Source organism: Streptomyces albofaciens JCM 4342 (genome assembly GCF_008634025.1).
Classification (GTDB): Bacteria; Actinomycetota; Actinomycetes; order Streptomycetales; family Streptomycetaceae; genus Streptomyces; species Streptomyces albofaciens.
The window spans coordinates 2677200-2733072 of sequence record NZ_PDCM01000002.1; the positions used below are offsets into that span (position 1 = coordinate 2677200).

Consider the following 55873-nt stretch of genomic DNA (forward strand, 5'->3'; position numbering starts at 1 on the left):
TTCGACCACCTCGATCGCGTGTGTCTCGTACACGACGCTGCCGGGCGCCGCCGAGCTCCAGACCAGATGCATGCTCGTCGCCATCGGATCCCAACCTCCGAAGGTATGGCCCCCTGGCTACAGGGTCGCATCTTCATCCGCACGAAAGCACGCGTATGCGGGTGGGTCGGCGTGTACAGGCCCCCGCGTACGGGCGGCACGCGCGGAACGGGGCGCGCGGGCCGGGCGCGCAGGTCGTCCACGGGCGCCCGGCATCCGCGGGAGGCGGATCAGGCGGCGACCGCGGCGCGGCCGGCGGCGTAGACCGCGGCCTGGGAGGCGACCCGGCGGCCGAGGTGTTCGGCGGTGGCTATGTCGGCCTTGTGGACGCCGTCCGGGCCCCGGTCGCTGTCGGTCTGGGCGCCGGCGCCCAGGAAGATGCCGAGGCGGTTGAGGTCGTTCTCGGAAGCGGTGGTGGAGTTCCAGCCGGGCAGCAGGCCGAGGTTGACCCAGTGCATGCCGTGCTGGGCGGCCAGTACGGTGAAGAACTGCAGGGTGTGCAGCTTGTCGCCGCTCTTGGAGCCGGAGTTGGTGAAGCCCGCCGCCAGCTTGTCCTGCCAGGCGCGGGTCGCCCAGCGCTTCGAGGTGGCCTCGGCGAAGACGTGGAAGGCTCCGGAGGCGGTGCCCATGTAGGTCGGCGAGCCGAAGACGATCGCGTCGGCGGCGTCGAGCAGCTCCCACTGCTCCTCGGTGATCTCGTCGACCTTGACCAGGTGGACGGTCGCCCCGGCCTCGGCGGCACCGTCGCGCACCGCCTCGGCGAGCACCGCGGTGTGACCGAAGCCCGAGTGATAGGCGATGGCGACGGCCGGGGCGGCGAAGGAGGAGGCGGAGGAGGAAAGGGAGGCGGCGGAAGAAGCGGTCGGGGTGGGCGTGGTCATGGCGGAGCTCCTCGGGATCGTGCCGCGCTGCGCGGCTTCACTACCGAAAGGAAAGCACTAACTTTCAGAAAGCGCAATAGCCTGGTGAGCGCTGTGCGGGAGTACGCTGGTGGTATGACGCATCAGGGCGGCTCGCAGCAGGCGAAGCAGGTGACGCAGGTCCCGAACGTCGGGATGGAGCTGGCGACGGACGTGGCGTTCGACGTCTTCGCGCGTACGTGTCCGTCCCGCGACACGCTCAAGCACGTCACCGATCGCTGGGGCAGCCTGACGCTGGGCGCGCTGCACGACGGCACGTTCCGCTTCAACGAGCTGCGGCGGCGGGTGGACGGCGTCAGCGAGAAGATGCTGTCGCAGACCCTGCACGCCCTGGAGCGCGACGGGCTGGTGCATCGTGAGGCGCAGCCGACCAACCCTCCGCGGGTGGACTACGAACTGACGCCGCTGGGGCGGGAGGTGGCCGAGCGGCTGCTCGGTCTCATCGATCTGCTGGAGAGCCGGATGCCGTCGGTACTGGCGGCCCAGGAACGGTACGACGCGGCACGCGCGGAGTCCTGAGGCCCGTCCCACCGAGGCACCGCCGGGCGCGGCGCTGCACGAGCCGCGGGGGCGGCTGACCGTAGGCGGCCAGGCAGGCCCACGCGCCGCCGCGGTTCACAGCCGTCTCGCCCATGAGGGAAGGGCCACTCGCTCAACGTCCGCCGCGGTTCACAGCCGCCTCGCCCATGCGGGGAGGACCGCTCGCTCAACGTCCGCCTCGCCGCCCCGGCGCCTGTCCAGACGGCTCGTACCACGGACTGCCGCGTCAACCGCCGACTGCCGCGTCACCCACCGAGGCGCCGTTGACCGTCGAGGCGCCGTCGACCACCGAGGCACCCGCGGCCGCCGAAGAACTCCGCCAGCCGACCGCTGAGGCCGCGTCGACCGCTAAGGCCGCGGCGGCCGCTGGCAGCGCGGGCAGAAGTAGCTGGACCGGTTCATCCAGGGGCGGCGGCGTATCGCCGTACCGCAGCGGCGGCACGGTTCGTCCTCGCGCCCGTAGGCGTCCAGCGACCGCTCGAAGTAGCCCGACTCGCCGTTGACGTTCACGTAGAGGCTGTCGAAGCTGGTGCCTCCGACGGCGAGCGCGGCGCTCATCACGTCCCGGATGTGGCCGAGCAGCTCGGCGGTACGGGGGCGGGTGAAGGTGGCGGTCGGCCGGTCGTAGTGGAGGCGGGAGCGCCACAGCGCCTCGTCGGCGTAGATGTTGCCGACGCCGCTGATCAGCGACTGGTCGAGGAGCGCGCGCTTGACGGTGGTACGGCGGCGGCGCAGCGCCTCGTGGAAGGCGGCGTCGTCGAAGGCCGGGTCGAGCGGGTCGCGCGCGATGTGGGCGATCACGTCGGGCAGCCCCTCGGGGTCGCCCGGCACCGCGTCGTGCAGCGACAGACCGCCGAAGGTCCGCTGGTCGACGAAGCGCAGTTCGGTGCCGGCGTCGTCGTCGAAGGTGAAGCGGACCCGCAGGTGCTTCTCGTCCGGGGCGTCCTGCGGCTGGACCAGGAGCTGCCCGCTCATGCCCAGGTGGGCCAGGACGGACAGGCCGTCGGTGACCGGCAGCCACAGGTACTTGCCGCGCCGCCGGGCCTCGCCGATGCGCTGCCCCTTCAGGCGCGTGGCGAAGTCCACGGCGCCCGCCGTGTGCCGGCGGACCGCCCGCGGGTGCCGCACCTCGACCTCGGCGACGGTTCGTCCCCGTACCCAGCGCTCCAGTCCGCGGCGTACGACCTCGACCTCGGGCAGCTCGGGCACGGCTCTCCTCGTCAGGGAGCGTCCGCGTGGACGGCGGACGCGGTACGGATGGGGTGCGCGGGCCGGGTACGGCGGCGCGCAAAGGCCTGGGCGAGCGCGTACAGCGGCGCGCAAGGCCCCCGGCGGAGCCCTCACCACGCGCGCACGCCCCCGTAAAACACTGTCCGGCCGCCCACCCCGCGCAGGGAACCCCCACTCAGGACGGACGGCCGGCAGCGCGTGAACCTCAGCCGACGACGGGCGGTTCCCCGGCCGGGGGAACCACCGGCTCCCCGGCCGGCGGCGCGTCCGCGGCCCGCTCGGCCGCTTCGTCCGCCGCCGCGCGGATCGCCCGCCAGGCGGACTCGGCCGCCTGCTGTTCGGCTTCCTTCTTGCTGCGGCCGGTGCCGGTGCCGTACGAGACACCACCGACGCGGGCAGCAGCAGTGAAGGTCTTCTCGTGGTCCGGACCGGTCTCGCTGACCAGGTACTCCGGCACACCGAGACCCTCGGTCGCGGTCAGCTCCTGGAGGCTGGTCTTCCAGTCCAGGCCGGCACCGAGGCCGGCGGACTTCTCGATGAGCGGGTCGAAGAGCCGGTGCACCAGCTCGGCAGCCGCGTCGAGACCCTGGTCGAGATAGACCGCGCCGATCACCGCTTCGAGGGTGTCGGCCAGGATGGATGCCTTGTTGCGGCCGCCGGTGCCCTCTTCGCCCCGGCCGAGGCGGATGAAGGCGCCGAGGTCGAGGCCGCGGCCCACTTCGGCGAGCGCCCGCGAGTTGACCACCGCGGCCCGCAGCTTGGCCAGCTGGCCTTCGGGCAGGTCGGGGTGGGTGCGGTACAGCGTGTCCGTGACCACCAGGCCGAGCACCGAGTCCCCGAGGAACTCCAGCCGCTCGTTGGTGGGCAGGCCGCCGTTCTCGTACGCGTACGAGCGGTGCGTCAGCGCACGCACCAGAAGGGCGGACTCGAGCTGGTACCCGAGCCGCCCTTCCAGAAGCGTGTGGGACGAGGCCGTGTCCGCCGGTGCCGTTTCAGCCGCGCGCTTGCGGGGAGACGTATGGGCGTCTGACATAGAGCCTGTCACCAGCCGATCAGACCTCGAGGACCTGTCGCTTGTTGTAGGTGCCGCAGCTCGGGCACGCGATGTGCTGCTGCTTCGGCTCGTGGCAGCGCTCGCACGCCACCAGGGTGGGGACCGCAGCCTTCCACTGCGACCGGCGGTGGCGCGTGTTGCTGCGCGACATCTTCCGCTTCGGAACAGCCACGGCTACTTCTCCTGCTTCTCGGCGGCGCGCGCTGATTCAGGCCCGTCGCCGCTCATGTTTTCGTCCTTCTCGCCGTCCGGGTCGGTGGCGAGTCCCTGCAGTGCCGCCCAACGGATGTCGACGGCGTCGTGGTGGTGGTCCGGGTCGTCCGCGAGCCGCTCTCCGCACTGGGAGCACAGGCCCGGGCAGTCGTCCCGGCACACCGGCTGCATCGGCAGTGCGAGCACCACCGCATCACGCAGCACGGGTTCGAGGTCGAACAGGTCGTCCTCAAGGAAGAGCGTGTCCTCCTCTTCCTCGGCGTCGTCGCCCGGCTCCGCGGTGCGGGTCCTGGCATCGGCGTCGGGGTAGGAGAACATCTCCTGGAAGTCCGCTACGAGCTCACGCTCCAGCGGCTCCAGACACCTTACGCACTCCCCCTGGACCGATGCACGGCCGGTACCTGTGACAAGCACCCCGTCCATGACGGATTCCAGGCGGAAGTCGAGTTCCACCGGCGTGCCCTCGGGCACCCCGATGACCTCGTTGCCGAGGTCCCGGGGGGCCTCGACGGTGCGGGAGAGCCGCTGCAGCGCACCGGGACGACGTCCCAGATCGCGCGTGTCGAACACGAGCGGGGAACGATGGTCGAGGCGGGCGTTGATGGCTTCCTGCTTTCTACGCTGACGTACGGGCCACCCGTTCACCGGGGCGAGGCGGGCAGCAGAGATCGCGGACGTACACGCGACCGAAGAGCCAGGATACTGGAACGGTCCCGATAGGCCCAATCCGCTACTGCCGCCCCTCCTCGTACTGCCGCAGCCGGTCGAGATCGATCATGCTCGTGTCGAAGAGGCTGGTCTCGTCGAGCGCGGCCGGCTGCGGCGCCCGGCCGCCGGGAGCCTGTGCGGGGAGCTGGGTCTCCTGGTGCGGCTGGAGGTAGCCCGTGTTCGGGTCGTAGGGCTGCTGGTGCTGCTGCTGGGCCTGCGGGTCCGTCCAGCCGTAGCCGTACGGGTCCTGCTGGGCGTACGGGGCCTGCGGATAGCCGTAGGCGTCCTGCTGCTGGTAGGCCGGGTCGGCGTAGTAGCCCTGCTGGGGGTCGGGCTGCGCCCGGGGCGGCACGGCGGGCTGCGGCGGGGCCTGCGGCTGCGGGGGTACGGGGTCCGCCAGCTCGGCGAGGCCGGCGAGGTACTCGGCGTCGCCGGTGTGGCCCGGATGCCGGCCGTCGGGCTGCGCGGCGAGGCCGCCCAGCTCGTCCGTCGGCCGGACGCCCTGGAGCTTGAGCCGCCCGCGGCCGACCGCCTCCAGGGTCTTGGTCAGCACGGCCTCGAAGGCGCCGAATTTGGCGTCCACGTACCGGTCGGCGCGCTCCCTGAGGGTCTGCGGGTCGGCGGTGGGCTCGGGCACCTGGATGCCGTCCTCGTCCTCGTGGCCGCCCTCGCCCGGCGCGCGGCCGAGCAGCTTCTCGCGGCCGCGGTCGACCGAGCCGATGGTCTTGGTCAGGACGACCTCGAAGTTGGCCAGTTTGCTGTCCACGTAGTCGTCGGCCTCGGCGCGGATCTCCTCGGCCTCGCGGCGGGCCTCGGCCAGGATCCGGTCGGCCTCGGCCCGGGACTGCCGGGCCACCTCGGTGTCGGAGATCAGCGAGCCGCGGTGGGCGTTGGCGGACTCGATGATCCGCTCCGCCTCGGCGCGCGCCTCCTCGACCATCTGCTCGCGGCCGCCGAGCAGCTCCTGGGCCTCGGCGAGCGACCCGGGCAGGGCGGCGCGCACCTCCTCCAGCATGGCGAGCAGCTCGGCGCGGTTGACCACGCACGAGGCCGACATGGGCATGGACCGGGCGCCGCGGACGGTCCTGACGATCTCGTCGAGCTTCTTCTGCACGTCCACCTTGGACTCGCCACTCTCCGGGTCGGTACGACGGAACGGGGACGACTGTACGTCCACAGACCCTCGCACCGACACCTGCTGACGAGGCGTCAGGAGATCACTTGGCGCCGAGCCGCGCGGTCAGCTCCTCCAGGACGAAGGGCGGCACCAGGTGGGAGACGTCGCCGCCCCAGGCCGCGACCTCCTTGACCAGGCTGGAGGAGAGGAAGCTGTAGGTGGGGCTGGTGGGGATGAAGAGGGTCTCGACGCCGGAGAGGCCGTTGTTCATCTGCGCCATCTGGAGTTCGTAGTCGAAGTCGCTGACCGCGCGCAGCCCCTTGACGATGGCCGGAATGTCACGCTGCTTGCAGAAGTCGACGAGCAGGCCGTGGAAGGACTCGACCTCGACGTTGCCGTACTCGGCGGTGGCCTGGCGGATCAGGTCGATCCGCTCGTCGATCGAGAACAGGCCCTGCTTGGCCTTGTTGATCATCACGGTGACGTGGACGACGTCGTAGAGCCTGGAGGCCCGGGCAATGATGTCCAGGTGCCCGTTGGTGATGGGGTCGAACGACCCCGGACAGACTGCGCGGCGCACGTGAGTTTCCTCGCTCTCCGGTCCGGTCATGACGCGTTGTCGCACGTCGAAGCGGCGCGACCGTACCAAAGCGTCCCCTCGCCGTAGCGCCGGGACCGGATGGCCTCGAAACCGTCCGGCCAGGGGAACGGACCGCCTCTGGTGCTCCGCTCCACGGTGACGAGTGCCTCCTCGGCACACCAGCCCCCCTGGCGGAGTGTGAGCAGGATCTCCCCAAGATCGTCGTCGGTGACGGCGTACGGCGGGTCGAGGAAGAGCACGTCGTACGGGTCGGCCGGGGCCGCGCCCGCGACGACCTGCTCGGCCTTGCCGGGCCGGACCTCCGCGCCGGGCATCCCGAGGGTGCGGACGTTGTCGCGGATGGTGCGGACGGCGCGGGCGTCGGCCTCGACCAGCAGGACGTGCGCGGCGCCGCGGGACAGCGCTTCCAGACCCACCGCGCCGGAGCCCGCGTACAGGTCCAGCACCCGGGCGCCGGCCAGCGGTCCGTCCAGCGACTCCCAGGTGGAGAACAGGCCCTCGCGCGCCCGGTCGGAGGTCGGGCGGGTGCCGTTGCCGGGGGGCACGGCCAGGCGCCGGCCGCCGGCCGTGCCGGCGATCACGCGGGTCATGGTGCTCGGTCCTTCGCGCTGCGGATGGGAGCGGCCCGCCTGCGCGGGTCACTCCCCACGATATGGCGTCGCCCGGCACGGGGCCGCGCCGGGCGACGCAGAGAGGCCTCGGAGAGCGTGCCCGGCCCGGCCGGGGGCTGCCCGGCCCGGCCGGGGGGCTGTACGGGGGTCGGGGACGGGTCGCCGTACAGGGCCCGGAGGGGACGGATCGCATCGAGGACCGGGCGCGCGGCGCTCATCCCTTGTCCAGGTACTGCTCCCGCTCCGCGTCCAGCAGGGCCTGGAGGGCCGTGCGCAGCTCCGGATAGGCGGTCAGCTCGGGGTCGGCGGCGACCACCGCGGTGGCCTCCTCGCGGGCGGCCTCGATGACCTGCTCGTCCTCGATGACGGCGAGCATCCGCAGGGAGGTGCGGGCGCCGGACTGGGCCTGGCCGAGGACATCGCCCTCGCGGCGCTGCTCCAGGTCGATACGGGACAGCTCGAAGCCGTCGAGGGTGCCGGCCACCGCGGCGAGCCGGGCGCGCGCGGGGCTGGCCTCGGGCATCTCGCTGACCAGCAGGCACAGGCCGGGCGCGGAGCCCCGGCCGACCCGGCCGCGCAGCTGGTGCAGCTGGGAGACGCCGAACCGGTCCGCGTCCATGATCACCATGGCGGTGGCGTTCGGGACGTTCACACCGACCTCGATGACGGTGGTCGCCACCAGCGCGTCCACCTCGCCGGCCGCGAACCGGCGCATCACCGCGTCCTTGTCGTCCGGGTGCATCCGGCCGTGCAGCACCTCGACGCGCAGCCCGGCGAGGGGGCCCTTGGTGAGCTGGTCGGCGACCTCCAGGACGGCCAGCGGGGGCCGCTTGTCCTCGCCTCCGCCGTCCCCGGCCTCCTCCGCGGACTTCTTCTTGGTGCCCTTGCCCTTCGGCGCGTCCTCCTCGTCGCCGATGCGGGGGCAGACCACGTACGCCTGGTGGCCGGCCTCGACCTCCTCGCGCACCCGCTCCCAGGCGCGCGCGAGGAAGTGCGGCTTGTCCTTGGCGGGCACGACGTGGCTGGCGATCGGCGAGCGGCCGGCGGGGAGCTGGTCCAGTACGGACGTCTCCAGGTCGCCGAAGACGGTCATCGCGACCGTACGGGGAATGGGGGTGGCCGTCATGACCAGCAGGTGCGGCGGCTGCTTGCCCTTGCCGCGCAGGGCGTCGCGCTGTTCGACGCCGAAGCGGTGCTGTTCGTCGACCACGACCAGGCCGAGGTCGTGGAACTGGACCTTGTCCTCGATGAGCGCGTGGGTGCCGATGACGATCCCGGCCTCGCCCGTGACGAGGTCCAGCAGGGCCTGACGGCGGGCGGCGACCCCCATCGAGCCGGTCAGCAGCACCACCTTGGTGCCCTGCTCGGCCCCGCCCAGCATCCCTCCCTCGGCCAACTCCCCCATCATTTCGGTGATGGAGCGGTGGTGCTGCTGGGCCAGCACCTCGGTGGGCGCGAGCATCGCCGCCTGGCCGCCGGTGTCCACGACGGCGAGCATGGCCCGCAGGGCGACCATGGTCTTGCCGGAGCCGACCTCGCCCTGGAGGAGGCGGTGCATCGGGTGGTCGGTGGCCAGGTCGTCGAAGATCTCACGGCTGACCTTCCGCTGGCCTTCCGTGAGGGTGAAGGGCAGCTTCGCGTCGAAGGCGTCGAGCAGTCCGCCGGGCGTCAACGGGCGCGGAGTGGCGGGGAGTTGGGTCTCGGCCATCCGGCGGCGGGCGAGCGCCACCTGGAGGACGAACGCCTCGTCCCACTTCAGCCGGGAGCGCGCGTCCTCGATGTCGGCCTTCGTGCGCGGGCGGTGGACCTTCTCCAGGGCCTCCGGGAGCGGCAGCAGGGCCCGGCCCTCGCGCAGCGCCTCCGGAAGCGGGTCGAGCGCCTCGCGCGCGCTGGGCAGCACCGCGTCGACCGCCTTGGCGATCTTCCAGGAGGCCATCTGCTGGCAGGCGGGATAGATCGGCATGAGCCGGCCCGCGAAGGCGTCCACGGCCTCCTCGCCGCCCTCGCCCTCCAGCAGCGCGTATTCGGGGTGGGCCAGTTGCAGCTTGCGGTTGAAGACCGAGACCTTGCCCGCGAACATGGCGCGGCGGCCGGGCAGCAGTTCCTTGTGCGGTTTGTGGATGCCCTTGCCGAAGAAGACGAGCTGGAGGCGGCCGCTGCCGTCGGTGAGGGTCACTTCCAGGCGCTGGCCGCGGCCGTTGTTGAACTTCAGGACCCGGGCGTCGGCGACCCGCGCGACGACCGTGACGTGTTCGTCCAGCGGCAGGTCGGAGAGCCGGGTCAGCTCACCGCGCTCCGCGTATCTGCGCGGATAGTGGTGCAGCAGGTCGCCGACCGTCTTCAGGCCGAGCTGCTCGGCCATCACCTTGGCGGTGGTGCCACCGAGAATCTTCTTCAGGGGTTCGTCGAGCGCGGACACGTGTCCATTGCACACCACGGCACTGACAGCGGACGGCAAGGCCCGGAATACGCCGGGGGCCGAACCGATTCTTCCCGCCGGTTTCCCGCCGATTTCCCGTCGGCCTTCCGCCGGGTTCCCACCGGTTTCCCGCGGGGTCGCGACCGGTTTCCCGCGGGGTTGCGACCGGTTTCCCGCCGGGTTTCCACCGGTTTTCCGTCGCTTTCCGCCGCTCCGGCACGGGGTCATTCGACTCCGATGAGAAGCGGCGCCCCGCGCTGTCCGCCCTCGTAGACGACGGTGTCCACGGCCAGATAGCGCTCCCGTACATGCCTTTCCAGGCGTTCCGCGAGAGCGGCGGGACATTCCGCGCCCCGTACGAAGGTCACCATTTCCCCGCCGGCGGAGAGCATCCGGTCCAGCACGGTCGTCGCGGTCGCGGCCAGGTCCGAGCCGATCACCGCCACGTCCCCGTCGATCAGCCCGAGCACGTCCCCGGCCTGGCAGACGCCGGCCATCGTCCAGGACTGCCGTTCCGCGACGGCCAGCTCCGCGTAGCGGGTGGCGCCCGCGGCCGAGGTCATGGCCACCACGTCCTCGTCGAAGCTGCGGCCCGGCTCGTGCACGGCCAGCGCGGCGATGCCCTGGACGGCGGCGCGGGTGGGGATCAGCGCGACGCGTACGCCTTCGGTACGGGCCTGCTCGGCCGCGGCCGACGCGGTGTGCCGCAGCTCGGGGTCGTTGGGCAGCAGCATCACCTCGCGGGCGTGCGCCTGCCGGATCGCCTGGACCAGCTCGCCGCTGGCGGGCGGCTCCCCGGGGCGTACGGTCACCGCGGTCGCGCCCGCCTCGGCGCACAGCCCGGCCAGGCCGTCCCCCGGCACCACGGCCACCACGGCGCGCGCCGCCGGCTCCGGCTCGCGGCGGCGCGCGGCCCGGCCCCCGTCGGCCGTCCCGAAGTGGGTGATGCGGATGCGATACGGGCGGCCCGCCTCGATGCCCGCCTCTACGGCGGCCCCCGCGTCGTCCACGTGGACATGCACGTTCCACAGGCCGTCCCCGCCGACCACCACCAGGGAGTCCCCGAGCCCGTCCAGCCGCGCGCGCAGCCGGGCCACGGCGGCGTCGTCGGCCTCAAGGAGGTAGATCACTTCGAAGGCAGGTCCGTCCGGGTCGCCGTGGCCGTCACCCGGCCCCTCCGGGTCTGGAGCGTCCCCGTTCGCGGCCGGGCAGCCGCCGGACACCGGCACGGAGTCATCGGCCCGTACGGAGGCATCGGCCTGTACGGAGGCATCGGCTCGCTCGGAGGCATCAGCCCGTACGGAGGCAGCACCCCGTACCGGACCATCCGGCCGCACCGCGATAGCCGCCGTCGGCACCTCCCCGGACAGGGCCCCCGCCAGCGCGCCCAGCACGGCGACCAGTCCGCAGCCGCCCGCATCCACGACGCCCGCCCGGCCCAGGACCGCCAGCTGGTCCGGCGTGGCCTCCAGGGCCGTACGAGCGCCGTCGTAAGCGGCCCGCGCCACCGCCGCCGGACTCCCGTCGGCCCGCCCCGCCGCCTGAGCGGCCACCGTGGCGACCGTCAGGACGGTGCCCTCCACTGGGTGCGCCACGGCCTCGTACGTCGACTCGGCGGCCCGTCGCAGCGCCCGCTTCAGCGCTGCCGCCGAGCCGGGGGCGCCGTTCGCCGCCGGCTCACCGGGCCCGGTCCCGTCCGCAGCCCTCTCCCCCAGCACCTCCGCCATGCCGCGCAGCAGCTGGGCGAGGATCGTGCCGGAATTGCCGCGCGCGCCGATCAGGGCCCCGTGCGCCATCGCGCCGACGGCGTCGGCCAGGCCCGGCGTGGTGCCCGAGGCGCCGTGCCCGTCGAAGGCGGCCTCGACGGCGCGGGCCGCGGACTCCACGGTCAGGTAGAGGTTGGTGCCGGTGTCCCCGTCGGCCACCGGGTAGACGTTGATCGCGTCGATCCGCTCGCGTTCGCGCCCCAGGGCCTGGAGCGCCAGGGCGCACCAGGTGCGTACCGCAGCGGCGTCGAGCGGGTGCGGCACCGTCGTCCTCCTCGGCCAGCGGCCCGTGGCGGGCTCGGCTCGGTCATGCGATCCAGGGCACAGTAGCCGCGGGCGGAGCGGTCCGCCGGGGCGGGGCCCGGGCCGCTCGTGGTAGTTTCGTGTCACGGGAGCGGTCGTTGTATGCTGCTCCGGTTGCCCGATGCGAATCGGGCCATTCCTAACTCCTGGCGAAGCCGGTCGGTTCAATGCACTCCGCTCGTCGGGATTTCACCGTAAGTGCATCTGAAGTCTTTGGAGTGACCCGTGGCTGCCAACTGCGACGTCTGCGGCAAGGGGCCGGGCTTCGGCAAGAGCGTTTCCCACTCGCACCGCCGTACCAACCGTCGTTGGAACCCCAACATCCAGACGGTGCGCGCGGTCGTCGGGCGCACGCCGAAGCGGCTCAACGTCTGCACCTCGTGCATCAAGGCCGGCAAGGTCTCGCGCTGACGTCCTAGTCGTAGCGCAGCCCCGCCGGTTGCCTGAAAGCCGGTCCACCTCGGTGGACCGGCTTTTTGCCGTACGCGCGTGCCGTACGCGCGGCAAGCGCCCGTGAGGCGGCGCGGCGGCCGGGACTACCCCCGCAGCCGCCACCCGTGATCCACCGGGCCGATGCCCGCCCCCAGGCGGAAGCCGCCCGCGATGGCGCCGGTGACGTACTCCTTGGCCGCCGCGACGGCCTCCGGGACGGTGTCCCCCTGGGCCAGGCGCGCGGCGACGGCGCTGGCGAGCGTGCAGCCGGTGCCGTGGGTGTGCCGGTTGTCGTGCCGCGGCGCGCGCAGCCAGTGCTCCTCGGTGCCGTCGGTGAGCAGGTCGACGGCGTCGCCCTCCAGGTGGCCGCCCTTGATCAGCGCCCAGCGCGGCCCGAAGCCGAGGACCGCGGCGGCGGCGCGCCGCATGTCGGCCTCCTCCCGGACCCGTACGCCCGTGAGCTGGGCGACCTCGTCGAGGTTGGGGGTGGCGAGGGTGGCCGTGGGCAGCAGCTTCGTGCGGACCGCGTCCAGGGCGGAGGCGGCGAGCAGCGCGTCGCCGTGCTTGGAGACGCCGACCGGGTCCACGACGACCGGTGCGGAGAGCCCGGCGAGCAGGTCCGCGACCGTCTCGACCAGCTCCGGCGAGGAGAGCATCCCGGTCTTGACGGCCTGGACGCCGATGTCGTCCACGACGCTGCGGAACTGGGCCCGTACGGCCTCGGCGGGCAGTTCCCACGCGCCCTGCACGCCGAGTGAGTTCTGCGCGGTGACGGCGGTCAGCACGCTCATGCCGTGCGTACCGAGCGCCAGCATCGTCTTCAGGTCGGCCTGGATGCCCGCGCCGCCGCCGGAGTCGGACCCGGCGACGGTCAGGACGCGTGGAGGTGTAGGCATGCGGCCGAATCTACCGGGGCCCCGCGCGGGGCCCGTCCGCGGTCCCTCAGAGGCCGGTCGGCTCGCCGTCCGGCTCCCCGCCGAAGTGGTCCCACCCCGCGTTGACCCAGGGCGCCCCGTCCACCGTGACCTGCGGCAGCGCCGACGGGTGCAGCACCTCGCCGATCACCTTCCAGCGGGCCGGCAGCTTCACGTCCGGCGGGAACGTCGCCACGATCGCGTGGTCCTCGCCCCCGCTGAGCACCCACTGCATCGGGTCCACGCCGACGGCCGTACCGATGTCGGACATCTGTGAGGGGATGTCGATCTGGCCCGAGCGCAGGTCGATGCGGACCTTGCTGGCCTCGGCGATGTGGCCGAGGTCGGCGACCAGGCCGTCGCTGACGTCCGTCATGGCGGTGGCGCCGAGACCGGCCGCCGCCGGGCCCGCGTGGTAGGGCGGCTCGGGGCGGCGGTGCGCCTCCACGAAGGCGCGCGGGGAGCGGAAGCCGCGGGTGAGGACCGCGTATCCGGCCGCGGACCAGCCCAGCCAGCCGGTGACGGCGACCACGTCGCCGGGCTGGGCACCGGAACGGGTGACCGGCTCCTGGTTGCGCAGGTCGCCCAGGGCGGTGATCGCGACGGTGATCGTGTCGCCGCGCACCACGTCGCCGCCGACCACCGCGGCGCCCGCCACCTGGCACTCGTCGCGCAGCCCGTCCATCAGCTCGCTCGCCCAGGTCGCGGGCAGTTCGGCGGGGACGACCAGGCCGAGCAGGATGGCGGTGGGCACCGCGCCCATCGCCGCGATGTCGGCCAGGTTCTGCGCCGCGGCCTTGCGGCCCACGTCGTAGGCGGTGGACCAGTCGCGGCGGAAGTGCCGCCCTTCGAGGAGTACGTCGGTGCTGGCCACGACCCGGCGGTCCGGCGCGGTGATCACCGCGGCGTCGTCGCCCGGTCCGATCCGTACGGCCGGGGTGGCGGTGAGCCGGGAGGTCAGCTCCCTGATCAGCCCGAACTCCCCCAGCTCGCCCACGGTGCCCTTCATGCTGCTGCCCTTCCGACGCGTACGGACGATCCGTACTGCGCTGCCGATCCGTACTCCACCACCGCGCGCCCGGCCCGTGCTTCCCCCGGGCGGACGGCCGTCGTGCTGCCCCTGGTCGTACCGCACGTCGTGTTCCGGGCGGCGCGGGTCTCCCCGGCGCGCGCACCGACGCGGTACCGTGGCGTCCCTTCTTCCCACATGATCCTCGAAGCCGCCCTGGAGGTCCCGTGGTACAGGCGTACATCCTGATCCAGACCGAGGTGGGCAAGGCGTCGGCCGTAGCGGAAGTGATCGCCAAGATCCCCGGTGTGCTCCAGGCCGAGGACGTCACCGGTCCGTACGACGTGATCGTGCGGGCGCAGGCCGAGACGGTCGACGAGCTCGGCCGCATCGTGGTCGCCAAGGTCCAGCAGGTGGACGGCATCACCCGCACCCTGACCTGCCCGGTGGTCCATCTCTAGCTCCCCGTATGCTCGGCCGGGTGATCTCCTCGTCCCGCCGGCCGCTGGTACCGGCCCTGCTCACCGTGGCCTTCGCCGCGGTGGGCTGCTCGTCCTCGGTCCCCGTCGCCGCCCCCTCCCCCGAGGGCGCCTCCGCGCGGCAGTGCCGGGCGCTCCAGAAGGAGTTGCCGCGGACCGTGGACGGGCTGGAGCGCGGCACCGCCGATCCGGCCTCGGACTTCACCGCCGTGTGGGGCGATCCCGCCGTCCGGCTGCGCTGCGGCGTGGCCAAGCCGGCCGTGCTGACGCCTGGAAGTGAACATTACAACCCCGGTGCGGACGCGGCGGAAGTCAACGGCGTCGAGTGGCTCTTCGAGAAGCAGGACGACGGGTACCGCTTCACGACCGTACTGCGCAAGACGTACGTAGAGGTGAGCGTCCCGAAGAAGTACGCCCCCGAGGTCGATGTGCTGACCGACCTCGCGGACGCGGTCAAGAAGACGGTGCCGGCCGGAGTCTGAGCCCTCCGGCCGGGCGCGGTCCGAACCGTCCGGGCGCCTCAGCGCAGGCCCGTCGAACGCCGCAGGGCCGCCTGGATCAGCCGGTCGATCAGCTCCGGGTAGCTCACACCGCTCTCCTGCCACATCCGCGGGTACATCGAGATGGGCGTGAAGCCGGGCATCGTGTTGATCTCGTTGATGACGTAGGTGCCGTCGTCCTGGAGGAAGAAGTCCACCCGGGCCAGGCCCTCGCAGGACAGCGCCTCGAAGGCGCGGACGGCCAGCTCCCGGACCTCGGCGGTCTGCTCCGCGGTCAGCGGGGCGGGCACGATGCCGGTGGCCGAGTCGATGTACTTGGCCTCGAAGTCGTAGAAGGTGTGGTCGGAGACGGGCGGGATCTCGGCGGGGAGGCTGCCGCGCGGCCCGTCCTCGAACTCCAGCACGCCGCACTCGATCTCGCGGCCGGTGAGCAGCGCCTCCACCAGGATCTTCGGGTCGTGGCGGCGCGCCTCCTCGATGGCCGCGTCCAGCCCGGAGACGTCGTCGACCTTGCTGATGCCCATGGAGGACCCCGCGCGGGCGGGCTTCACGAAGACCGGCCAGCCGTGTTCGGCGGCGAAGTCCACGATCCGCCGGCGGGCCGCGGCGCCGCCGTCGGCCTGCTCCCACTCGCGGGGGCGGACGACCTCGTACGGGCCGACCGGCAGCCCGTAGGAGAGGAACACCCGCTTCATGTACTCCTTGTCCATGCCGGCGGCCGAGGCGAGCACGCCCGAGCCGACGTAGGGCACGCCGGACAGCTCCAGGAGGCCCTGGATGGTGCCGTCCTCGCCGTACGGGCCGTGCAGCACGGGGAAGACGACGTCGACCGCGCCCAGCGCCTTGGGCACCGAGCCGGGTTCGCTGTAGACGACCTCACGGCTGGTCGGGTCCACGGGGAGCTGGACGGCCCCCTCGGCGGACTCGGCCAGCTCCGCCACGCTCGGCAGCTTCCGGTCGGTGATGACCATCCGCGCGGGGTCGTCGGCGGTCAGCGCCCAACGGCCGTCGGCGGTGATGCCGATGGGCAGCACGTCGTACTTCTCGCGGTCGATGGCCGACAGCACGGCGCCCGCGGTCACCACGGAGACGGCGTGTTCGGAGCTGCGGCCACCGAACACGACGGCGACGCGGGGCTTCTGGGGAGGGGTCTGGCTGCTCATATCGGGTCGAGGGTACCTGCTGCCCCAGGGGGAGTCGGTGCCACGGGCCGGTGCGGCGCCTCCCCCGGGCGCCGCGCAGCTCAGTGGCGCTCGGGCTTGGCGCTGCGGGACATCAGCTCCTTGAGGGCCACCAGCGGCGGCTTGCCCTCGTGGACGATGTCCACCACGGTCTCGGTGATCGGCATGTCGACGCCGTGCCGGCGCGCCAGATCCAGAACCGACTCGCAGGACTTGACGCCCTCGGCGGTCTGCTTGGTGACCGCGATGGTCTCCTCCAGCGACATCCCGCGGCCCAGGTTGGCACCGAAGGTGTTGTTGCGGGAGAGCGGCGAGGAGCAGGTGGCGACCAGGTCGCCCATGCCGGCGAGCCCGGCGAAGGTGTGCGCGTCGGCGCCCATCGCCAGGCCCAGGCGGGTGGTCTCGGCGAGGCCGCGGGTGATCAGGGAGGCTTTGGCGTTGTCGCCCAGGCCCATGCCGCCGGCCATGCCGACCGCCAGCGCGATGACGTTCTTGACCGCGCCGCCCAGCTCGGCGCCGACCACGTCGGTGTTGGTGTACGGGCGGAAGTACGGGGTGTGGCAGGCGGCCTGGAGGCGCCGGGCCACCGCCTCGTCCGCGCAGGCGACGACCGCGGCGGCGGGCTGCCGGGCGGCGATCTCCTTGGCGAGGTTGGGGCCGGTCAGCACCGCGACGCGCTCGGCGGGGGCCTTGGCGACCTCCTCGATGACCTCGCTCATCCGCTTGGCGGTGCCCAGTTCGACGCCCTTCATCAGGGAGACCAGGACGGTGTCGGCGGGCAGCAGCGGGGCCCATTCGGCGAGATTGCCGCGCAGGGTCTGGGAGGGGACGGCCAGGACCGTGAAATCGGCGCCGTGCGCGGCCTCGGCGGGGTCGGTGGTGGCCCGTACGGACTCCGGCAGCTGTGCGTCCGGCAGGTAGTCGGGGTTGGTCCGGCCGGTGTTGATGGCGTCGACCAGGCCCGCTCTGCGGCCCCACATCGTCACCTCGCAGCCCGCGTCGCCGAGCACCATCGCGAATGCGGTGCCCCAGGACCCCGTGCCGTAGACGGCGCAGCGCGTCACTTGCCTTCATCCTCCTGTGTCTTCGGTGCCTGGTCGTCCAGTTTCACGCCCCGCTCGTCCAGCTCGCGCGCCCGCTCGGCGGCCCGCTGCTCCCGGCGGGCCCGGCTGCGCCGGACGGCGTCCTTGCGGTGGTCGTACGGCTCGGCGGGCGCCGGCTCGCCGCGCAGTTCGGCCAGCAGCTCGGTGACCGCGGCCATGACCTTCTCGGTCACCGCGCGCAGCACCTCGGCGGTCGGCTCCTTGCCGTAGAACTCGCTCAGGTCGACCGGCGGCCCCGCCTTGACCCGCAGGGTCTTGCGCGGGAACAGGCGCAGCTTCTTCTCCTTGGCGTAGGGCGGCATCACCTCGTTGGCGCCCCACTGGGCCACCGGGACCACCGGCGCCTTGGTGAGCAACGCCACCCGGGCGGCGCCGGTCTTGCCCTGCATGGGCCACAGGTCGGGGTCGCGGGTGAGGGTGCCCTCGGGGTAGAAGGCGACGCATTCGCCCTTGTTGATGGCGGCCACGGCGGCACGGAAGGCGACCGCGGCGTCGGCGGATTCCCGGTAGACGGGGATCTGGCCGGTGCCGCGCATCACCGCGCCGACAAAGCCGCCCTTGAAGAGCCCGGACTTGGCGAGGAATCGCGGGACCCGTCCGGTGTTGTACTGGTAGTGCGCGTACGACAGCGGGTCCAGATACGAGTTGTGGTTGACCACGGTGATAAATCCGCCGTCGGCGGGAATGTGCTCCATTCCCTGCCAGTCCCGCTTGAACAGAACCAGGAGCGGCGGTTTGCAGATGACCGCGGCCAAGCGGTACCAGAAGCCGATTCTGCGGCGGGACACTGGGACACCCTCCTTGTGGGATCTGCTGAGCTGCTGCGACCCGGCAGCCGCACAAGTGTCGCCCCAGGTACCCGCTATGTCGAGAACACCGTAACCCCGCCGCTCACGGATGGCGGTGACGGCAGGTGAGAATGGGGGCGATGCGAAGTGATGGAGCGGACGCCGGATGGAGCCTGGTCGTCCCGCTGAAACCCCTGGTACGGGCGAAGAGCAGGCTGTCCGGGGCGGTGGGGGAACGGCTGCGGCCACAGTTGGCACTGGCGTTCGCGCTGGATACCGTGTCCGCCGCGCTGGCCTGCGAAGACGTCATGGATGTGGCGGTTGTCACGGACGACCCGCTGGCCGGGGAGCGGCTCGCGGCGCTCGGCGCGCGCGTCTTCGCGGACGTTCCGGGCCGTGGCCTGAACGCGGCGCTGGCCCATGGGGCGGCACGGGTGCGCGAGCGGCGCGCCGGGGCCGCCGTGGCGGCGCTGAACGCGGATCTCCCGGCGTTGCGCCCGGCGGAACTGCACCGGGTGCTGACGGCCGCCGCCGCATTTCCCCGGGCATTTCTCGCGGATGCGGCGGAAATCGGTACGACGCTGCTGTCCGCGGCTCCGGGAGTGGAATTGGCGCCCGCTTTCGGGGGGCCGTCCCGGGCGCGGCACCGCGAATCGGGGGCGCAGGAGATCGTGCTGCCGGGCACCGAATCCGTGCGCCGGGACGTGGACACCGGCGCGGACCTGCTGGCCGCGCTGGAGCTGGGCGCGGGGCCGCACACCGCCCGCTGTGTGCCGCGGATACGGGAGCGCGCGGGCCTGGAGGGCGTCAGAACGTCTGGAGCGTGACGAGCACGACGCGGCGCCCGTCCGTTTCCGTACCGCTGCCCGCTTCGCCCTCGACCTCGATGCGCACCCGCTGACCGGGCCGCAGCAGCCGCAGGCCGCCCGCGTCGAAGGCCGCCGCGTCGAAGGGCAGCGGCGTGCCGTCGTCGAGCAGCACGCTGCCGGAACGGGTCTGGGCGTCGTAGGTGTACGCGGTGGCCTGCATACGGCCACCCTAAACGGCGACCGGGGGCCGATCGCCCGGAACGGCGCCGGTACGGGCGCGGGACACGCCGCGCCGCGGGTACGACGCACCGCGGGCCGGGCTCCCCGGGGGGAGTCCGGCCCGACGCGTGGCGTCGCCGCTGCTGATTACCGCTTGCGGGCGGTGGTCTTCTTGGCGGTGGTCTTGCGGGCCGTGGTCTTCTTGGCCGGGGCCTTCTTCGCCGTCGCCTTCGTCGCGGGCGCGGTCTTCTTGGCCGTCGCCTTCTTGGCGGTGGTGGTGGCCTTCTTGGCCGGGGTGGCCTTCTTCGCCGCCGGGGTGGCCTTCTTGGCGGTGGCCGTGGTCTTCTTGGCCGCCGTCTTCTTCGCCGTGGCGGTGGTCTTCTTCGCCGGCGTCGCCTTCTTCGCGGCCGCCGTCGTCGTCTTCTTCGCCGGCGTGGCCTTCTTGGCGGTGGCCGTGGTCTTCGCCGCCGACTTCTTGGCGGTGGCCTTCTTGGCCGCGGCCTTCTTCACGGTCGAGCGGGTGGAAGTACCACCGGAAAGGCTGCCCTTGGGTGCCTTCTTGACGGCCACGTCGTTCTTCGGGAGCTTCTTCGAGCCGCTGACCAGGTCCTTGAAGCCCTGACCGGCGCGGAAACGCGGCACCGAGGTCTTCTTGACCCGCACCCGCTCACCCGTCTGCGGGTTGCGGGCGTAGCGGGCCGGACGGTCCACCTTCTCGAACGAACCGAAACCGGTGACCGATACGCGGTCACCGGAGACAACTGCACGGACGATTGCGTCCAGTACCGCGTCGACCGCGTCGGCGGCGTTCTGGCGGCCGCCGAGCTTGTCGGCAATGGCTTCTACGAGCTGCGCCTTGTTCACGTCTTCCCCTTCGGAGACATTGCTGGAACGAAAGTGTTCAAGCCTTTTCGCACGTTAGGCAGATATATACCGCAAATCAAACACGAAACGGGCTAATCACCCTTGTGCCGCAACGAACTCGACCTTCACGGAGTTCCGTCGGCGTGCACGTCTTCGGGAAAGCGACCCTCGTCGAGGTCGTTCATGAACCACTCCAGACGCCTTGCCGCGTCCGCCAGATCGTGTTTCGCCGCCGCCGTGATGACGAGCAGCTTCCGGGTCAGCGCCATGCGTACGCCCTCCGGGACTTGCAGTGTCCGCACTCGTGTGTGTGCGTCCTTGAGTCGGTCGGCGACGAGACCGTAGAGCTCGAGTTGGTCGTCGCGTTCCATGCGCTAATTGTGCCATCTGCGGCGAGTTGTCGCTTCACGGGGCCTCAACAGACGCCTTCATACGCCGATGCGCCCCCTGCCAACCAGCAAGGGGCGCATCGTACGCAATAAGGCTTTGAGCCAAAAAACCCGAGGTCAGACTACTACCGTACGCGGCTTGAACGACGGCCTGTTCGCCTCGTACCGGGCGATGGCCTCCTCCTCCCGAAGAGTGAGGCTGATGTCGTCCAGGCCCTCCAGCAGCCGCCAACGCGCGTTCTCGTCCAGCTCGAACCCTGCGGTGATGCCCGGTGCCCGGACCTGCCGGCCGACGAGGTCGACGGTGACCTCGGCCGCGGGGTCCGCCTCGGCGAGCTTCTGCAGCGCCTCGACGGTCTCCTGCGGGAGCACCACGGTCAGCAGTCCGTTCTTCAGCGAGTTGCCCCGGAAGATGTCCGCGAAACGCGACGAGATGACGGCCTTGAAGCCGTAGTTCTGCAGCGCCCAGACCGCGTGCTCGCGCGAGGAGCCGGTGCCGAAGTCGGGACCGGCGACCAGGACCGTCGCACCTCGGTACGCCTCCTGGTTCAGCACGAACTGCGGATCCTTGCGCCAGGCCTCGAAGAGCCCGTCCTCGAAGCCGTCGCGGGTGACCTTCTTGAGCCAGTGCGCCGGGATGATCTGGTCGGTGTCCACGTTGCTGCGGCGCAGCGGGACGGCCCGGCCGGTGTGGGTGGTGAAGGCTTCCATGGTTCAGACTCCCGCGGGCGTACGTACGTCGGCGTCGGACAGATCGGCCGGCGATGCCAGATGGCCGAGAACCGCCGTTGCGGCGGCGACCTGAGGCGAGACCAGGTGGGTGCGGCCGCCCTTGCCCTGCCGCCCCTCGAAGTTGCGGTTGGAGGTGGACGCGGAGCGCTCGCCGGGGGCCAGCTGGTCCGGGTTCATGCCCAGGCACATCGAGCAGCCGGCGTGCCGCCACTCGGCACCGGCCTCGGTGAAGACCTTGTCGAGCCCCTCCTCGACCGCCTGGAGGGCGACCCGCACCGAGCCGGGGACGACGAGCATGCGCACCCCGTCGGCGATCCGGCGGCCCCGTACGACCTCGGCCGCGGAGCGCAGGTCCTCGATCCGCCCGTTGGTGCACGAACCTACGAAGACGGTGTCCACCCGGATGTCGCGCAGCGGCTGACCCGCCGTCAACCCCATGTATTCCAGGGCCTTTTCGGCGGCGTAGCGCTCCGATGCGTCTTCGTACGAAGCGGGGTCGGGGACCCGCTCCGAAAGCGGCGCGCCCTGCCCCGGGTTGGTGCCCCAGGTGACGAACGGCGCCAGCTCCGCGGCGTCGATGACGACCTCGTGGTCGAAGACCGCGTCGTCGTCGGTGCGCAGGGTCTTCCAGTACGCGACGGCGGCGTCCCAGTCGGCGCCCTCGGGGGCGTGCGGGCGCCCCTTCAGGTACGCGAAGGTGGTCTCGTCGGGGGCGATCATCCCGGCCCGGGCGCCCGCCTCGATGGACATGTTGCAGATGGTCATCCGGGCCTCCATCGAGAGCTTCTCGACGGCCTCGCCGCGGTACTCGATGACGTAGCCCTGGCCGCCGCCGGTGCCGATCCGGGCGATGACGGCCAGGATCAGGTCCTTGGCGGTGACGCTCTCGGGCAGTTCGCCCTCCACGGTGACGGCCATGGTCTTGAACGGCGCCATCGGCAGCGTCTGGGTGGCCAGCACGTGCTCGACCTGGCTGGTGCCGATGCCGAAGGCCAGCGCGCCGAACGCGCCGTGGGTGGAGGTGTGGCTGTCGCCGCAGACCACGGTGGTGCCCGGCTGGGTCAGTCCCAACTGCGGTCCCACCACGTGGACGACGCCCTGCTCCACGTCGCCCAGCGGGTGCAGCCGTACGCCGAAGTCCGCGCAGTTCTTGCGCAGCGTCTCCAGCTGGGTGCGGGAGACCGGGTCGGCGATGGGCTTGTCGATGTCGAGGGTGGGGGTGTTGTGGTCCTCGGTGGCGATGGTCAGGTCGGTGCGCCGCACCGAGCGGCCGGCCTTGCGCAGGCCGTCGAACGCCTGCGGGCTGGTGACCTCGTGCAGCAGGTGCAGATCGATGAAGAGGAGATCGGGCTCGCCTTCCGCGCGCCGGACGACGTGGTCGTCCCAGACCTTCTCCGCGAGTGTCCGTCCCATCGCTTTCCCTCCGGCCGGCCGCATCGCCGGCCCAACTCGACTGTGTGCAAAGCGCCCGTCCCCCGGTTGCGGGCGTCGTGCCGGGCCCTGGTCGGGGGCCGTGCCTACAGATTGGCGGCTTCCCCGGAAAATTGAACTTGCGTTTCACACTGTGAGACGTGAGTATCGTTGCATGGACAACTCTAGCGGCGTCGGCGTTCTCGACAAGGCAGCTCTGGTACTGAGCGCTCTGGAGTCCGGTCCGGCCACCCTCGCCGGGCTGGTCACGGCGACCGGGCTCGCACGGCCCACGGCCCACCGGCTGGCCGTGGCACTGGAACACCACCGGATGGTGGCGAGGGACATGCAGGGCCGGTTCATCCTCGGCCCGCGGCTCTCCGAGCTGGCCGCGGCGGCCGGCGAGGACCGCCTGCTGGCCACGGCCGGACCGGTGCTCACCCACCTGCGCGATGTGACGGGCGAGAGCGCGCAGCTCTACCGGCGCCAGGGCGACATGCGCATCTGCGTGGCCGCGGCGGAACGGCTGTCCGGACTGCGGGACACCGTCCCGGTCGGCTCCACGCTCCCGATGAAGGCCGGCTCGGCGGCCCAGATCCTGATGGCCTGGGAGGAGCCGGAGCGGCTGCACCGCGGCCTCCAGGGCGCGCGTTTCACGGCGACCGCCCTGTCCGGCGTACGGCGCCGGGGCTGGGCCCAGTCGATCGGCGAGCGGGAGCCGGGCGTGGCTTCGGTCTCCGCCCCCGTACGCGGCCCCTCGAACCGCGTGGTCGCCGCCGTCTCGGTCTCCGGACCGATCGAGCGGCTGACCCGGCACCCGGGCCGGATGCACGCCCAGGCGGTCATCGACGCCGCGGCGCGGCTCAGCGAGGCGCTGCGGCGTACGGGCTGATCTGCCGCATTCACCACCCGACCCGCCGGAACGCCGACCGGCCGGTGCAGCACCGAACGCGCGCACCGGCCGGTCAGCCGTATTCGGGCGGCCGTATCCGCTTGGCCGCGTCCGGGCGGCCGCCTCCGCTCAGCCGTATCCGGGCGGCCGCCTCCGCTCAGCCGCACCCGGGCGGCCGCCTCCGCCCAGCCGCATCCAGGCGGCCGCGTCCGCTCAGCCGTATCCGGGCGGCCGTACTACGCCACGCCCACGGGAGCGCTCCGCGCCCCGCGCCGGCCGGGCATGGTGACGCCGTACGCGGCGCCGAGCCCGGTCGGCGGCATGGAGTCGTACAGCGCGTCATGCGCACCGGCCGGCACCGCATACGTCTCGTGCCAGATCCCGACGCCGCCCTTGCCGCTTCGCGCGCGGCGGTTGAACGCCGCCCACGCGGGGCGGTGCTGCCGGTCCGGGGCCGAGGCGTACGCGTACAGCTTCTCCCGCGACTCCCAGTACTGGACGACGGTGAAGAAGCGCGGCCCGCCGCTCAGCAGCCGGTAACCGAGCAGACCCGCATCCGGGTCACGCGCCAGCTCCTTCAGCATCCGCGGCATCGCCAGGAACACCGGCAGCCAACTGCGCACCGAGCGCCACCGGTTGACGCGCATGCCGATCAGGAAGACCACCACTTCCCCGTCGGCGTCCGCCCGCACCCGCCCCGGCACGACCTTGCCAGCCATTGACATCTCCCCCTGTCCCGATTCTTTGGATAGCGGCGCTATCCATGCTTGGATACTGACACTCTCCAACGAAGGGCGCAAGGGATGCGACTGGCGGAATTGAGCGAACGCAGCGGGGTACCGACCGCCACGATCAAGTACTACCTGCGCGAGCGGCTGCTCCCGCCGGGCGAGCGGGTCACCGCCACCACGGCCGAGTACGGCGACACCCACCTGCGCCGGCTGCGTCTGGTGCGGGCGCTGATCCAGGTCGGGAAGATGTCGGTGGCCACGGCACGTGAGGTGCTGGCCGCCGTCGAGGACGAGTCGCTGGACCACCACATGCGGCTCGGCGCGGCCGTGTGGGCGCTGCCGTTCGACCCGGGGCCCGCCGAGGAGACCCCGGAGACCGCCGCGGCGCGCCGTACGGCGGACGAACTGCTGCGCCGCCTGGACTGGCGGTTCGGGCTGGAGCTGGGGGCGCTGTCGCCTGCGTACGGGCTGCTGGTGAACGCCATCGCCGCGCTCGCCCGGCTCGGCTATCCGCACGGCGTCGAGAACGTCCTGCCGTACGCCCGGCTCGCCGGTGAACTGGCCGTGACCGACCTGGATTTGGTGGAGGGGTTCGAGACGCCCACCGAGCAGGTGGAGGCCGCGGTGGCGCTGACCGTGCTGTACGAGCCGGTGCTGCTGAGTCTGCGGCGGCTCGCGGAGGCCGAGGAGTCGCACCGCCGGTACGGCGAAGGCGGGTGAGCCGGGCGGCGCGGGCCCGCCCGCGGTCCGCGCGGCCCATGCGAAAAGGCCCCTCCCTGCCGGGAAGGGCCTCTCCGTCTGCGTACCCCCGACCGGATTCGAACCGGCGCTACCGCCTTGAGAGGGCGGCGTGCTAGGCCGCTACACAACGGGGGCTCGCTCTGCAGAACCGCAGTTGACCTGCGGTTTCGCGCTGGGCTACCAGGACTCGAACCTAGACTAAATGAACCAGAATCACTCGTGCTGCCAATTACACCATAGCCCATGGTGGTTTAGACCAGTACCCCCGACCGGATTCGAACCGGCGCTACCGCCTTGAGAGGGCGGCGTGCTAGGCCGCTACACAACGGGGGCCCTAGCGATCCTTGCATCGTCACATCCGGGAGCGACCCGAAGGTGACGGAGAGAAAGGATCTGTACCCCCGACCGGATTCGAACCGGCGCTACCGCCTTGAGAGGGCGGCGTGCTAGGCCGCTACACAACGGGGGCCTGGTACTGCGCGATCAAGAAACCTTCAGAAGATCTCTTGCTGGGCTACCAGGACTCGAACCTAGACTAACTGAACCAGAATCAGTCGTGCTGCCAATTACACCATAGCCCACCAGAACTCAACTCCGAGCCGGAGTCTTGTTCGGCTTGCGCTTCCCGGCCCGGCCTTTCGGCCCGCCCGGGCGGCGCAGAAAGAACATTACCCGAAGGTGGACGACGCTCCAAAACCGATAAGGCCGCGCACCAGCGAGGGCAGCTCGGCGAGCCCCTCGATCCGCGTCACCCCGTCCGGCACCTCGCCCCGCTCCCCGGTCCGGTCCACCCACACCGCACGCAGCCCGGCGTCCCGGGCGCCGATGGCGTCCACGTCCAGCTTGTCGCCCACGTAGACCACGCGGCCGGGCTTCAGCCCCATCGCGTCACAGGCCGCCAGAAACGCCTCCGCCGCCGGCTTCGCGTGCCCCAGCCCGTCGGCACACAGCACCACCTCGAAGTGATCGCGTATGCCCAGCGTGCGCAGCTTGCGGTCCTGATTGGCGACGGAGGAGTTCGACAGCACGCCCTGCCGGGCCAGCGGCGCGAGCGCTTCGAGGGCCTGGACGGCGTCCGGGAAGAGGCTCCAGGCCGCCTCGTAGAGGGCCACATACCGCCCGAACCAGGCATCCGCCTCGTCATCGCTCAGCGGCTTCCCCAGAAACGACCGCGCCCGCTCCCGGCGATGCTCCAGGAACCCCACCTCCCCCGCGAGAAACCGCGCGAAGGCCGCCTCCATGCACTCCCGCCACCGCCCGAGCGCGCACTCCGCGTCGGCATACGCTCCGAGCAGCCCCTCCGCCTCGATGTGGCGCAGCGCCCCCGTCCGGTCGGACCCGGTGTAGTCGAAGAGGGTGTCGTCCACGTCCCAGAGAACCGCGTCGATGCTCATGAAACCGACCGTACCGGCGCGGGCGGCGCGGGATCTTCGTTTTTGCCCTGCGCACGTCAAAGCCATGGCATGCTGTCGCCCTGCCGGGGCGCCGATTCCGCGCCCCGTCCGGAAACCAACGGGGAGTGATCGACCAGTGATCGACATCAAGCGTGCCGCCGTGGTGGGCCTGGCCGTCGCCGGCCTGGGCCTCGGAAGCCTGGCGACCGCCGCACCGGCCGCCGCGAACGGAACGGCGCCCGCCTGCGTCAAGCGCAACGTCTACACCGTGGTGGGCCGCTACTGGGAAGCCCGCGTCGAGAACACCTGCGGCAAGACCATGCGCGTCCGCGTGGTCGGCAGCTTCGGCCCCTTCGACTGCCACACCCTGAAGAACGGCCAGAGCTACCGGCACCACAGCGACTGGGGCAAGTACAAGCGCGTCGAGGTGTGCTGAGGCGCGCTCGCGCGCCGAAGGCGGCGTGGGGGCCCGGCGGCCGGGGTCGGCCCGCCGGGCCCCGGACGGCCTCAGCGGTTACGTACGGGCGGGCGCACCCCGTGCCCTTTGATCACGGCCAGAAACGCGGCCAGGCCCTCGCGGGTGACCGGGAAGACCGTCTCCGGAGCGTCGCTCTCGCGGAGGCGGAAGGTGCCGTCGGGGGCGGCGGCGAGGTTCAGGCAGTTCACCGCCGCGTTGCTGTACGAGGACTTCTGCCACCGGTAATCGTGCATCGTCGAGCCTCACAAACTCTTCGCGATCTTGTGGATGAAGTTGCGACTCTCGGCGGGATCGAGTGCACACCGACGCATGCGGTCCAGAACCTCCCGGTAACGGGCGAGCTGATCCTCCGCGTGGAGAATCTCAAGGCCGTGGTCGGTATCCAGCAGGACGGTGTCCAGTTGGGGCACGGGCCCGCACGCATAGGTGATCGGTTGGCCTCCCGATGCGGGAAAATCCGCCCGCCCGAAAGGGATGACCTGGATCGTGATGTGCTCGTACTCACCCATGTCCATGAGATGCCGGAGCTGCGCGCGCACGACGTCGATCCCGCCGATCCCCATCCGCAGCGCGGCTTCGTGGATGATCGCCGTGTAGGGCAACGGCGCTTCCCCGTGCAGGACGCCTTGGCGCCGGATGCGGAACGCAGTGCAGTGTTCGATCTCGAACGGGCGAAGTGCAGGCACGTTCTGGTTGTACGCGGCGCGGACGTGTTCGACAGACTGGAGGAGCCCGGGCATGGCCACGAGCACAGCGACCTGCAGTGCTGTGGCCTCGTGTTCGAACTCGGCTACCTCGACCAGCGCCGTGGGCAGCAACTCACGATACTCGTCCCACCAGCCGCGCGTACGGCCGCCGGTCATCGCGGTCAGCGCCTGGACGAGGGCATCGTCCGAACATTTGTAGAGCCGGGCCAGCGCCCTGACGCGGTCCGCGCTGACTGCGTAGTTGCCCGCCTCAATGTTGCTGATGCGTGATTGCGGCGCACCGAACAGTTCTCCGGCACGCGTCACAGACAGGCCCGCACGTTCTCGGAGGCGGCGCAGTTCGGCCCCCAAACGCCGCTGTCTGACCGTCGGTGGGACCTTGGCCCGGGCCATGTCGTCTGCCTTTCACTCACAGGAGTGGTAGCGGTATGGAATCTAACCAAGTGGTGGTCTACATACCAGCAACCGCCCTAGTCTCCTCACCATCAGCCCGCAACTTCGCCCACAGACAGGAGACTTCACATGCCCACCGTATCCTCACCCCCACCCCTCCCCGACCCTCCCGAAGGCTTCGCCCAAGAGATCCAAGACCTGGTCGACGCCAGCGCGCCTCGCCTCTTCGCCGTTGTCGAGGAGTATGCGGTCGGCGGGTTGCGGGACGCGCGGGTTGCCGCGTGGGGGCTCGTGTATGAAGACGGGCGGGCGGATGTTGCTGCCGTGGGGTGCGGATTCCGGATGTCGGTGACGGCGCCGGAGCGCGCGGCCCGGTTCGCCTCGTTGCGGCCTGGTGTGGTGGGGAGTGTGGTGTGGCCGAGGGCATGAACAGAGAAGTCGAAGTGGACCGGAACGCCTGCGAGCGGGCTCCGGACGCCATCCGCACGGCGTTGCAGCGGCGCCCGGACTGGCTGCGGTTCTTCGAGCGGGACTGGCTCAGCGCGGCGGCGGATTTCGACCGTGCGGAGCTGGACCGGGTCACCGACAAGTGGTTCCCCTTCGCTTGCGCGTGCGCGACGCCCGGCTACCTGGATCAGGTGGAGCAGATGGCCGAGCGCCTGGCGGTAGGGGACACGGAAGGCATGGTCTTCCGGGACGCCGAGGGCAACGCGTACGACGCCGAGAACAATCCCCTCCACGTCGGTCCGGTGACTGCGTGACCCACCCCCGCCCCATACGAAGGGGCGGCCACCGAACCCGGTGGCCGCCCCTTCGGCGTACGGAGCAACAGCGTTACGGCGTGACAGCCGCCGCCTTACGCCCCCAGCTTCGCCAGCGCCGCGTCGATCCGTGCGAGCGTGCGCTCCTTGCCCAGGATTTCCAGGGACTCGAAGAGCGGGAGGCCGACCGTGCGGCCGGTGACGGCCACGCGGACCGGGGCCTGGGCCTTGCCGAGCTTGAGGCCGTGCTCCTCGCCTGCCGCCAGGACGGCCTGCTTGAGGGAGTCGGGGCTGGACCAGTCGGCGCCCGAGAGCTTTTCGCGGGCGGTGGTGAGGAGGGCCACCGGGTCGCCCTTCATCGCCTTGGCCCAGGACGCCTCGTCCTCGACCGGCTCCTTGCGGAACAGGAAGTCGACGTTGGCGGTGATGTCGGAGAGGACCGTCAGGCGGGTCTGCGCGTGGGGCGCGATGGCCTGCCAGGCGGCCTCGTCGAAGTCGGCCGGGTCCCAGTTGGCGTGGGGGGCCTGGAGCCAGGGGCGGCAGGCCTCGGCGAAGGCCTTCGGGTCGAGGCGGCGGATGTGGTCGGCGTTGATCGCCTCGGCCTTCTTCAGGTCGAAACGGGCCGGGTTGGCGTTCACGTCGGCGATGTCGAAGGCCGCGACCATCTCGTCGATCGAGAAGACGTCCTGGTCGGCGGAGAAGGACCAGCCGAGGAGGGAGAGGTAGTTGAGGAGGCCCTCGGGGAGAAAGCCGCGCTCGCGGTAGAGGTTGAGGGACGCCTGCGGGTCGCGCTTCGAGAGCTTCTTGTTGCCCTCGCCCATGACGTAGGGGAGGTGGCCGAAGAGCGGGATCGACTTGGCGATGCCCAGCTCGATCAGGGCCTTGTAGAGGGCCACCTGGCGCGGGGTGGAGGAGAGCAGGTCCTCGCCGCGCAGGACGTGGGTGATCTCCATCAGGGCGTCGTCGACCGGGTTGACCAGGGTGTACAGCGGCGCGCCGTTGGCGCGGAGGATGCCGTAGTCGGGCACGTTCTCCGGGGTGAAGGTCAGCTCGCCGCGGACCAGGTCCGTGAAGGTGATCGGCTCGTCCGGCATCCGGAAGCGGACGATCGGCTCGCGGCCCTCGGCCTCGTACGCGGTGATCTCGTCGGCGGTCAGCGCGCGGCACTTGCCGTCGTACCCGGAGGGCTTGCCGGCGGCGCGGGCGGCCTCGCGGCGGGCGTCCAGCTCCTCGGTGGAGCAGTAGCACTTGTACGCGTGGCCGGCGTCCAGCAGCTTCTGCGCGACGTCCTTGTAGAGGTCCATGCGCTGGGACTGCCGGTACGGCGCGTGGGGGCCGCCGACCTCGGGGCCCTCGTCCCAGTCCAGGCCCAGCCAGCGCATCGAGTCGAGCAGCTGGTTGTAGGACTCCTCGGAGTCGCGGGCCGCGTCGGTGTCCTCGATGCGGAAGACCATCGTGCCCTGGGTGTGCCGGGCGAAGGCCCAGTTGAACAGGGCGGTGCGGACCAGGCCCACGTGGGGGTTGCCGGTCGGGGAGGGACAGAAACGGACGCGGACGGGGGTCGCGTTAGCCACGCTTGATCACCTTGTTGGTGAGAGTGCCGATGCCTTCGATGTGGACGGCGACCTCGTCGCCGTCCTGGAGGGGGCCGACCCCGGCCGGGGTGCCCGTGAGGACGACGTCGCCGGGGAGCAGCGTCATCGCCTCGGTGATGTGCACGATCAGGTCCTCGACGGAGCGGACCATCTCACTGGTGCGGCCGAGCTGGCGTTGCTCGCCGTTGACGGTGCACATGATCGTCAGGTCGCCGGGGTCCAGCTCCGTCTCGACCCAGGGGCCGAGCGGGCAGGAGGTGTCGAAGCCCTTGGCCCGCGCCCACTGGGGCTCGCGCTGCTGCACGTCGCGCGCGGTGATGTCGTTGGCGCAGGTGTAGCCGAGGATGACGTCCTTGACGCGCTCGCGCGGGACCTCGCGGCACATCCGTCCGATGACGACGGCGAGCTCCGCCTCGTGGTGGACCTCCTGGGAGAAGGAGGGGTACTGCACCGGGTCGCCGGGGCCGATCACCGAGGTGGAGGGCTTGAAGAAGGTGACCGGCACGTCCGGGACCTCGTTGCCCAGCTCGCGCGCGTGTTCGGCGTAGTTGCGGCCGACCGCGACGACCTTGTTGGGCAGGACGGGGGGCAGCAGGCGGACCTTGTCCAAGGGGACCTTGTGGCCCGAGCGCTCGAATTCGGCGAAAGGGTGTCCCTTGATGACGTCGATCTCGTCGCCGTCGAGGACGCCGAAGCCGACGTTGCCGTCGATGGAGAATCTGGCGATGCGCACGGGTTGCCGCTGCCCCTCATTGATCACTGGCCGGAGTTGACACTTTCAGGCTATCGCGGGGCCGCGGCCGGCCCGCCTCCCCTTTGCTATACGGCCGTGTCCGCGGTCCGGTCCGGCGCGGCGGCCGGCGCGGGAACGGTGTGCGGCGCGGGGGCGTCCTTGAGGACGGTGCGGCGCGGGTTGGCGGTCTGCGTGGGCAGTTCGACGGCGTGCTCCGGCGCCTCGGCCACGGTGCTCTGGAGCTCGTCGGCATCCTTGAGATGCGCGAGGGTGGTGCGCCGCGGGTTGGCTATGTTGCGGAACATCATCGTGGTCTTCACTGCTCGGGCCTCGCGTAGGGACGTCGGGAAACAGGGCCGGCCGGGGCAAAGTTCCGGGATTACGGCCTTGTCATTTCGGGCAACTGTGTAAAGCGTCAGGCTAAGCGCGCTATTCCCCGCGGCGCTTCGGGAAAGTCGGCCGGAAGCCTGTGAGTTTGCTCACGAAGTGTGTGACAAATGCCGCATTTCCCATGATCAACATCCACGGGCGAAACGGACATTGCTGGATTGAAGCCCATGTTCCGCTCCCGATCACCGCACCTGGGACAGGGGTCACGCGTGAGCGACTCGCGGACATAAGTCCGTTATCAGCCACGTCACTCTCTACACATGGTGACGTGTCCCGTACATTGCGTCACGCATGTCCCAGGGGGCCGCACCGCCCTTGTTGGAGATCCGGCACTGTGCTGGAATTCCACGGACCGCCGCAGGTATCCGCCGGACGGCGCGCAGGGGGCGCAGCGAAGCGCCGCGCGGTGGTGCCGCTCTCTCGGCCAGAGGGAGCAGCTCGCCGGTCACTCACGACCGCCAAATGGGGACCCCGGTCCCCTACGACTCGACAACCGTCCCGCCGTTGACGCGGTGGGACGCCTGGTCCAGAGGTTGCGACGCTAGTGCAGGGACGTTTCAAGAGGGATGGCATGGGGTCTCCCCAGGCCCGCCAGGGCCAAGGGGAAGCTGCGGCGGACCCGGAGCTGCGCGGCGGGAGCGACCGCGCCTCCTCGCCCCAGCATGGCCCGGGCACCGGCCCGGCCATCGGCGGTGACACCGCCGACGCCGCGCCGAAGCCGGCCAAGGACGCCAAGGAGCCGAGCGGCCCCGGCGCGCGCATCGCCATGCGCAACTGGCGCATCAGCACCCGCCTGGTCTCCCTGCTGGCGCTCCCCGTCATCGCCGCGACCACGCTGGGCGGCATGCGCATCAACACGTCGCTGGACAACATCGACCAGCTCGACAAGATGCAGCTGCTCACCGAGATGACGCGGCAGGCCACCGAGCTGGCCGACGCGCTCCAGGTCGAGCGGGACAAGTCGGCCGGTCCGATCGCGGGCAGCGGCAACGTCAAGGACGACGCCAACGTCGTCGCGCCGCGCGAGGGCACCGACCGCGCGAAGCTGGCGTTCAACAAGGCCACCGGCAGCATCCAGCGCGACGACCCGGCGATGGCCGGCGTGCAGGCGACCCTGCTGGACATCGGGCGTCAGCTCAACACGCTCAACGAGATCCGCAACAACGCGTACAAGGACGCCGACAACTCCGCGCGTACGGTCAGCAGCTACAACCAGCTGATCAACTCGCTGCTCGCACTGTCCCAGGACATGGCGCAGGCGACCAGCAACCCCGAGATGATCCGCGCGACCCGTGCGCTGGCGGCGTTCTCCTCCGCCAAGGAGTACGCGTCGATGCAGCGCGCGATCGTCAGCGCCGGTCTCGCGCACAAGGGCCGCCCACAGTTGTCCGACAACGACCGGCTGGCCGGCCGTACCGCCGAGGACAACGAGAAGGCGGCCCGCGACCGCTTCTCCCAGATCTCCGAGGGCGCCAGCGACCTCACCAAGGGCCTGGACGGCAACAACGACGACATCAAGGCGGCCGTCGCCTTCGCGCACCGGGCGTTCGCCAGCGAGGGCGGCATCCGCAGCGAGGACTACAAGTACCTCGACTGGTACGACACCGACACCGTCAAGATCGACGAGATGTCGAAGATCGAGAGCTCGCTGCTCTCGCAGATGGAGCAGAAGTCCCGCGAGCTGCGCAACGACGCGACGCGCGAAGCGATCATCAACGGTGCGCTGATCCTGCTGGTCCTCGGCATCTCGCTGGTCGGCGCCTTCGTCGTGTCCCGGTCCATGGTGCGTTCGCTGCGCCGCCTCCAGGACACCGCGCAGAAGGTCTCCCAGGAGCGCCTGCCCGAGCTGGTCAAGCAGCTGTCCGAGTCGGACCCGCAGGACGTGGACACCTCCGTGGAGTCGGTCGGCGTGCACAGCCGCGACGAGATCGGCAAGGTGGCCGCGGCCTTCGACGACGTGCACCGCGAAGCCGTCCGCCTGGCGTCCGAGCAGGCGCTGCTGCGGGGCAACGTCAACGCGATGTTCACCAACCTCTCGCGCCGCAGCCAGGGCCTGATCCAGCGCCAGCTGTCGCTGATCTCCGAACTGGAGTCCCGCGAGGCCGACCCGGACCAGCTGTCCTCGCTGTTCAAGCTGGACCACCTGGCGACCCGTATGCGCCGTAACGGTGAGAACCTCCTCGTCCTCGCGGGCGAGGAGCCGGGCCGCCGCTGGACGCGCCCGGTCCCGCTGGTCGACGTGTTGCGCGCCGCCGCCTCCGAGGTGGAACAGTACGAGCGCATCGAACTGAGCGCGGTCCCGCAGACCGAGGTCGCCGGCCGGGTCGTCAACGACCTCGTCCACCTCCTCGCCGAGCTGCTGGAGAACGCCACCTCCTTCTCCTCGCCGCAGACCAAGGTCAAGGTGACCGGTCACGCGCTGCCCGACGGCCGCGTCCTGGTCGAGATCCACGACACCGGCATCGGCCTGTCGCCCGAGGACCTGTCCGCGATCAACGAGCGGCTGGCCAGCCCGCCGACGGTGGACGTCTCGGTCTCCCGCCGCATGGGTCTGTTCGTGGTCGGCCGCCTGTCGCTGCGGCACGGCATCCGGATCCAGCTGCGGCCGTCCGACTCGGGCGGTACGACGGCGCTGGTCATGCTGCCGGTCGACGTCGCCCAGGGCGGCAAGAAGCCGCAGCCGGGCAAGGGCGGTCCGGGCGCCGGGCACGGCGAGGGCAAGCCCAGCACGCCGAACGCCTCCGCCAACCGCCTCGCCGGCCTCCAGCCGCGCGGCCAGGTCGGCGCGGGCGGCGCGCGTCCGGCGCTGCCGGGCCGCGGCGGTCCGGGCGGCCAGGGCGGTCCGGGCGCCGGCGCGTTCGGTGCCCCGGGCGGCCGTACGGGCAACAACGCGCCCGGCGGCCCCGCGAAGACCGGCCCCGGCGCGGGCCAGCTGAGCGACGGACGTCCGGCGCTGCCGACGCGTGGCGCGCCGGCCGGCGCGAACACGGGCGCGGGTGCCGGTGACACCTCCCAGATGCCGACGGTCGCGCCGCCCACCGGCGCGCCGCACAACGACGAGCGCCCGCAGCTGCCGCAGCGCGGCGCGGCGGCGGAGCTGACCGGCGGTGCCGACACCGCCGGCGACGCCCCGCAGCCCGGCACCACGAGCTGGGGCGCCCGCCGCGAGCGCGGCGCCGCGGACGACTGGCCGATGGCGCCCCGCCAGGAGCAGGACCGGCCGCGCGGCCACGAGGAGCCGGAGACCGGCGGCTTCGCCCGCCCGGCGGCCGGCGGCCCCGGCGACACGGCCGAGTTCGCCCGTCCCGACTTCGACGCCCCGCCGCCCGCCGCGGACGGCGCACAGGGCCGCGGCCCGGGCGACACCGGCGAGTTCGCCCGGCCGGACGCCTTCGGTACCGGCGCGCCGCAGCGTGGCGAGCAGACCACCGGTGAGTACGCGCTCCCCGCCGACCTGCGGAGCGAGTCCCCGCAGGGCCCCGGCGACACCGGGCAGTTCGCCCGCCCGGACGCCGGGTTCGGCGACCGCTCGTACGAGAACAACGGGTACGACGCCAACGCGGCCGGTGCCTTCGAAGGCGGCAGCGCCTTCGGCGGCGGCGTACCGCAGCAGCAGGGGGCCGGGACCACCGGCGAGTTCGCCCTGCCCGCCGACCTGCAGAGCGGGTCGCCGCAGGGCACCGGCGAGTTCGCGATGCCGGCCCAGGAGCGGGAGCGCCCGGCCGACGGCTCCGGCGACCTGCTCGGCGGCGGCTCGCCGGCCGGTCCGGGCGACGGCCGTACGCCGATCTTCGACACCATCGAGTCGAACTGGTTCAGCCACCCGGCCTCCGGCTCCGCCGTGCCGCAGCAGGCCGATGACGAGCCGGCCGCCCCGTCGGCGGAGCGCTCCGAGGCGCCGCCGCTGCCGCGCCGCGAGCCCGGCGCCGCGACCGGTGCCGCGTCCGGCGGTACGTCCGGCGCGGGCCTGAGCCTCAACGGGGCCGGCGCCGACGACCGCGGCCAGTGGCGCGCCTCGCCCAACGACGAGCGCTGGCGGCAGGCTGAGCAGCTGCGCCAGCCCGCCGCGGGCGGCGTCACCACCTCCGGGCTGCCCCGCCGCGTGCCGCGCGCCAACCTGGTCGCCGGCACCGCGCAGCAGCAGTCGAACCAGACCGGTCCGCAGGTCTCGCGTGCGCCCGACGACGTACGCGGCCGTCTGACCAACCTTCGCCGGGGTATCCAGCAAGGCCGTTACCGGGCCGAGGAGAACGCCTCCACCGGCAACCACGGCATTGTCGACCCCACTCACCAGCAGGAGCGTTAGTTGAGTCCGATGAGCCAGGCGGCGCAGAATCTGAACTGGTTGATCACCAACTTCGTGGACAACACCCCCGGTGTGTCCCACACGGTGGTGGTCTCCGCGGACGGACTGCTCCTCGCCATGTCCGAGGGCTTCCCGCGCGACCGGGCCGACCAGCTGGCCGCGGTGGCGTCCGGGCTGACCTCGCTGACCTCCGGTGCGTCCCGCATCTTCGAGGGCGGGAGTGTCAACCAGACCGTGGTGGAGATGGAGCGCGGCTTCCTCTTCATCATGTCCATCTCGGACGGATCGTCGCTGGCCGTACTGGCGCACCCGGAGTGCGACATCGGCCTCGTCGGCTACGAGATGGCCCTGCTGGTCGACCGCGCGGGCACGGTGCTGACGCCCGACCTGCGCGCCGAGCTCCAGGGCAGCCTGCTGCACTGAGTCCCGCCGAACGTCACGACCCGACCCACCGACCACCGTGCCGCACCCCCCACCGGCCCAACCCGACGACAGTCAGTTGTCCCGTCCGGAGGACCCCATGACCCCGCCACCCGCCTCGCCCGGCCCGTACGGCGCCTACAGCCAAGCGCCGTACGGGGGCGAAGGTGACCAGCCGCTGGTCCGCCCGTACGCCATGACCGGAGGACGGACCCGGCCGCGCTACCAGCTCGCCATCGAGGCGCTGGTCAGCACCACCGCCGACCCGTCCCAGCTGCCCGGTCTGCTGCCGGAGCACCAGCGCATCTGCCACCTGACCCGCGAGGTGAAGTCGGTCGCCGAGGTCTCGGCGCTGCTGCACATCCCGCTGGGGGTGGCCCGCATCCTGGTCGCGGACCTGGCGGAGGCCGGCATGGTGGCGATCCACCAGCCGGGCGGCAGCACCGAGGCCGGCGGTACGCCCGATGTGACGCTGCTGGAAAGGGTGCTCAGTGGACTTCGCAAGCTCTGACGGGGCCGGGCCCGCCGCCGCTCAGGGCGGCGGGTCCACCACCTCCGCGAAGATCGTGGTGGCGGGCGGCTTCGGCGTGGGCAAGACCACGTTCGTCGGGGCCGTCTCGGAGATCAACCCGCTGCGCACGGAGGCCGTGATGACCTCCGCCTCGGCGGGGATCGACGATCTGAGCCACGTGCAGGACAAGACCACGACGACCGTGGCGATGGACTTCGGCCGCATCACGCTGGACCAGGACCTGATCCTGTACCTGTTCGGCACCCCCGGCCAGGACCGCTTCTGGTTCATGTGGGACGACCTCGTCCGCGGCGCCATCGGCGCCGTCGTCCTGGTCGACACCCGCCGCCTCGCCGACTGCTTCCCCGCCGTCGACTACTTCGAGAACAGCGGCCTGCCCTTCGTCATCGCCCTCAACGGCTTCGACGGACACCAGCCCTACACCCCCGACGAAGTACGCGAAGCACTCCAGATCGGCCCCGACGCCCCGATCATCACCACCGACGCCCGCCACCGCAGCGAAGCCAAGAGCGCCCTCATCACCCTCGTCGAACACGCCCTCATGGCCCGCCTGAAGTGACGCTTTCACGCCACCTCGCCGACAGGTAGGTTGCCCCGGGCAATGAGTACACCGGACCGGCGCCCCCGGGCGCCGGAAAGGTCGCGGGTGAGCGCCGGTTCCCGCGAGCCGCCACGGGATCTGTGTCCTTGGCCACGCCGCCCGACGCGTTCATAACGTTTCGACAGAGAATTCACCCGCCGCCGATACCCGGCGCGCACACGCGGCTCCGCTGTGCGCACATTTCTCTCGCATTTTGGCGCCGCTCGCCCTTAACGCCCCTTTTATCTGCGCCGCTCAGCGCGTTGCTCCGCTTTTGCCCAGTGTTTGGAACGCACGGTCCTGACGTGCTGAAATTCGCTGAACTCCGGAGTAGTAAGAGGCCCCGAAGAAAACGGCACGGCGCAAAAGGGCGCGGTGCCGGCGCCGAGAGGTTGTTGGTCGAGTGAGGCGAAGCAGGCCGGGCCCCGAGCCGCAGAAACCGCGGCGGGGCAACTTCACGCCACCGTCGCACAGCGCGGCACCGACTGCCGGCGCTGCCGGGAACCAGGTCGCCACCGCCCCGGTGAGCGGCGGGCGGTTCTCCCCGCGCAACTGGCGCGTGGCCACCCGGCTCAACGCGATCCTGCTCATTCCCGTACTCGTCGCCCTGGTCTTCGGCGGCCTGCGCGTCAACAGCTCGGTCGAGACCTGGCAGGAGGCCCGGGACGCCGAGAACACCGCGAAGCTGGTACGGGCCGCCGCCGCCTACAGCCACGCCATCATCGACGAGCGCGACCGCACCGCCGAGCCGCTGCTCGCGGGCAAGCGCGACGACGCGGCCGTGAGCGAGGCGCGCGCGGCGACCGACACCGCGGCGAAGGCGTTCCACGCCGCGGTCCAGGAGATGCCCGACAAGGGCGGCCTCAAGCGCCGCCTGGCCGCCTTCGAGAAGGTCGAGCCGGGTCTGAAGAAGCTGCGCGAGGCCGCGTACACCTCTCAGCTGCCCGGTGTGCGCACCGAAGAGGGCTACGTCGCCATCCAGCACCCGCTGATGGAGTTCGCCAACGAGCTGGGACTGGGCACCGGCAACATCACCTCGTACGGCCGTACGGTCTACGCCGTCTCGCTGGCCAAGGCCGCCGAGTCGCTCACCCGCTCCATCGGTACGCACCTGCTGGTCGCCCCGGCGTCCCCGCAGGGCGGCAAGGAGCACAAGCAGCAGCTGACCGCGTTCGCCTCGTACAAGTACCTGGAGAACATCGCCATCGGCGAGTACACCTCCGGCGGCACCCCCGAGGACGTCCAGCGGCTGAAGGACGACACGGCCAAGCTCAGGAAGCGGAGCGAGGCATCGCCGTCCTTCGACACGATGGCTGGCGCCATCGCCTCCGGCGCCTCGCCGCAGCAGCTCGCCGCGCAGGGCATCACGCCGGAGAGCTGGTTCACCGCGGCCACCGGCACGTTCGACATGTACCGGGCCATCGAGAAGGACCTCGCCGACAAGGCCGTGGACGAGGCGGCCGCGATCTCCTCGGACGCGCAGCGGTCCGCCTTCGTCGACTCCGCGATCGTGATCGCCGCGCTGATCGTCGCCTTCGTGGTGGCCGGCATGATGGCCCGCCGGATGAGCCGCAACATGAGCCGGCTGCGCACCGCGGCCTTCGGCGTCGCCGAGCAGCGGCTGCCGACCCTGGTCGACCAGCTCTCCCGTACGGACCCGGGCCGCGTGGACACCCGCGTGGAGCCCATCCCGATCCACACCACCGACGAGATCGGCGAGGTCGCCCGCGCCTTCGACCAGGTGCACCGGGAGGCCGTCCGGCTGGCCGCCGAGCAGGCGCTGCTGCGCGGCAACGTCAACGCGATCTTCACCAACCTCTCGCAGCGCAACCAGGGTCTGATCGAGCGCCAGCTCACCCTGATCACCGAGCTGGAGAACAACGAGGCCGACCCGGACCAGTTGGAGAACCTCTTCCGGATGGACCACCTGGCCACCCGTATGAGGCGCAACGGCGAGAACCTCCTCATCCTCGCGGGCGAGGAGCCGGGCCAGCGCTGGAACCAGCCGGTGCCGCTGATCGACGTGCTGCGCGCGGCCACCTCCGAGGTCGAGGCGTACGAGCGGATCGAACTGTCCGGCGTGCCGGACGGCGACATCCACGGCACCGCCGTGACCGACCTCGTGCACCTGCTCTCCGAGCTGCTGGAGAACGCCACCACGTTCTCCTCGCCGCAGACCAAGGTGCGGGTCGCCGCCACCCGGCTGCCGGACGGCCGGGTCATGATCGAGATCCACGACAAGGGCATCGGGCTGACCCCCGAGGACTTCGCGGACATCAACCACAAGCTGGCCAACCCGCCGACCGTGGACGCCTCGGTCTCCCAGCGCATGGGCCTGTTCGTGGTCGGCCGCCTCGCCGACCGGCACGGCATCCGCGTACAGCTGCGCCCCTCCGGCGAGCAGGCCGGCACCACCTCCCTCGTCATGCTCCCCGAGGCCATCACCCACGGCGGTGGCGGCGAGGAGGGCTACGACGACGACTTCACGGTCTCCCGGATCGTCCCCGAGCACGAGCAGGGCGCCTACGCCGGCAACGGCCGCCCGGCCGGGGAGCCCGGCTTCGACGAGTCCGGCTTCGGGCAGCACGGCGGCGCCGCGCCGCTCGACCCGGTCAACCGTTCGCTGCTGCGCGAGGAGCGCCGGGCGGCGCTGGAGGCGCAGGCCGGTGGCGCGGGCGCCCAGGGCCGGACGCACGATCCCGCGCAGCAGCAGCCGTACCCGGATCTGTCGGGGCAGCCGTACCAGGACCCGGCGGCGCAGCCGTACCAGGACCCGGCGGCGCAGCCGTACCAGGACCCGGCGGCGCAGCCGTACCAGGACCCGGCGGCGCAGCCGTATCAGGACCCGTCGGCACAGCTGTTCCAGGACCCGGCGCAGCACGGTGGCGCGGGGTACGGGAACCAGCCCGGACAGCCCTATGCGGAACCGCAGCAGGGGGTGTACGACACCGGGCAGCAGCTGGGCCAGGGACTTGCCGAAGTCGGTCGCGACGAGGCCGCCGGCCAGCAGCCGTACGTGCCGTACGAGACGCGGCCGCAGGACGACCGGCCCGAAAACGGAGCGTACACCGGCTATTCCGGCCCGGAAACGGAATCGGACCGGAATCCGTCGGCCGCTCCCGCGGACAGTCCGGAGCGCGTAGCATTCCACCGTCCGGATCCCACCCCGAACGACGCGCCGTCGCTGACCGACGCCGGCCTTCCGCGCCGCGGAGCCGGCCAGCCGCAGGCTCAGCAGCAGTGGCAGCCGTTCGAGGAGGCGTCCTCCAGGCCCCGGGCCCAGGAGGACCCGGCGGCCGCCCCGCAGGGGAACGCGCCGGAGACCGGTTCGGACGGCTCCGAGTGGCGCTCGGCCAACGACGAGCGCTGGCAGCGGGCGGAGCGGCTGCGCGAGCCGAAGGCGGGCGGAGTCACTTCCTCCGGTCTGCCCCGGCGGGTGCCCAAGGCCAACCTGGTCGAGGGCACGGCGGAGCAGAGCCCGCAGGGCGGCCCGCAGGTCTCCCGCGCTCCGGAGGACGTCCGCGGCCGGCTGAGCAACCTGCGGCGCGGGGTCCAGCAGGGACGCAACGTGGGCACGGACCAGGAGGTCCCCCAGAATGACCAACAGGGCTTCGGCCCCGGCAGCACCTACGATCAGGAGCGTTAGTGTGAGCCCGATGAGCCAGGCGGCGCAGAACCTGAACTGGTTGATCACCAACTTCGTGGACAACACCCCCGGTGTGTCCCACACGGTCGTGGTCTCCGCGGACGGTCTCCTCCTCGCCATGTCCGAGGGCTTCCCTCGGGACAGAGCCGATCAGTTGGCGGCGGTGGCCTCCGGCCTCACCTCGCTGACCTCCGGCGCCTCCCGCATCTTCGAGGGCGGGAGTGTCAACCAGACCGTGGTGGAGATGGAGCGCGGCTTCCTCTTCATCATGTCCGTCTCCGACGGATCGTCGCTGGCCGTACTGGCGCACCCGGAGTGCGACATCGGCCTCGTCGGTTACGAGATGGCCCTGCTGGTCGACCGCGCGGGCACGGTGCTCACGCCGGACCTGCGCGCGGAACTGCAGGGCAGCCTTCTCAACTAGCAGACAGGCAGTGCGTTTCCCGCCACCGCGCCGTAGGGTGCGGTGGCGCGACCGGCGTCAGATTGGCAAGTTGAAGGAGGAGACGTGGCAACGCCCCCGAGCGGTTACCCGTACGGTCCCGGACAGCAGTCCGGGTCCCAGGGCGAGCACCGGCACAACCGCTTCAACTTTCCTTCCGCGCCCAGCCGTCGGCAGCAGCCGCCGCAGCCCCAGCAGCCGTATCAGCAGCGGCCGTACGACTCCCGGCAGCCGTACGAGCCGTCGCCGTACGAGCAGCCGCGGGCGCCGCGTGTCCAGCCGGCACCGCCCCGGCAACGGCGCAACGGGCCGTCGGCCCCCACGGGGGGCGCGCACAACCCGCTCGTGCGCCCGTACGCGATGACCGGGGGCCGGACCCGGCCGCGCTACCAGCTCGCCATCGAGGCGCTGGTCAGCACGACCGCCGACCCGGCCAGGATGCAGGGCCAACTGCCGGAGCACCAGCGCATCTGCCACCTCTGCCGCGAGATCAAGTCAGTGGCCGAGATCTCGGCCCTCCTCTCCATCCCCCTCGGCGTCGCCCGAATCCTCGTCGCCGACCTGGCGGAGGCCGGACTCGTCGCCATCCATCAGCCCGGCGGGGACGAGACCGCCGGCGGACAGCCAGATGTGACACTGCTCGAAAGGGTGCTCAGTGGACTTCGCAAGCTCTAGCGGTGCAGCCCGCTCCACCACCTCCGCGAAGATCGTGGTGGCGGGCGGCTTCGGCGTGGGCAAGACCACGTTCGTCGGGGCCGTCTCAGAGATCAACCCGCTGCGCACCGAAGCCGTGATGACCTCGGCGTCGGCCGGCATCGACGACCTCACGCACGCGCCGGACAAGACCACCACCACGGTGGCGATGGACTTCGGCCGCATCACGCTGGACCAGGACCTGATCCTGTACCTGTTCGGCACCCCCGGCCAGGACCGCTTCTGGTTCATGTGGGACGACCTCGTCCGCGGCGCCATCGGCGCCGTCGTCCTGGTCGACACCCGCCGCCTCGCCGACTGCTTCCCCGCCGTCGACTACTTCGAGAACAGCGGCCTGCCCTTCGTCATCGCCCTCAACGGCTTCGACGGACACCAGCCCTACACCCCCGACGAAGTACGCGAAGCACTCCAGATCGGCCCCGACGCCCCGATCATCACCACCGACGCCCGCCACCGCAGCGAAGCCAAGAGCGCCCTCATCACCCTCGTCGAACACGCCCTCATGGCCCGCCTGCGCTGACCGGCCCCTCGACGCGACGACCCCCGCACCTCGGGTGCGGGGGTTTTCGGTGTGGGCCGCTCTAGCGGTTCAGATGATCGCCGACCGCCGTCACCAGAAGCGACAGCGACACCGCTCCGGCGTCCGGGTGACCGTGCCCCAGGGAACCCATACGGGCCGCGCGGCCGCGGGACGGGGTGAGGTCCGCGGTGGCGGAGGCGGCGCGGGTGGCGGCCTGGGCGGCGGCCTTCCAGGCGCCGGGGAGGGGTTCGGCGGCGCGGGCGCGGAGTTCGGCCCGGAACGGGTCCAGCGCGTCGAGCATCGTCTTGTCCCCCACCTGGGCGCCGCCCAGCTCCGTCACGGCCCGCTGCGCGGCCTCGACGGCGTCCGCGAGCAGCGCGGTGGAGTAGCTCTCCGCCTTGGCGAGTACGGCGCCGGTCTCGGCCAGCAGCGTGCCGTACAGGGCGCCGGACGCGCCGCCCGAGGCGTCGGCCAGGGCGAGGCCCGCGGCGAGCAGCGCGGCGCCCGCCGAACGGGGGTCGTCGGCCGGTCCCGGCTCGGCCGCGCGGGCCGCGGCGACGGCGGCGCGCAGGCCCCGGACGATCCCGATGCCGTGGTCGCCGTCCCCGGCGACGGCGTCCAGCCGGCCGAGTTCGTCCTCGTCGGCCGCGATCAGGTCGAGGGCGGCCTGGAGAGCGGCGGTGGCGGGGAGGCCGGTGGCGGGGAGGCCGGTGGAAGGGGCGGTACGGACGGGGGCGGGCGGCGCGGCGGGTACGGATTCCGCCGGCCGCAGGTCGTCGTGGTCCGCCGGCACGCTGCGGAACGCCGGGGTGTCGCAGGGCGCGTCGTACAGTTCGGCCAGTTCGTCGTCCAGGAGCATCACGGACAGCGAGACGCCCGCCATGTCGAAGGACGTGACGAACTCGCCGACCTCGGGGCGGTGCGGGCGCAGCCCGGCGGCGCGCAGCCGGCGGTTGACCTGGCGGTAGACGACGAACATCTCCTCGTATTTGGTGCGGCCGAGGCCGTTGAGGAGGACGGCGGCCCGCCCGTCTCCCCCGGCGGGCGGCGCCGGGAGTTCCCGCAGGAGGTTGTCGACGAGCGCGTCGGCCAGTTCCGACGCGGTGAGGTGGCGGGTGGTGCGCAGGCCGGGTTCGCCGTGTATGCCCATGCCGAGTTCGGTCGTCCCGGCGTCGACGGTGAACAGCGGCTCGCTCGCGCCCGGCAGCGTACAGCCGGCGAACGCGGCACCGAAGGTGCGGGTCAGCGCGTTGGCGCGGGCCGCGAGCCGGGCCACGCCCGCCAGGTCGTCGCCGCGCTCGGCCGCCGCGCCCGCCACCTTGAAGACGAAGAAGTCGCCGGCCACGCCGCGCCGGTCGCGGGACGGGTCGACCGGCTGCCCCTCGACCGGCGGCGGGCCGCTCGCCACGTCGTCGGTGACCAGGACCGTACGGACGTCGACGCCCTCGGCGGCCAGGCGGCGGGCGGCGAGGCCGAAGTGCATCACGTCGCCGGCGTAGTTGCCGTAGCTGAAGAGCACGCCGGCGCCGCCGTCCGCGGCCCGCGCGGTGCGGTAGACCTGTTCGGCGCTGGGGCTGGCGAAGACGTCGCCGACGGCCGCCGCGTCGGCGAGGCCGGGGCCGACCAGCCCGGCGAAGGCGGGGTAGTGCCCGGAACCGCCGCCGATGACGACCGCGACCTTGCCGGGGCGCGGCGCGTGCCGCCCGACGACCCCGTAGGTGTCCGGGACCCGGCGCACCGTGCGGGCGTAGGCGTCGGCCAGGCCCTCCAGCCAGTCCTCACGGAAGGTCCCGGGGTCGTGGCCGGGGCCGGCGGCGGGGGTGGTGGTCATCGGGCTCACTCCTTTGTTTCGTCCCTTGTTGGATTTAACACCCGGATCACATATCCGTCACCCCTCCTGGCGTAATCCACCCCTGTTATTGCGAAGTAACTGCGAAGAACCCCCCGAAAAAGACTCTGCATCACACCTTGCATGTGAACTTCACAGGGTTCATGCTGCCTGCACCACACCGCACCGCACCGCACCGCCCGGAGGCAGCCATGGCCCCACCGCAGCTCTCGCTCCCCGACCGGCTGGGCATCCCGAGGCCACTGGTCCTCGGCTACCTCGGCGTGCTGCTGTTCATGGTCGGCGACGGTGTCGAATCCGGTTTCATCGCCCCGTACATGGCCGGACACGGCGCGGGCACCGAGGTGCACGCCTCTTACGTGATCACCGCGTACGGCGTGACCGTCATGCTCGCCTCCTGGCTCTCCGGCGCGCTGTCGGACCTGTGGGGCCCGCGCCGCGTCATGCAGCTGGGCCTGGCCGTGTGGGTCGTCTTCGACGTGCTCTTCCTGGCCCTGGCGCTGGGCCCGGGGAACTACCCGCTGATGCTGGTCTTCTACGGCCTGCGCGGTTTCGGCTATCCGCTCTTCGCCTTCGGCTTCCTGGTATGGATCACCGCCACCGCGCCGGCGGCCCGGATGGGCACCGCGGTCGGCTGGTTCTACGTCGCCTTCACCGGCGGCCTGCCCACCCTCGGCTCGCTCGTCGCGGGCGTCACCAACCCGTGGTTCGGCCAGTTCGGCACCCTGTGGGTGGCGCTCGGCATCATCGTCCTGGGCGGCGTCTGCTGTCTGCTCGGCGTCCGCGAGCGCACCGGCTTCGCCCGGCTCGCCCCGCCGGAGGTGCGGCCCGTGCAGTCGCTGCTGTCCAGCCTGTCCATCGCCTGGACGCACCCGAAGGTCGCCGTCGGCTGTGTGGTGCGCGTGATCAACACGGCGCCGGAGTTCGGCTTCCTGGTCTTCCTGCCGACCTTCTTCGGCGAGGAACTGGGCTTCGGGCAGGGCCGCTGGCTGACCCTGCTGGCCGTCATCTACGGCACCAATGTGCTGTGCAACCTGCTGTTCGGGGTGATCGGCGACCGGATCGGCTGGCGGCGCACCATCGCCTCCTTCGGGGGCCTGGGCTGCGCGGTCACCACCCTCACCCTCTACTTCGTGCCGAAGGCCGTCGGCGGCAACTACGGGGTGGCCATCGCCGTCGGCATGCTCTACGGCATCACGCTGGCCGGGTTCGTGCCCATCTCCGCACTGGTCCCGGCCCTCGCGCCGGACCACAAGGGCGGCGCGATGGCCCTGCTCAACCTGGGCGCGGGCGGCGCGGCCTTCGTCGGCCCGGCCATCGTCAGCGTCTTCCTCGGCCCGTTCGGCCCGGCGGGCGTCGTGATCGTCTTCGCCGCGCTGTACGTGCTCTCCGCCGCCCTGACGCTGTATTTGAAGCTGCCGGAGCCCGCCGCGGGACAGGGCCGGGACGGCCGCGAGGCGGCCCCGGCCGGCGCCGCTGCCCCCGCACCGCCGTACGCGGAAGCCGGGCCCGGCGGGGCCCGGCTTCCGTAACGGCTACGGCTTGGGGCACTGCTTCCACGAGAAGTGGTACTTCGTGTTGATGCTGCCGTCCGTGGAGTCCATCGCCATGAAGCTGGTCAGCTTGGGGTCGGAGCCCTTGGCGTCCACCCGCAGCTCGGTGTTGATGTTGAAGTAGCGCTTCTCGCCGCAGGGGGCGTAGACCAGCGCGTCGATCCCGGTCTCGTCCGAGCTCTGCCAGTTGGCGTCGTACGGACCGGTGAAGCGGTGGCTCTTGCGGTCGGTCTGCGCGCTGCCCTGGAAGTAGTAGCCCGCCTGCTGGAGGCCGATGGCGCCGGGCGCGAGCTGGGCGTAGCCGCGGTAGTCGGCGCGGGCGATGGCGTAGGTGAAGCCCTGCGGGACCTGGACGTTCAGGGCGATCTGGCAGTTCTTGCGGGAGTCCGTGGGTCTGCTGTCCTTGCCCGCCTGGGCGAGGTATTCGCTGTACGTCACGGTGAACGCGGTGTTGTCGGGCGCGACGGCGACCGCGGCGCTGCCGGGCCGGCAGCCCGAGCCGTTGACGGTGGCGACATTGATCGTGATCTTGCCGTCCGGCGGCGCGTCGCCGAACCGGGAGGCCTGTGCGGAGGCGGGGGACGCCGCTCCGGCGAGGATCAGCAGCGATGCCGCGGCGGCACCGGCACCCAGCGTGCGGAACATGGGCATTCCTTCCGGTCGTCAGGGGGCTGCTCCCGGGCCGGCGGTTACGGGGACGCCGGGAGCGGCGATGACGAGCGCATGTCAGCACGGGGATCACGGGATGGACAGCTCCCGCCCCGAGAGTCGGTGTGAACCTACGCCTTGATTCGGCCGTCGCAGCAACGGACCGGAAGGGCCGAACAAAGCACCGGACGGGGCGACGCCACGGGCCCGGCACTCGCGGGGAGTACCGGGCCCGTCGGGACGGCCGTGTTCAGCGCTGCCAGCTGCCGGCGCCGTGGAAGCCGTGCTGGCGCTCCAGGCGGCGCCAGCGGGCGCTGGCGGCGCGCCGGCGGGCCGGGACGGCGGCGGGCTGGTGGGCGGCGCGGGCGAGCAGCACGGCGGTCAGCGCCGCCAGCTCCTCCTCGCTGGCATCGCCCTTCTCCACGCGGATGGGGCTGGTCTGAACGGGAGTGGTCACGTCTTCTCCGGTCTGCGAAAGGTCCGGTCGGTATCGGGGCGTCGCCGTCCGCGCCTACTGGGGCGGGTTGCCGTGCTTGCGGGCGGGCAGGTCGGCGTGCTTGTTGCGCAGCATCTCCAGCGAGCGGATGAGCACCTCGCGGGTCTCGGCGGGGTCGATCACGTCGTCGACCAGGCCGCGCTCGGCCGCGTAGTACGGGTGCATCAGCTCGGACTTGTACTCCTTGACCATCCGCGCCCGCATCGCCTCCGGGTCGTCCGCCTCGGCGATCTGCTTGCGGAAGATCACGTTGGCGGCGCCCTCGGCGCCCATCACCGCGATCTCGTTGGTCGGCCAGGCGTAGGTCAGGTCCGCGCCGATGGACTGCGAGTCCATGACGATGTACGCGCCGCCGTACGCCTTGCGCAGCACCACCGAGATCCGCGGCACCGTGGCGTTGCAGTACGCGTACAGCAGCTTGGCGCCGTGCCGGATGATGCCGCCGTGCTCCTGGTCCACGCCCGGCAGGAAGCCCGGCACGTCCAGCAGGGTCACGATCGGGATGTTGAACGCGTCGCACATCTGCACGAAGCGGGCGGCCTTCTCGGAGGCCTCGATGTCCAGCACCCCGGCCAGCGACTGCGGCTGGTTGGCGATCAGGCCGACGACCTCGCCGTCGAGCCGGGCCAGCGCCACGATGATGTTGGTGGCCCAGCGCTCGTGGACCTCCAGGTACTCGCCGTCGTCGACGAGCTCCTCGATGACCTTGCGCATGTCGTAGGGCCGGTTGCCGTCCGCCGGCACCAGGTCCAGCAGCGCGTCGCCCGCGCGGTCGGCGGGGTCCTCGCAGGCCACCGACGGCGGCTGCTCGCGGTTGTTCTGCGGCAGCATCGACAGCAGGAAGCGGACCTCCTCCAGGCAGGTCTGCTCGTCGTCGTAGGCGAAGTGGCACACCCCGGAGGTCTCGGCGTGCACGTCCGCGCCGCCCAGCCCGTTCTGGGTGATCTCCTCGCCGGTGACCGCGCGGACCACGTCCGGGCCGGTGATGAACATCTGCGAGGTCTCACGGACCATGAACACGAAGTCGGTCAGCGCCGGGCTGTAGGCGGCGCCGCCCGCGCACGGGCCGAGCATCACCGAGATCTGCGGGATCACTCCCGAGGCCTTGGTGTTGCGCTGGAAGATGCCGCCGTACCCGGCCAGGGCCGAGACACCCTCCTGGATCCGCGCCCCGGCGCCGTCGTTCAGCGACACCAGCGGGGCACCGGCGGCGATGGCCATGTCCATGATCTTGTGGATCTTGGTGGCGTGGGCCTCGCCCAGCGCCCCGCCGAAGATCCGGAAGTCATGGGCGTAGACGAACACGGTCCGGCCGTGCACCGTGCCCCAGCCGGTGATCACACCGTCGGTGTAGGGCTTCTTGGCCTCCAGGCCGAAACCGGTCGCCCGGTGCCGGCGCAGCGGCTCGACCTCCCGGAAGGAGCCCTCGTCCAGCAGCAGCTCGATCCGCTCACGCGCGGTGAGCTTGCCCTTGGCGTGCTGCGCCTCGGTCGCCCGCTCGCTGGGGCCGCGCCGGGCCTGCTCACGGATGGCGTGCAGCTCGGCGACCCGCCCGCGGGCATCGTTCGCCTCGGCGGGCACATCTTCGACAGTGGTCATGTATCGACGGTACGTGTCCGGGGCCTCCGGAACCGATGTCGGTTTCGTACAACGTCGGAAGCGATTTGGTGGGCAGGCAGAACAGAAGCCGCCTGTACGCGGCCCGCGTCCGGCCTGGTCGGCACCCCGGAAGACCCGATCGGTATGTATGGGCCCGACAAAGCGCGACCGGGCGGCGTTGTGGTCCCCCACTGTCCGGCCGGGCGCCGCCGAGGCCCGGCCGGCCCCCGAAAGCGGCCTTGATCAGGGCGAACGGCCGGTCAGCGAGGGGCGACCGTACAGGTGTGGGTGGTGCAGGAGCCGCCCGGGGTGACCCGGACGCGCAGGGCCGGAGCGGTCGCCAGGACCGTGACGGAGGGATCGGCGGCGAGCACCGCGCGCACCGGCCGGTCCCAGACCACCTCGAACGGCTCGCCGGTACGCGGCGGCTCGGCCACGCACAGTGACGCCGTCCGCCCGCCGTGCCGCCCGTACGCGGCACGCGCCGGACGCTCGCGCAGCAGCACGCTCGCGGGCGCCGAGACGGTCAGCCCGCCCGCCGAACCGGCCTGCCAGAAGTTCACGGCGGTCAGGCCGAGCGACGGGATCGCGACCGCCTGCCGCTCGCCGGTGTTGGCCAGGACGGTCAGCCAGCGGCGGTCGGCGGCCCGCGCGGCGAGGGCGCGCGGGCCCGCGCCGGGCATCAGCAGGTACGCGTACGCGGCGTCCGCCGGGTCGGTGCCGTGGTCGAACCAGAGGGTCAGGTAGCGGCGGGTGAAGGGCTCGGGCGAGCCGCCGGTGTTGATGTCGCTCCAGGCGCCGGTCCGGGTGTCGCGGAGCGCGTGCAGAACCGGTTCTCCCCTGCCGGGGAGGCGGGGGAAGACGTACCCGCCGTGCCCGGCGAGATGGATCCAGCGGGCGCGCGGGAAGGACAGCCGCCGCCCCGGTTCCGCGGGCCGCCGTACGCCGTCGACGGTCAGCACGGGCATTCCCGACGGGCCCAGGTTGCGGTTGTCCACGACCGTCTCGGCGGGCACCCCGTCGCGGGAGGTGATGCCGGCGCCCAGGCAGACCACGCAGTCCGCGGCGAAGACCCACGACTTCTTGGCGCGCAGGGACGAGGAGAGGCCGCGCACGTCCTGTCCGACCACGGCGTACTCGCCGTCGGTCGTCCCGCCGACCCACCGCGCGGCGGGCTTGGGCGCGCCCCAGCCGCCGCCCTCGTTGTCGGCCAGCCGCTTGGCGGACACGGTCGTGCCGGGCAGGCGGTACGGGTCGACGGTGGGCCAGAACGCGTCCGTGTACTGGTCGCCCCCGAAATCGCGGCCCCACCAGTAGAGCATTCCGGCGCCGGTGTGCCAGCCGCGCGGGTTCTCGCCGTTGCCGTTCTCGTAGTACGTGATGCGGTCCGAGGCCATGGCCAGGCCGGCGGCCCAGCCGGGACGGCGGTGCACGGCCCGGTCCATGGCCGGGAAGAGCCGGTGGGCGACGGGTTCCGGCGCGACCGGGCCGCCGTCGTCCGCGAGCGTCTTGAGGCGGGCCAGATCGGCGACCTCGTACTGCCGGTCCGCGAGAACCGGGTAACTGGTGTCCCGCCGGATCCAGCCCCGGACCATCGCCTGCCAGCGCTCCCGCTCCCGGGACGTGGCCGCTTCCGCGAGCAGGGCGACGGCCGCGATCAGCGCGTGGCCGTGGAAGTGGTCGCCGCGCATCACCCGGCGTTCGTCGGCGCGCTGGTAGCCGCGGCTTATGGCGCGCCCGTTGACGCTGTCCATCATCAGGCCGTTGTGGAGCAGCGGCGCGTAGGCGTGCTCCACGCTGTCGAAGATGATCTGCCGCTTCGGGTCGGTGACGGCCCAGTCGGTCCCGCCGAGCAGCAGGAAGAGGCGGGCGAGCCCGTCGAGCAGGACGAAGCCGTAGGTGCCGGAGTAGGCGACCCAGGTGTGCTGGATGAAGGAGCCGTCGGCGTAGAGGCCGTCGCCCTTGGTGACGTACGGGAAGACCGGCGACAGGGCGTCGCGGGCCAGCGCGATCTTCGCCGGGACCCGGCCGAGGACGCCGCGCAGCGCCACGACGCGGCACAGGTCGGCCCGGTTGGCGCCGGTGCTGGTGCCGGTGTAGTCGCCGAGCATGGCGTCCGGGACGAAGTGGTCGACGGCGGCGAGGCAGCGCTCCCGCCGCTCCTGGCCGAGTTGCCCGTACAGCATCGCGACGGTGTCCAGGAGGAGCCGGGGGCTGCCGATCTGCCACTCCCACCAGTTGCCGTACCGGGTCGTGCCGGAGTGGTAGACGGTGTCGTGCACATGGTCCAAGCCCTTGACGACGTCGGTGGCGAGGCCAGTGTCCCCGGTCAGGCCGGTGCCGGGCTGGAGGTACGCCCGGGCCATGGTGGCGAGGCGGTGGTAGCTGCGGGTGATGCCGGCCGGCGGGTCGAAGGGGCTGTCGGGCCAGAGCGAGCCGGCGGCCGGGCGCATGGCCGTACGGAAGCCGCGGGCCAGCTCGCCGGTCTCCTTCAGGCGGGCGGCGTACGGCTCGGCGGCGGGGTCGTAGCCGGTGCCGAGCTGGATGCCGAGCCAGCGGCGGCGCAGCGTCTCGTACGGGTCGCCGTCGGCGGCGTGCGCGGCGGCGCCCGGCCCGGTGAGCGCGGGCGCCAGCGCCAGGCCGAGCGCGCCCGCTCCGGAGAAGCCGAGGAAGCCGCGGCGGGACCAGACGGGGGAAGGCGGCATGCTCCGTCCTCTCCGTGAACGTCAACTGCGTACGGAAACGGTCTGGTTGAACGATGTCCGACGGTCTAGCACGGCCCCCGCCCTCCGACAATGCCCATGACACGCCGACCGCACGGGACGCTCCGCATCACTCCCCCGTGAAGCAAAGGTTGAAACTTGAACTAGATACCGCTACGCTCAATCTCGTTGAAGTTTTAACAAATCACTTCCGAGGAGGAGCCATGGCTCTGTTCACCCGCAAGCGCGCCACGGCCACGGCCGCGGACACCGGCCGCACCACCGCCCACCGGCCCGCCGCCGCCCTCGACGCCGACCCGGCCCTCGCCGCGCTGACCGGCGACTACACCATCGACCCCGCGCACAGCCGGATCGGCTTCTCCGTGCGGCACGCCATGGTCACCAACGTCCGCGGCGCGTTCGGCACCCACGAGGGCACCCTGCACCTCGACGGCGCCGACCCGGCCCGCTCCACCGCCGCCGTGGACGTCACGATCGCGTCCGTCGACACCGGCATCGCCGACCGCGACGCCCACCTGCGCGGCGGCGACTTCTTCGACGCCGACGCCTTCCCCCTGATGACGTTCCGCTCCACCGCCGCCGAGCGGGTCGGCGACACCACCTACCGCGTCACCGGCGACCTGACGATCAAGGACGTCACCCGGCCGCTCACCATCGACCTGGAGTACCAGGGCGCGGCGACGGACGTGTACGGCGCCGAGCGCGTGGGCTTCGAGGGCAGCGCCGAGATCCTGCGCTCCGACTGGGGCCTGACCTGGAACGCGGCGCTGGAGACCGGCGGCGTGATGGTCAGCGACAAGGTCAAGCTGACCTTCGACATCTCCGCGGTCAAGGCCGCCGCCTGAGCCGTAGGCTCCCGGAAATCCCGCGGCCCCGCACCGGCTCCTCCCCCAAGGAGCGGTACGGGGCCGCGGTCACATCCCGCGTACGGCGGTTACTCCTGCGGCTCGACGCCCGCCCGCATCAGCCCGTACGCGTACGCGTCGTCCAGCGCCTGCCAGGACGCCGCGATGACGTTCTCCGCGACGCCGACCGTGGACCACTCCCCCTGTCCGTCGCTGGTGGACACCAGGACACGGGTGGTCGAACCGGTGCCCAGGCGGCCTTCCAGGATGCGGACCTTGTAGTCCACCAGCTCCAGCCCGGCCAGCTGCGGGTAGATCTGCTCCAGGGCCACCCGCAGCGCCCGGTCCAGCGCGTGCACCGGACCGTTGCCCTCGGCGGTGGCCACCAGCCGCTCGCCCTTGGCCCACAGCTTCACGGTCGCCTCGTTGGCATGCGAGCCGTCCGGCCGGTCCTCGACGATCGCCCGCCAGGACTCCACCTCGAAGTACCGGCGCGGCCGGCCCTCCACCTCCTCGCGCAGCAGCAGCTCGAACGAGGCGTCGGCGGCCTCGTACGTGTACCCGGCCAGCTCGCGCTCCTTGACCCGCTCCACCACCCGGCCGACCAGCTCCCGGTCGCCGCTCAGGTCGAAGCCCAGCTCCTTGCCCTTGAGTTCGATGGAGGCCCGCCCCGCCATGTCGGAGACCAGCATCCGCATGCTGTTGCCGACCAGCGCCGGGTCGATGTGCTGGTACAGGTCCGGATCGACCTTGATCGCGGAGGCGTGCAGCCCGGCCTTGTGCGCGAAGGCCGAGACGCCCACGTACGGCTGGTGGGTGGACGGGGTGAGGTTGACGACCTCGGCGATGGCGTGCGAGACCCGGGTGGTCTCGGCCAGCTTGCCCTCGGGCAGCACCCGGCGCCCGTACTTCAGCTCCAGGGCGGCCACGACCGGGAAGAGGTTGGAGTTGCCGACGCGCTCGCCGTAGCCGTTGGCGGTGCACTGCACGTGGGTGGCGCCCGCGTCCACGGCGGCGAGGGTGTTGGCCACCGCACAGCCGGTGTCGTCCTGGGCGTGGATGCCCAGGCGCGCCCCGGTGTCCGCCAGCACCGTCCGCACGACGGCCGAGACCTGCGCGGGAAGCATGCCGCCGTTGGTGTCGCACAGCACGACCACGTCGGCGCCGGCCTCGCTCGCGGTCCGCACGACCTCCTTGGCGTACGCCGGGTCGAGGGCGTACCCGTCGAAGAAGTGCTCACAGTCCAGGAAGACCCGGCGGCCCTGCGCGCGCAGGTACGCGACGGTGTCCCGCACCATCGCGAGGTTCTCCTCCGGGGTGGTGCGCAGCGCCAGTTCCACGTGCCGTACGTGCGACTTGGCGACGAGGGTGACGACCGGCGCCTGCGACTCCAGCAGGGCCGTGACCTGCGGGTCGTCCTCGACCCGCACGCCTGCCTTGCGGGTCGCGCCGAAGGCGACCAGCTGGGCGTGCCTGAAGTCGATCTCCGCGCGGGCCCGCTGGAAGAACTCGGTGTCCCGGGGGTTGGCGCCGGGCCAGCCGCCCTCGATGAAGCCCACGCCGTAGTCGTCCAGGTGCCGGGCGATGGTCAGCTTGTCGGCGACGGTCAGGTTGATGCCCTCACGCTGCGCGCCGTCGCGCAGCGTGGTGTCGAAGACGTGGAAGGCGTCGGACAACGCGGGTTCGGGTGCGTCCGTCATGCTGCTCATGGCTCCTGTCGGGTCTCGGTTTACCGGAATGACCGGTTCCACCGCCCCCTCATGGTCCCTCGCGCTCCGCCGCCGGCGATGGGTGGGCCGGAAACGAAAAGACCCCTCGCGGATGCGAGAGGTCTGCGCGCGGGTCTGGGACGACGGTGACCGCGCCGTACTCGGTACGTACGGGGCGGTCACTGCGGACCGGCGCGCCTGCTGCCAATAATCATGGCGAGGGAGGGCACGGGCGTCAGTTTGCCATACGTTCCCGGAGGGGCGCGGGGTGTCTCACAGTTCGGGCCGCCGGGGCGGCCCGTTCCCGATCGTCCTCAAGCTCCCCCGGCCACCGCCGGGAGGTGCCCCCGGACGGGCTACTTCTTCGCCGGCTGCGGCCCTGTCTGAGTGGGGAATGCCGCGCCCCCGCGCTCCGCCCGCTGTACGCGATTCAGGTCGATCGTCCTCGTCTCGCGCATCGTGACGTAGACGATCAGCGACACCGCCGCGCAGCCCGCCACGTACCAGTAGTAGCCGGATTCGATGCCGCCGTTCTTGAACCAGAGGGCGACGTATTCGGCGGTGCCGCCGAAGAGGGCGTTGGCGATGGCGTACGGGAGGGCGACGCCGAGGGCGCGGATGCCGGTGGGGAAGAGTTCGGCCTTCACGCAGGCGTTGATCGAGGTGTAGCCGGTGACGACCAGCAGGGCCAGCAGCGAGAGGCCGAGCGCGGGCCAGAAGCTGCCGGCGTGCTTGAGCAGCGTCATGATCGGCACGGTCAGGAAGGTCGAGCCGACCGCGAAGGTGATCAGCAGCGGGCGGCGGCCGATCCGGTCGGAGAGCCGGCCCGCCAGCGGCTGGATGCACATGAAGACGAACAGCGCGCAGAAGCTGACCAGCGAGGCGGTGGGCTTGGCCAGCCCGGCGGTGCCGGACAGGTACTTGGTGAGGTAGGTCGTGTACGTGTAGTACGCGACCGTGCCGCCCATGGTGAGCGCTATGACGAGGAACGCCTCGCGCCTGTGCGCCCACAGCGCCTTGATCGTGCCGCGCGCCGGGTCGCTGTGCGCGCTGTCGTCCTGCGCGTACACCTCCGTCTCCAGCATGTTGCGCCGCAGGTAGAAGACGATGGCGGCGCCGAGCGCGCCGATGATGAACGGGATGCGCCAGGCCCAGCTGTGCAGGGCGTCCTCGGACATGGTGCGCTGGAGGACGATCTGCAGGCCGAGGCCGAGGAGCTGGCCCGCGGTCATGGACACGTACTGGAAGCTGGAGGCGAAGCCGCGGCGGCCGGGCGCGGAGGCCTCCGTCAGGTACGTGGCGCTGGCCGCGTACTCGCCGCCGACCGAGAGCCCTTGCAGCATGCGGGCGATGAGCAGCACCGCGACGCCGCCGTAGCCGGCCACCGCGTAGGTCGGCGCGACGGCGATGAGGACGGCCGAGGCGGACATCAGGGTGACGGTGAGGGTCAGCGCGGCCTTGCGGCCCTTGCGGTCACCGACCCGGCCGAGCAGCCAGCCGCCCACCGGCCGCATGAAGAAGCCGACCGCGAAGATCCCCATGGTGTTCATGAGGTTGGCGGTGTCGTTGCCCTTGGGGAAGAAGGAGTCGGCGAAGTACACCGCGAAGCTGGCGTACACGAACCAGTCGAACCACTCGACCATGTTGCCGGCCGAGCCGACCCAGATCTTCTTCCACTGCTCTCGTCCCATGACCGATCACGGTCGCCGACCGGAGCCCGCCGCGGCAAGGGTGCGACGGGCAACGATCACGCTTCGTTACCTGCGGGGAAGGCGCCACCAAGGCCGCGCGGGGCGGTCGCCCCCTCAGCGGGCGTGCCGCAGGAACACATCGGTCTCGTGGTTGGTGTCGCCCGCGACCAGATCGTCGAGGTGCGACTCGAAGACGACCTTGCGGCCGTCCGGCGTCATCGCGTCGGGCCCGGCGGTGGCCGCCCTCGGCTTTCCGTCGGTGCCGGGGCTGACCAGGGTGTCCTTCCCGGTCCTCAGATCCTTGACGTACAGCCCGTACTCGACGCCGTAGGAGTGCAGCAGCAGCCGTCGGCCGTCCGGGCTGATCGCGTCCGCGTCGGCGTACTGGTTGCCGTCGATGCCGTCCACCCGCCGCATCGCGCCGGTGCGCAGATC

General features: G+C 71.7%; 55 protein-coding genes and 5 tRNA genes (2 of these 60 only partly in view). 19 read left to right on the forward strand and 41 right to left on the reverse strand.

The annotated features are described in order from the left end of the window. Positions 1 to 84: the 5' portion of a hypothetical protein gene (locus CP973_RS31545; protein WP_150247247.1), read on the reverse strand. Its footprint begins 153 nt before the window's first position; only the first 84 of its 237 coding nucleotides appear in the window; it begins with the start codon at positions 82 to 84; its stop codon lies beyond the left edge, outside the window. Between the two features lie 185 nt (positions 85 to 269). Then, positions 270 to 920, reverse strand: a complete 651-nt coding sequence (locus CP973_RS31550) for a flavodoxin family protein (protein ID WP_150247248.1) — start codon at positions 918 to 920, stop codon at positions 270 to 272. 174 nt (positions 921 to 1094) lie between these two features. Between CP973_RS31550 and CP973_RS31555 the strand changes: the two genes are divergently transcribed. Further along, positions 1095 to 1478 carry a winged helix-turn-helix transcriptional regulator gene (locus CP973_RS31555; RefSeq protein WP_150250563.1) on the forward strand — a complete coding sequence of 128 codons (384 nt, stop codon included), beginning with the start codon at positions 1095 to 1097 and terminating at the stop codon, positions 1476 to 1478. Positions 1479 to 1847: 369 nt separating this feature from the next. Here the strand turns inward: CP973_RS31555 and mutM are convergent, their stop codons facing one another. From mutM to CP973_RS31600, 9 genes are all read right to left on the reverse strand, one after another. Then, positions 1848 to 2708: a bifunctional DNA-formamidopyrimidine glycosylase/DNA-(apurinic or apyrimidinic site) lyase gene (mutM, locus tag CP973_RS31560; RefSeq protein ID WP_150247249.1), complete on the reverse strand. Its 861-nt coding sequence runs from the start codon at positions 2706 to 2708 to the stop codon at positions 1848 to 1850. 226 nt (positions 2709 to 2934) lie between these two features. Continuing rightward, a complete protein-coding gene (gene rnc, locus CP973_RS31565) occupies positions 2935 to 3762 on the reverse strand; it encodes a ribonuclease III (RefSeq protein ID WP_150247250.1) in 828 nt (275 codons plus the stop codon). Positions 3763 to 3781: 19 nt separating this feature from the next. Further along, on the reverse strand, positions 3782 to 3955 hold the full coding sequence (gene rpmF / locus CP973_RS31570) for a 50S ribosomal protein L32 (protein ID WP_003951102.1): 174 nt from the start codon (positions 3953 to 3955) through the stop codon (positions 3782 to 3784). 2 nt (positions 3956 to 3957) lie between these two features. Further along, positions 3958 to 4641: a YceD family protein gene (locus CP973_RS31575; protein ID WP_150247251.1), complete on the reverse strand. Its 684-nt coding sequence runs from the start codon at positions 4639 to 4641 to the stop codon at positions 3958 to 3960. 85 nt (positions 4642 to 4726) lie between these two features. Further along, a complete protein-coding gene (locus CP973_RS31580; RefSeq protein WP_150250566.1) occupies positions 4727 to 5824 on the reverse strand; it encodes an ATP synthase F0 subunit B in 1098 nt (365 codons plus the stop codon). 97 nt (positions 5825 to 5921) lie between these two features. Beyond that, entirely contained in the window at positions 5922 to 6431 is a 510-nt protein-coding gene (coaD, locus tag CP973_RS31585) for a pantetheine-phosphate adenylyltransferase (RefSeq protein ID WP_150250568.1), read from the reverse strand. Next, positions 6428 to 7012, reverse strand: a complete 585-nt coding sequence (rsmD, locus tag CP973_RS31590; RefSeq protein WP_150247252.1) for a 16S rRNA (guanine(966)-N(2))-methyltransferase RsmD — start codon at positions 7010 to 7012, stop codon at positions 6428 to 6430. Before rsmD ends, coaD begins: the two co-directional genes overlap by 4 nt. Before the next feature lie 235 nt (positions 7013 to 7247). Then, positions 7248 to 9452 (reverse strand): ATP-dependent DNA helicase RecG, encoded by a 2205-nt coding sequence (recG, locus tag CP973_RS31595; protein WP_150247253.1) that lies wholly within the window; start codon positions 9450 to 9452, stop codon positions 7248 to 7250. A gap of 224 nt (positions 9453 to 9676) precedes the next feature. Next, a complete protein-coding gene (locus tag CP973_RS31600; RefSeq protein ID WP_150247254.1) occupies positions 9677 to 11482 on the reverse strand; it encodes a DAK2 domain-containing protein in 1806 nt (601 codons plus the stop codon). A 264-nt stretch (positions 11483 to 11746) separates the two neighbouring features. Here CP973_RS31600 and rpmB point away from each other — a divergent pair, with 264 nt between their 5' ends. Beyond that, complete coding sequence (rpmB, locus tag CP973_RS31605; protein WP_150247255.1) at positions 11747 to 11932, forward strand: 50S ribosomal protein L28; 186 nt, start codon at positions 11747 to 11749, stop codon at positions 11930 to 11932. A 125-nt stretch (positions 11933 to 12057) separates the two neighbouring features. On the opposite strand, the gene thiD is transcribed toward rpmB, so the two are convergent. Next, positions 12058 to 12849 carry a bifunctional hydroxymethylpyrimidine kinase/phosphomethylpyrimidine kinase gene (gene thiD / locus CP973_RS31610; protein ID WP_150247256.1) on the reverse strand — a complete coding sequence of 264 codons (792 nt, stop codon included), beginning with the start codon at positions 12847 to 12849 and terminating at the stop codon, positions 12058 to 12060. A gap of 46 nt (positions 12850 to 12895) precedes the next feature. After that, a complete protein-coding gene (locus CP973_RS31615; RefSeq protein ID WP_003984697.1) occupies positions 12896 to 13876 on the reverse strand; it encodes a thiamine-phosphate kinase in 981 nt (326 codons plus the stop codon). Between the two features lie 227 nt (positions 13877 to 14103). Between CP973_RS31615 and CP973_RS31620 the strand changes: the two genes are divergently transcribed. After that, on the forward strand, positions 14104 to 14337 hold the full coding sequence (locus tag CP973_RS31620) for an Lrp/AsnC family transcriptional regulator (protein ID WP_003984698.1): 234 nt from the start codon (positions 14104 to 14106) through the stop codon (positions 14335 to 14337). 8 nt (positions 14338 to 14345) lie between these two features. After that, positions 14346 to 14837, forward strand: a complete 492-nt coding sequence (locus CP973_RS31625) for a DUF3515 domain-containing protein (protein ID WP_150247257.1) — start codon at positions 14346 to 14348, stop codon at positions 14835 to 14837. A 38-nt stretch (positions 14838 to 14875) separates the two neighbouring features. Here the strand turns inward: CP973_RS31625 and CP973_RS31630 are convergent, their stop codons facing one another. The 3 genes from CP973_RS31630 to CP973_RS31640 form a co-directional block, all read right to left on the reverse strand. Beyond that, on the reverse strand, positions 14876 to 16018 hold the full coding sequence (locus CP973_RS31630) for a D-alanine--D-alanine ligase family protein (protein ID WP_150247258.1): 1143 nt from the start codon (positions 16016 to 16018) through the stop codon (positions 14876 to 14878). Between the two features lie 80 nt (positions 16019 to 16098). Continuing rightward, a complete protein-coding gene (locus tag CP973_RS31635; RefSeq protein ID WP_030602808.1) occupies positions 16099 to 17100 on the reverse strand; it encodes an NAD(P)H-dependent glycerol-3-phosphate dehydrogenase in 1002 nt (333 codons plus the stop codon). After that, positions 17097 to 17927 carry a lysophospholipid acyltransferase family protein gene (locus tag CP973_RS31640; RefSeq protein ID WP_150247259.1) on the reverse strand — a complete coding sequence of 277 codons (831 nt, stop codon included), beginning with the start codon at positions 17925 to 17927 and terminating at the stop codon, positions 17097 to 17099. The genes CP973_RS31635 and CP973_RS31640 overlap by 4 nt, the downstream gene beginning before the upstream one ends. Before the next feature lie 140 nt (positions 17928 to 18067). Between CP973_RS31640 and cofC the strand changes: the two genes are divergently transcribed. Beyond that, entirely contained in the window at positions 18068 to 18754 is a 687-nt protein-coding gene (gene cofC / locus CP973_RS31645) for a 2-phospho-L-lactate guanylyltransferase (RefSeq protein WP_208853336.1), read from the forward strand. Here cofC and CP973_RS31650 read toward each other — a convergent pair. From CP973_RS31650 to leuC, 5 genes are all read right to left on the reverse strand, one after another. Continuing rightward, positions 18735 to 18956, reverse strand: a complete 222-nt coding sequence (locus CP973_RS31650) for a hypothetical protein (protein ID WP_150247261.1) — start codon at positions 18954 to 18956, stop codon at positions 18735 to 18737. The two genes, cofC and CP973_RS31650, sit on opposite strands and share 20 nt — an antisense overlap. A gap of 146 nt (positions 18957 to 19102) precedes the next feature. After that, positions 19103 to 19819: an HU family DNA-binding protein gene (locus CP973_RS31655; RefSeq protein ID WP_150247262.1), complete on the reverse strand. Its 717-nt coding sequence runs from the start codon at positions 19817 to 19819 to the stop codon at positions 19103 to 19105. Positions 19820 to 19944: 125 nt separating this feature from the next. Then, on the reverse strand, positions 19945 to 20190 hold the full coding sequence (locus tag CP973_RS31660) for an SCO5555 family protein (protein ID WP_003984706.1): 246 nt from the start codon (positions 20188 to 20190) through the stop codon (positions 19945 to 19947). Between the two features lie 135 nt (positions 20191 to 20325). Further along, on the reverse strand, positions 20326 to 20919 hold the full coding sequence (leuD, locus tag CP973_RS31665; RefSeq protein ID WP_053699532.1) for a 3-isopropylmalate dehydratase small subunit: 594 nt from the start codon (positions 20917 to 20919) through the stop codon (positions 20326 to 20328). A 3-nt stretch (positions 20920 to 20922) separates the two neighbouring features. Continuing rightward, positions 20923 to 22353 carry a 3-isopropylmalate dehydratase large subunit gene (gene leuC / locus CP973_RS31670; RefSeq protein ID WP_150247263.1) on the reverse strand — a complete coding sequence of 477 codons (1431 nt, stop codon included), beginning with the start codon at positions 22351 to 22353 and terminating at the stop codon, positions 20923 to 20925. A 172-nt stretch (positions 22354 to 22525) separates the two neighbouring features. Here leuC and ndgR point away from each other — a divergent pair, with 172 nt between their 5' ends. Beyond that, positions 22526 to 23242, forward strand: coding sequence for an IclR family transcriptional regulator NdgR (ndgR, locus tag CP973_RS31675; RefSeq protein ID WP_003984709.1), 717 nt, complete (start codon positions 22526 to 22528; stop codon positions 23240 to 23242). A gap of 236 nt (positions 23243 to 23478) precedes the next feature. Here the strand turns inward: ndgR and CP973_RS31680 are convergent, their stop codons facing one another. Next, on the reverse strand, positions 23479 to 23961 hold the full coding sequence (locus tag CP973_RS31680) for a DUF4188 domain-containing protein (RefSeq protein ID WP_150247264.1): 483 nt from the start codon (positions 23959 to 23961) through the stop codon (positions 23479 to 23481). Between the two features lie 84 nt (positions 23962 to 24045). Between CP973_RS31680 and CP973_RS31685 the strand changes: the two genes are divergently transcribed. Next, on the forward strand, positions 24046 to 24693 hold the full coding sequence (locus CP973_RS31685) for a MerR family transcriptional regulator (RefSeq protein WP_150247265.1): 648 nt from the start codon (positions 24046 to 24048) through the stop codon (positions 24691 to 24693). 83 nt (positions 24694 to 24776) lie between these two features. Here CP973_RS31685 and CP973_RS31690 read toward each other — a convergent pair. The 6 genes from CP973_RS31690 to CP973_RS31715 all read right to left on the reverse strand — a co-directional run bounded on the left by CP973_RS31690 (position 24777) and on the right by CP973_RS31715 (position 26108). Next, positions 24777 to 24849 (reverse strand) — tRNA-Glu (locus CP973_RS31690). A gap of 37 nt (positions 24850 to 24886) precedes the next feature. Then, a tRNA-Gln gene (locus CP973_RS31695) sits at positions 24887 to 24958 on the reverse strand. A 16-nt stretch (positions 24959 to 24974) separates the two neighbouring features. Further along, positions 24975 to 25047: transfer RNA gene (locus tag CP973_RS31700), tRNA-Glu, on the reverse strand. A 63-nt stretch (positions 25048 to 25110) separates the two neighbouring features. Continuing rightward, positions 25111 to 25183: transfer RNA gene (locus CP973_RS31705), tRNA-Glu, on the reverse strand. A gap of 40 nt (positions 25184 to 25223) precedes the next feature. Then, positions 25224 to 25295: transfer RNA gene (locus tag CP973_RS31710), tRNA-Gln, on the reverse strand. An 87-nt stretch (positions 25296 to 25382) separates the two neighbouring features. After that, positions 25383 to 26108, reverse strand: coding sequence for an HAD family hydrolase (locus CP973_RS31715; RefSeq protein WP_167538549.1), 726 nt, complete (start codon positions 26106 to 26108; stop codon positions 25383 to 25385). 136 nt (positions 26109 to 26244) lie between these two features. On the opposite strand from CP973_RS31715, the gene CP973_RS31720 reads away from it, so the two are divergent. Continuing rightward, complete coding sequence (locus CP973_RS31720; RefSeq protein WP_150247267.1) at positions 26245 to 26544, forward strand: hypothetical protein; 300 nt, start codon at positions 26245 to 26247, stop codon at positions 26542 to 26544. A gap of 71 nt (positions 26545 to 26615) precedes the next feature. Here CP973_RS31720 and CP973_RS31725 read toward each other — a convergent pair whose 3' ends face one another. Both CP973_RS31725 and CP973_RS31730 read right to left on the reverse strand, forming a co-directional pair. Further along, entirely contained in the window at positions 26616 to 26819 is a 204-nt protein-coding gene (locus tag CP973_RS31725; protein WP_150247268.1) for a DUF397 domain-containing protein, read from the reverse strand. A gap of 9 nt (positions 26820 to 26828) precedes the next feature. Next, positions 26829 to 27686 carry a helix-turn-helix domain-containing protein gene (locus CP973_RS31730; RefSeq protein WP_150247269.1) on the reverse strand — a complete coding sequence of 286 codons (858 nt, stop codon included), beginning with the start codon at positions 27684 to 27686 and terminating at the stop codon, positions 26829 to 26831. A 425-nt stretch (positions 27687 to 28111) separates the two neighbouring features. Between CP973_RS31730 and CP973_RS31740 the strand changes: the two genes are divergently transcribed. Then, positions 28112 to 28447 carry a hypothetical protein gene (locus tag CP973_RS31740; RefSeq protein ID WP_150247271.1) on the forward strand — a complete coding sequence of 112 codons (336 nt, stop codon included), beginning with the start codon at positions 28112 to 28114 and terminating at the stop codon, positions 28445 to 28447. 95 nt (positions 28448 to 28542) lie between these two features. Here CP973_RS31740 and gltX read toward each other — a convergent pair whose 3' ends face one another. The 3 genes from gltX to CP973_RS31755 form a co-directional block, all read right to left on the reverse strand. Further along, positions 28543 to 30021 (reverse strand): glutamate--tRNA ligase, encoded by a 1479-nt coding sequence (gene gltX, locus CP973_RS31745; protein ID WP_150247272.1) that lies wholly within the window; start codon positions 30019 to 30021, stop codon positions 28543 to 28545. Continuing rightward, positions 30014 to 30775, reverse strand: coding sequence for a fumarylacetoacetate hydrolase family protein (locus CP973_RS31750; protein WP_150247273.1), 762 nt, complete (start codon positions 30773 to 30775; stop codon positions 30014 to 30016). Before CP973_RS31750 ends, gltX begins: the two co-directional genes overlap by 8 nt. An 86-nt stretch (positions 30776 to 30861) precedes the next feature. After that, positions 30862 to 31095 carry a hypothetical protein gene (locus tag CP973_RS31755; protein ID WP_150247274.1) on the reverse strand — a complete coding sequence of 78 codons (234 nt, stop codon included), beginning with the start codon at positions 31093 to 31095 and terminating at the stop codon, positions 30862 to 30864. 614 nt (positions 31096 to 31709) lie between these two features. Between CP973_RS31755 and CP973_RS31760 the strand changes: the two genes are divergently transcribed. The 8 genes from CP973_RS31760 to CP973_RS31795 all read left to right on the forward strand — a co-directional run bounded on the left by CP973_RS31760 (position 31710) and on the right by CP973_RS31795 (position 42325). After that, positions 31710 to 35471 (forward strand): nitrate- and nitrite sensing domain-containing protein, encoded by a 3762-nt coding sequence (locus CP973_RS31760; protein WP_425282041.1) that lies wholly within the window; start codon positions 31710 to 31712, stop codon positions 35469 to 35471. A 9-nt stretch (positions 35472 to 35480) separates the two neighbouring features. Beyond that, a complete protein-coding gene (locus tag CP973_RS31765; protein WP_167538637.1) occupies positions 35481 to 35894 on the forward strand; it encodes a roadblock/LC7 domain-containing protein in 414 nt (137 codons plus the stop codon). 97 nt (positions 35895 to 35991) lie between these two features. After that, complete coding sequence (locus CP973_RS31770) at positions 35992 to 36402, forward strand: DUF742 domain-containing protein (protein WP_003986417.1); 411 nt, start codon at positions 35992 to 35994, stop codon at positions 36400 to 36402. Then, a complete protein-coding gene (locus tag CP973_RS31775) occupies positions 36383 to 36982 on the forward strand; it encodes a GTP-binding protein (protein ID WP_150247277.1) in 600 nt (199 codons plus the stop codon). Before CP973_RS31770 ends, CP973_RS31775 begins: the two co-directional genes overlap by 20 nt. 424 nt (positions 36983 to 37406) lie before the next feature. Further along, a complete protein-coding gene (locus CP973_RS31780) occupies positions 37407 to 40649 on the forward strand; it encodes a sensor histidine kinase (RefSeq protein ID WP_150247278.1) in 3243 nt (1080 codons plus the stop codon). A 10-nt stretch (positions 40650 to 40659) separates the two neighbouring features. Next, positions 40660 to 41073 (forward strand): roadblock/LC7 domain-containing protein, encoded by a 414-nt coding sequence (locus tag CP973_RS31785; RefSeq protein WP_018087204.1) that lies wholly within the window; start codon positions 40660 to 40662, stop codon positions 41071 to 41073. An 84-nt stretch (positions 41074 to 41157) separates the two neighbouring features. Then, positions 41158 to 41766 (forward strand): DUF742 domain-containing protein, encoded by a 609-nt coding sequence (locus CP973_RS31790; RefSeq protein ID WP_150247279.1) that lies wholly within the window; start codon positions 41158 to 41160, stop codon positions 41764 to 41766. Continuing rightward, a complete protein-coding gene (locus tag CP973_RS31795; protein ID WP_073447656.1) occupies positions 41747 to 42325 on the forward strand; it encodes a GTP-binding protein in 579 nt (192 codons plus the stop codon). The genes CP973_RS31790 and CP973_RS31795 overlap by 20 nt, the downstream gene beginning before the upstream one ends. A gap of 61 nt (positions 42326 to 42386) precedes the next feature. On the opposite strand, the gene CP973_RS31800 is transcribed toward CP973_RS31795, so the two are convergent. Continuing rightward, positions 42387 to 44156: a dihydroxyacetone kinase family protein gene (locus tag CP973_RS31800; protein ID WP_150247280.1), complete on the reverse strand. Its 1770-nt coding sequence runs from the start codon at positions 44154 to 44156 to the stop codon at positions 42387 to 42389. Positions 44157 to 44365: 209 nt separating this feature from the next. On the opposite strand from CP973_RS31800, the gene CP973_RS31805 reads away from it, so the two are divergent. Then, positions 44366 to 45706 carry an MFS transporter gene (locus tag CP973_RS31805; RefSeq protein ID WP_150247281.1) on the forward strand — a complete coding sequence of 447 codons (1341 nt, stop codon included), beginning with the start codon at positions 44366 to 44368 and terminating at the stop codon, positions 45704 to 45706. A gap of 3 nt (positions 45707 to 45709) precedes the next feature. Here the strand turns inward: CP973_RS31805 and CP973_RS31810 are convergent, their stop codons facing one another. From CP973_RS31810 to CP973_RS31825, 4 genes are all read right to left on the reverse strand, one after another. After that, on the reverse strand, positions 45710 to 46372 hold the full coding sequence (locus tag CP973_RS31810; protein ID WP_150247282.1) for a DUF4360 domain-containing protein: 663 nt from the start codon (positions 46370 to 46372) through the stop codon (positions 45710 to 45712). 253 nt (positions 46373 to 46625) lie between these two features. Continuing rightward, a complete protein-coding gene (locus tag CP973_RS31815) occupies positions 46626 to 46832 on the reverse strand; it encodes an acyl-CoA carboxylase epsilon subunit (protein ID WP_150247283.1) in 207 nt (68 codons plus the stop codon). A gap of 54 nt (positions 46833 to 46886) precedes the next feature. Then, positions 46887 to 48470, reverse strand: coding sequence for an acyl-CoA carboxylase subunit beta (locus CP973_RS31820; RefSeq protein ID WP_150247284.1), 1584 nt, complete (start codon positions 48468 to 48470; stop codon positions 46887 to 46889). A 260-nt stretch (positions 48471 to 48730) separates the two neighbouring features. Next, on the reverse strand, positions 48731 to 51175 hold the full coding sequence (locus tag CP973_RS31825; RefSeq protein WP_150247285.1) for a polysaccharide lyase 8 family protein: 2445 nt from the start codon (positions 51173 to 51175) through the stop codon (positions 48731 to 48733). Positions 51176 to 51396: 221 nt separating this feature from the next. Here CP973_RS31825 and CP973_RS31830 point away from each other — a divergent pair, with 221 nt between their 5' ends. Then, on the forward strand, positions 51397 to 52038 hold the full coding sequence (locus CP973_RS31830; RefSeq protein ID WP_150247286.1) for a YceI family protein: 642 nt from the start codon (positions 51397 to 51399) through the stop codon (positions 52036 to 52038). A gap of 89 nt (positions 52039 to 52127) precedes the next feature. Here the strand turns inward: CP973_RS31830 and cimA are convergent, their stop codons facing one another. The 3 genes from cimA to CP973_RS31845 form a co-directional block, all read right to left on the reverse strand. Further along, the gene (cimA, locus tag CP973_RS31835; protein WP_150250571.1) at positions 52128 to 53738 is read right to left on the reverse strand and encodes a citramalate synthase; all 1611 of its coding nucleotides are present in this window, start codon (positions 53736 to 53738) and stop codon (positions 52128 to 52130) included. Between the two features lie 365 nt (positions 53739 to 54103). After that, a complete protein-coding gene (locus CP973_RS31840; RefSeq protein WP_150247287.1) occupies positions 54104 to 55438 on the reverse strand; it encodes an MFS transporter in 1335 nt (444 codons plus the stop codon). Positions 55439 to 55552: 114 nt separating this feature from the next. Next, on the reverse strand, positions 55553 to 55873 hold the 3' portion of the coding sequence (locus CP973_RS31845; RefSeq protein ID WP_150247288.1) for a TolB family protein. The gene runs 888 nt beyond the window's last position; 321 of the gene's 1209 nt are visible here — the last part of the coding sequence; the start codon falls outside the window, past its right edge; it ends in the stop codon at positions 55553 to 55555.

Bases quoted from the DNA above. Each gene is read 5' to 3' on its own strand.
- CP973_RS31765 (WP_167538637.1), top strand. From the start codon at position 35,481: ATGAGCCAGGCGGCGCAGAATCTGAACTGGTTGATCACCAACTTCGTG.
- CP973_RS31770 (WP_003986417.1), top strand. From the start codon at position 35,992: ATGACCCCGCCACCCGCCTCGCCCGGCCCGTACGGCGCCTACAGCCAA.
- CP973_RS31825 (WP_150247285.1), bottom strand. From the start codon at position 51,175: ATGCCGCCTTCCCCCGTCTGGTCCCGCCGCGGCTTCCTCGGCTTCTCC.
- CP973_RS31840 (WP_150247287.1), bottom strand. From the start codon at position 55,438: ATGGGACGAGAGCAGTGGAAGAAGATCTGGGTCGGCTCGGCCGGCAAC.
- leuD (WP_053699532.1), bottom strand. From the start codon at position 20,919: ATGGAAGCCTTCACCACCCACACCGGCCGGGCCGTCCCGCTGCGCCGC.
- thiD (WP_150247256.1), bottom strand. From the start codon at position 12,849: ATGCCTACACCTCCACGCGTCCTGACCGTCGCCGGGTCCGACTCCGGC.
- CP973_RS31615 (WP_003984697.1), bottom strand. From the start codon at position 13,876: ATGAAGGGCACCGTGGGCGAGCTGGGGGAGTTCGGGCTGATCAGGGAG.
- CP973_RS31680 (WP_150247264.1), bottom strand. From the start codon at position 23,961: ATGGCTGGCAAGGTCGTGCCGGGGCGGGTGCGGGCGGACGCCGACGGG.
- CP973_RS31660 (WP_003984706.1), bottom strand. From the start codon at position 20,190: ATGGAACGCGACGACCAACTCGAGCTCTACGGTCTCGTCGCCGACCGA.
- CP973_RS31730 (WP_150247269.1), bottom strand. From the start codon at position 27,686: ATGGCCCGGGCCAAGGTCCCACCGACGGTCAGACAGCGGCGTTTGGGG.
- cimA (WP_150250571.1), bottom strand. From the start codon at position 53,738: ATGACGGACGCACCCGAACCCGCGTTGTCCGACGCCTTCCACGTCTTC.
- CP973_RS31630 (WP_150247258.1), bottom strand. From the start codon at position 16,018: ATGAGCAGCCAGACCCCTCCCCAGAAGCCCCGCGTCGCCGTCGTGTTC.
- CP973_RS31830 (WP_150247286.1), top strand. From the start codon at position 51,397: ATGGCTCTGTTCACCCGCAAGCGCGCCACGGCCACGGCCGCGGACACC.
- coaD (WP_150250568.1), bottom strand. From the start codon at position 6,431: ATGACCGGACCGGAGAGCGAGGAAACTCACGTGCGCCGCGCAGTCTGT.
- CP973_RS31715 (WP_167538549.1), bottom strand. From the start codon at position 26,108: ATGAGCATCGACGCGGTTCTCTGGGACGTGGACGACACCCTCTTCGAC.
- CP973_RS31800 (WP_150247280.1), bottom strand. From the start codon at position 44,156: ATGACCACCACCCCCGCCGCCGGCCCCGGCCACGACCCCGGGACCTTC.
- CP973_RS31685 (WP_150247265.1), top strand. From the start codon at position 24,046: ATGCGACTGGCGGAATTGAGCGAACGCAGCGGGGTACCGACCGCCACG.
- rnc (WP_150247250.1), bottom strand. From the start codon at position 3,762: ATGTCAGACGCCCATACGTCTCCCCGCAAGCGCGCGGCTGAAACGGCA.
- CP973_RS31625 (WP_150247257.1), top strand. From the start codon at position 14,346: ATGCTCGGCCGGGTGATCTCCTCGTCCCGCCGGCCGCTGGTACCGGCC.
- CP973_RS31810 (WP_150247282.1), bottom strand. From the start codon at position 46,372: ATGTTCCGCACGCTGGGTGCCGGTGCCGCCGCGGCATCGCTGCTGATC.
- CP973_RS31550 (WP_150247248.1), bottom strand. From the start codon at position 920: ATGACCACGCCCACCCCGACCGCTTCTTCCGCCGCCTCCCTTTCCTCC.
- leuC (WP_150247263.1), bottom strand. From the start codon at position 22,353: ATGGGACGGACACTCGCGGAGAAGGTCTGGGACGACCACGTCGTCCGG.
- rsmD (WP_150247252.1), bottom strand. From the start codon at position 7,012: ATGACCCGCGTGATCGCCGGCACGGCCGGCGGCCGGCGCCTGGCCGTG.
- CP973_RS31820 (WP_150247284.1), bottom strand. From the start codon at position 48,470: ATGACCACTGTCGAAGATGTGCCCGCCGAGGCGAACGATGCCCGCGGG.
- CP973_RS31725 (WP_150247268.1), bottom strand. From the start codon at position 26,819: ATGCACGATTACCGGTGGCAGAAGTCCTCGTACAGCAACGCGGCGGTG.
- CP973_RS31650 (WP_150247261.1), bottom strand. From the start codon at position 18,956: ATGCAGGCCACCGCGTACACCTACGACGCCCAGACCCGTTCCGGCAGC.
- CP973_RS31805 (WP_150247281.1), top strand. From the start codon at position 44,366: ATGGCCCCACCGCAGCTCTCGCTCCCCGACCGGCTGGGCATCCCGAGG.
- CP973_RS31785 (WP_018087204.1), top strand. From the start codon at position 40,660: ATGAGCCAGGCGGCGCAGAACCTGAACTGGTTGATCACCAACTTCGTG.
- CP973_RS31740 (WP_150247271.1), top strand. From the start codon at position 28,112: ATGAACAGAGAAGTCGAAGTGGACCGGAACGCCTGCGAGCGGGCTCCG.
- CP973_RS31555 (WP_150250563.1), top strand. From the start codon at position 1,095: ATGGAGCTGGCGACGGACGTGGCGTTCGACGTCTTCGCGCGTACGTGT.
- cofC (WP_208853336.1), top strand. From the start codon at position 18,068: ATGCGAAGTGATGGAGCGGACGCCGGATGGAGCCTGGTCGTCCCGCTG.
- ndgR (WP_003984709.1), top strand. From the start codon at position 22,526: ATGGACAACTCTAGCGGCGTCGGCGTTCTCGACAAGGCAGCTCTGGTA.